We start from the raw sequence: 53,190 nt of genomic DNA, 5'->3' as shown, positions 1-53,190 counted from the left end.
GGCCTGCGCCGTTCCTCGCGGCGCTGCCGGGCCCGGGCGAGTTCGTCTCCGCCGGCGGGCTGCACACTGGCCGGCTGCGACGCTACGGGCTGCCCCGGTGCGAACTGTCCTGCTGCACTTTGTCCGGGTGCAGGTGGAGCCGGGGTATTTGCGTCCGGCCCGCTGCCCTGGGCAGGGAGTTGGGCAACGATACGGTCGAAAAGGTCAGCCGGAGGCTGCTCCTCGACACGGAAGGTCCTTACGAGGGTTTCCCTTGCCTGGCGCACCCGGTCGAAGAACTCGGTCCGTTCCGCTTCCGGCGCGGCCGACATGTACTGTTCGATCGCCCGGCGTTCCTCTTCAGTTACCGCATCCAGGGCATAAAGTTCGGCCAGGTCCACCGCCCGGCCGGAAGCCAGGTCCATGGCAACGGTGTCGCCAAACGAACCGGAACGGCCATTGCGGCCGCTGTTGGTTTCAGTCATCTAACTCACCCCCAGACAGGTCTTCAGTCGGATCAATCCATCGCGGATACGGGATTTTATGGTGGGAACTGCGGCGTTCAGGCGTTCGGCAACTTCCCGGTAGGTGAGGCCCCCGTAGTACGCCAGGCGCACAGACTCCTGTTGCGTTTCGGTCAGTGTCTCCAAACACCGCACCACGGCCTCCGCCTCCAGCCTGCTTCCCACCTGGTCCGCCACGGAGTCGTGGTCGATGTCCTGGGTGCTGGCGCCGTACTTGGCCTCGCGGTCAGTGGAGGACTGCGAGGAACGGACCCTGTCCACGGCCCGCCGGTGCGAAATGGTCATCAGCCAGGAGAGCGGGCTCCCTGCCTTGGGGTCGAACTTGGATGCGTTCTGCCACACCTGGAGGAAGACCTCCTGTGTGGTGTCCTCGCTGAGTTCGGGATCGATCAGGACCCTGCGGGCCATGCCGAAAACGCGGCGGGACGTCAGCTGGTAAAACTCGGCAAAGGCCGCCTGGTCACCCCGGCCTATGCTTTCCAGCAGGACTGAAAGCCGGTGGCTGAGGTCGGCCGGAGGGTCTGACACCGCGGCCTGGGCCTCGGGGTGTGGCGCGTTGGGGGTTTCCATCACTACCAAGCATAAGTCTCCCGGCCGTGAATCCTCAGCAGTACCGCCGTGGCTGCTGCGGGAGGTCCTGGATCTTGACTCCAGCAATGTCACCTGCAGCTCCTCCAACGCCTGGGAATGTTGTCGGAAGTGATTCGGAACAGCTGCCCGGATGGATTGGCCGGGTGTGCAGAGAAGTTGCCGGCTGCTGCGGGGTCAGATTTTGGCGCCGGCAAAGCCCTGCTGGCGCCAGGCCTCGTACACGGCGATGGACGCGGCGTTGGCCAGGTTCAGGGAACGCAGGGCCGGCAGCATGGGCAGCCGCACCGTGGCCGTCACATGGGGATCGGCCTTCAGTTCCGGCGGCAGCCCCACGGATTCACGGCCGAACATCAGGACGTCGCCCGGCTGGTAGGAAATATCGGTGTAGCTGGCGGTTCCGTCAGAAGTGAAGGCGTAGACCCGCTCCGGTTGCAGGTGCTTCCACGCATCCTCGATGCTGGGGTGCACGGTGACGACGGCAAGATCGTGGTAATCCAGCCCGGCACGGCGGAGCTTCGCGTCTGAGAAATCGAAACCCAGCGGCTCCACGAGGTGCAGTTCGGCGCCGGTAATGGCTGCGAGCCGGATGGCGTTGCCGGTATTGCCGGGGATTTCGGGGGCGTGGAAAAGGATGCGGAACACCGTCCCATCCTAGCCACCGTTGTCAGTGCATGCCGCGCAGCAGCCTGGCCAGCACCGGAACATTCACCGAGTTGGGCGCGGGCCCGGACGCAAGGAATTCCTTCAGCCCGCGCACCATGCCTGCCGCGTTAACCACCTGCACGGCCTCGAGGGCACCGGCTGAACGGCGGTGGTTGTCTATCACCGGCTCGTGGAGGTTGCCGCCAGGGTTGAGCACCACCGTCCAGCCCGTGACGTTCAGTTCCGGGAAGATGTCCTGCATGGCCCGGACAACGTGCCCGAGCTGCGGCGGGGCAATGGAGCGGCCCCCGTGGTTCAGTGTGCGCCCGTCCCAGGCATAGGCGCCCTTGGGCAGCAGCATGGAGCCGACCAGTGCCAGCCGGTAGCCGGACAGGACGGCGTGGTCGATGTGGCTGTTGTCGGCAGGGGACTGGAGGCCGTTGATCAGGCGTGCGGCCGGGATGGCCGGCAGGACCTGCCGGGTCAGGAGCTGGACCGTGCGCATCTCCCGCTGGATGCGTGCCTCGGCCCCGAAAATACCGCGTTTGCGTGGCATGCCGTGCACCTGCTGGCGGGCGACTGCCAGGGGAATCAGCGGAACCTCGCCGGAAGGGGCATCCTCATACGGCGGGACGTACACAGGGGGGTCGCCGGCGGTGTTGCGGACGTTGCCTTGCCGGTGCACAGTGGCCGACGCGCGGCTGCCCGCCGGTGGCGCGTCGAAATGCGCCTCCGTGTCCGCGTCCTCGTTGCGCAGCGTGCCGGCGGCATAGGAGCGGTCGTAGGCTTTCCTGCGGGTGGGGTCGATAAGGGTTTCGTAGGCACGCGTCACCTGCCGGAACGCGGCGGCATCACCGCCGTGATCAGGATGGGCCGTCCGGGCAGCCCGGCGGTAGGCCACCTTGATCTCCTTCTCCGTGGCCGTTACCGCCACGCGAAGTACCTGGTAATAGGAGCTGCTGCTCTCGGTCAAGCCCTCATCCTTCTCTTGGTATGGCCAGTCTTCGCAGGTAGCCCGGTCCGCACAGTTTAACGGCCTGTCCTGAACAACGACGCTCCGGGCCTCCAGGGTTCCCCGAGTCCCCGCGGACCGGGTGCGGGCGCCGCAGGCAAGTGCATTTAGACTCATGCATGCGCGGCCGTCCCGGCTGCGGCTGAACGTATTGGGGGCAGGAATGGATATGCCGACGACGGCGGGAATGGCTAACAGGGCCAGGCGGCGGGTGGTGCCGGTGCTGGCAGCCGCAATGGGAGCTCTGCTGGTTGGCGGCTGCAGCGTGGAGGTGCGGGATCCTGCAGCTCCGCAACCTGTCGCCAGCACGCCGGGGCTTGCCACCCCCACCATTACGCCTGGCCACGATGCTGCCGCAGTGGCCGCGCAGGACCTTCCCTTTGCCGCCGGCGGCAGCCTTGCCCCCGGCATGCCCGTAGGCATCGGGGACGGACTGAAGGAAGCGCCGGGATGGAAGGCCGTCGCCGGCAGCGTGGCCGCCGAAGCCCGCTACGAGAAGGAAGACGGCTGCCTGGTGGCAGCCAGGGTGCGCACCAGCCAGGCTGCCCTGGTCCGGGGCGACGACAGGGAATCCACCGTTGCACTTTTTGAGTATCTGGACCCGTCCATCCTGCCCGGCTACCTGAAGACGGAGACACTGCGGTGGGGCGCGGACCCGGCAGGGCCCGGCAGGACCGTCGAGGTCCTGGCCCTGGAACAGGCAGCCCAGCCGGCTGGAAGGGCAACTGCGGTGCTCGCCAGGCTGTTCGGCACGGCCGGGTCATCCGTCTACATCTCCCTCTCGTGCCCGGACGCTGCCGCGCTCGCAGGGGCGAGGGCCGACGTCGCCCGTTTCCTGCCGGTGATCCCGCCGTCCGCCTAGCAGGGGACGGCGCCTGCCCGGCAGGGGGGCCGGTAGAATTGCGGGGTGCCCGTTTACCTCGATCATGCAGCAACCACCCCCCTTGCACCTGAGGCGCTGGCCGCGCTGACCCGTGAACTGGCCCGCACCGGAAACCCGTCTTCGCTGCACGGTTCCGGCCGGCGGGCCCGCCGTGCCGTGGAGGACGCCCGGGAGGCTGTTGCTGCAGCCGCGGGAGCGCACCCGTCGGAAGTCATTTTCACCTCGGGCGGTACGGAGGCTGACAACCTTGCCGTGAAGGGGCTGTACTGGTCCCGCGTGGCTGACGTGCCCGCGCGGCGCCGCGTCCTCTGCTCCGCCGTCGAACACCATGCAGTCCTGGACACGGTGGAGTGGCTGGAACGCCACGAAGGCGCCGAGGTGGTCTGGCTGCCGGTGGACAGCGACGGAGTGGTGGACCTCGCCGTCCTTGACGCTGAACTTTCCCGTGACCCGGGCACCATCGCCCTGGTTACCGTGATGTGGGCCAACAACGAGGTGGGCACCATCCAGCCCATCAGCAGGATCGTGGAGCTGGCGCACGCCGCCGGGGTCCCCGTGCACTCGGACGCGGTCCAGGCGTTCGGTTCCCTCCCCCTGGATTTCAAGGCCTCAGGCCTTGACGCCATGTCCATTTCCGGCCACAAGATCGGCGGCCCGGTTGGGGTGGGTGCGCTCCTGTTGGGGCGGTCCGTGAAACTTACCCCCGTCCAGCACGGCGGAGGCCAGGAAAGGGACGTCCGCTCGGGCACCCTGGACACGGCGTCGATCGCAGCCTTCGCCGCTGCCGCTGAGAAGGCCGCAGCCACCCTGGGCGCCGAGTCCACACGCATTGCGGGCCTCCGCGACCGGCTGATTGACGGTGTCCTGGAACGGGTTCCGGAAGCCGTCCTGCGCGGTGCCGCCGGAAACGGCCGGCTCCCCGGCAACGCGCATTTCACTTTTCCCGGCTGCGAGGGGGATTCCCTGCTGTTCCTCCTGGACCTGGCCGGCGTGGAGTCATCCACCGGTTCGGCCTGCACGGCGGGTGTGCCCAGGCCTTCCCACGTTCTGCTGGCCATGGGCCTGGACGAGGAGACGGCGCGGGGCGCGCAGCGGTTCACCCTGGGCCATGCCTCGGTGGAGGGCGACGTCGACGCCCTCCTGGCCGCGCTGCCTGACGCCTATGCCCGGGCGCGGCAGGCGGGGATGGCCGGGCACGAGTCCAGCATCCAGACCGCAGGAACGCTTGCGCGCCGGCCCCTCAACGGCGGCTGACGGAGGCCGGCCTGACGGGGCTCTGTGCTGAGGCCGTAGAATAGATAGGCAAGGATCGTTTCCGGGAGCCTGCCTGCCCTTAGAATCAGCCCCAAGAATCAGCGCCGGGAATTGGCGCCGGAACCCAGCGTCCTTATCCAGCGCCGCCACCCAGCGCAGCCAGCCGCGCACGTCCGCCAGCACCGGCCCGGAGCCGGGAAACCCGAGGGAAAGCCACCATGCGAGTTCTAGCAGCCATGAGCGGCGGAGTCGACTCCGCCGTCGCCGCCGCCCGCGCCGTCGAGGCGGGGCATGACGTCGTCGGCGTCCACCTGGCGCTTTCGCGCATGCCCGGCACGCTCCGCACCGGAAGCCGCGGCTGCTGCACCATCGAGGACTCCCGCGATGCGTGGCGCGCCTGCGACGTCCTTGGCATCCCGTACTACGTCTGGGATTTCTCCGAGCGGTTCAAGGAAGACGTTGTCCAGGACTTCATCGATGAGTACGCCGCCGGCCGCACGCCCAACCCCTGCATGCGGTGCAACGAGCGGATCAAGTTCGCCGCGCTCCTGGAAAAAGCCATCGCCCTGGGGTTCGACGCCGTGTGCACCGGACACTACGCCAAGGTCATCGAGGATGCTGACGGTAACCGCGAGCTCCACCGGGCCGCTGATTGGGCCAAGGACCAGAGCTACGTCCTGGGCGTCCTGACGCACGAGCAGCTCAAGCACTCCATGTTCCCGCTGGCCGACACGCCTTCCAAAGCTGAAGTCCGCGCGGAGGCTGAACGCCGCGGACTCTCGGTAGCCAACAAGCCGGACAGCCACGACATCTGCTTCATCCCCGATGGTGACACCGCCGGATGGCTCGCCGAAAAGATCGACATGACCACCGGGGACATCGTGGACGAAACCGGCACAAAGGTCGGCGAGCACCCGGGCGCCAACGCCTTCACCGTGGGCCAGCGCCGCGGCCTGAAACTGGGCACGCCCGCCGCCGACGGGAAGCCCCGCTTCGTCCTGGAGATCCGGCCCAAGGAAAACAAGGTGGTAGTGGGCCCGGAGGCCCTGCTGGCCATCGACGAGATCCGCGGCATCAAGGTCTCCTGGGCAGGACTGCCCATCGCCGAGGTGGAGACGGGCGGGGAATTCGACTGCCACGCCCAGGTCCGTGCCCACGGCGACCCCGTGCCCGCGACGGCACGCATGGAAGTGACAGGCCACGGCGGGGACGCCGCCGCCGCCGGCCAGCTGGTAGTCCGGCTCACCACCCCGCTGCGGGGAGTGGCCCCGGGCCAGACGATTGTCCTTTACCAGGGCAGCCGGGTGCTGGGCCAGGCAACCATCGACGCCGCCCGCTCGCTTCAGCGCGCCGAGCTCTAAACCAGCATGTCCCCAGCACCGCCCCGGTTCCGCCGGGGCGGTGTTGTTGGTTGTACCGTGGCTGCGGGGGCAATCAGGTAAATTTTGTGTCTCAACTCACAAAATGGTCCGGGATGAGTGTTGACTCTCTGATTGAATCTAGGCATCAGCACCGCGCGCTTCCCGCCTGAGCAAATGCACCCATCAGCGGTCGGCGGGCGCGCACTCATCGAACAGAAAGTTCTTAGATGACGAAGAGCAACAAAGCACTGCACGGCGCAATCGCGCTGGCAGGCATTTCCGCCCTCGCACTGACTGCCTGCACGGGCCCCTCAGGCGGCGGCGGAACCTCGACCGGCGATACCGGGGGTGGCGCCATCACATACGGCACCACGGACAAAGTGGTCACCCTGGATCCGGCCGGATCCTATGACGGCGGATCCTTCATGGTCATGAACCAGATCTACCCGTTCCTGCTCAACTACAAACCCGGCACTGCCGATGCCACCCCGGACATTGCGGAGTCCGCTTCCTTCACCAGCCCCACCGAATACACCGTGAAGCTCAAGCCCGGCCTGAAGTTCGCCAACGGCAACACGCTGGATTCGTCCGACGTCGTGTTTTCCTTCAACCGCGTCAAGACGATCGACGACCCCAACGGGCCGGCGTCACTGCTCGCCAACATGGAAAAGATCGAGGCGACGGACGCCAACACCGTGGTGTTCACCCTTGCAGCCGGAAACGACCAGGTGTTCCCGGGCGTGCTTGCCTCCAACCCCGGTCCGATCGTGGACGAGGAAGTCTTCCCGGCGGACAAGATCATGGACGACGACGCCATCGTTGCGGCCAAGCCGTTCGCCGGCCAGTACACGATTGAAAGCTACAAGAAGAACGAACTGGTCAGCTTCAAGCCCAACCCGGATTACCAGGGGCTGCTGGGCGCTGCGTCCAACGACGGAGCCACCCTCAAGCACTACGCGGACCCGAACAACCTGAAGCTCGATGTCCAGCAGGGCAACATCGACGTCGCCGGGCGCATCCTTACCGCTACCGACGTCGCAGACCTTGAAGGCGACGACAAGGTGAAGGTCCACAAGGGCCCGGGCGGGGAACTGCGCTACATGGTGTTCAACTTTGACACCATGCCGTTCGGCGCGAAGACCCCGGAAGCCGATCCTGCCAAGGCCCTTGCCGTCCGCCAGGCCATCGCCCACCTCGTTGACCGTGACGTCATTGCTTCGCAGGTCTTCAAGGACACCTACACTCCGGTCTACTCCTACGTGCCCAAGGAATTCGAAGGCGCAACCGAGCCGCTGAAGAGCCTCTACGGTGACGGGAGCGGCAAGCCGAGCCTGGACAAGGCAAAGCAGGTCCTGGCCGATGCCGGCATCACCTCGGTGGTTGACGTGAAGCTGCAGTACACGGACCGCTACGGCACCTCCGCGGCCGACGAGTACGCGCTGGTCAAGGAACAGCTCGAAAAGTCAGGGCTCTTCACCGTCGACCTCAAGTCCACAGAGTGGACCACCTACACCAAGGAACGCCGGGCCGACGCCTACCCCGTGTACCAGCTGGGCTGGTTCCCGGACTATTCGGACGCGGACAACTACCTGACGCCGTTCTTTATCCCGGGCAACTTCCTCGGCAACCACTACGAGAACCCGGCCGTGACGGACATCGTGAAGCAGCAGCTGGTCACCACGGACAAGGCTGAGCGGAGCGAACTCCTGGGCGAGGCCCAGGAAGCTATCGCCAAGGACCTCTCCACGCTGCCGCTGCTGCAGGGCGCCCAGGTCATGGTGGCCGGAACGGATGTCCAGGGAGTCGAAAAGACCCTCGATGCCTCGTTCAAGACCCGTCTTGGCGTGATGTCCAAGTAGGTCCACCGAAACATCCGGCTCTGACCGCACACGGGGCGGGACACGGTGCGCCTGTTGCCAGGCGCCCGTGTCCCGCCCCGCGTGCTGGACGGGATGCGGTGCCGGCCCGCCGCGGGCACCGCAAAGACAACCTGAGGTACCCATGACGACATTGATTGACGCGCCACCAACTGACGCGGACGGACTGCTCCCGGCCGCCAAAAAATCATCCGGCGGTGGATTGGGACAGTACATCCTGGTCCGGTTCCTGCTGATCTTCCCCACCATCTTCATCCTGGTAACCATGGTCTTCTTCCTGATGAGGATCACCGGCGACCCCATCACCGCAGCCATGGGAGGGCGCCTGCCGGCGGACCAGCTCCAGGAGCGGATCCAGGCGGCCGGCTACGACCGGCCCATCCTGGTCCAGTACTTCGAGTACCTCGGCCAGCTGGCCACCGGCAACTTCGGCCGGACGCTCACGGACAACCGCGCCGTCTCCGAAATCCTGACAACCTACGGCTCGGCCACCCTGGAGCTGAGCATCAACGCACTGCTCGTCGCCCTCGTGGTTGGCATTCCGCTGGGCATGGTGGCGGCCCACCGCCGGGACAAGGCGCCGGACGCCGTCCTGCGGGTCTTCGCCATTCTTTGCTACGCGACCCCCGTGTTTTTCGCCGGCATGCTGCTGAAGCTGACCTTCTCGGTTTGGCTCGGCTGGCTGCCGGTGGCAGGGCGGGCCAGGACGTCCAGCGAACTGGCCTTGACGTCACTGGAGGCACCCACCGGAATCTACTGGCTGGACGCGCTTCGAAGCGGCAACATGGCCGCATTGGGAGATGTCATGGCCCACGCCGTCCTGCCCGCGGTGGCGCTGGGGCTGCTGACAGCCGGCATCTTCCTCCGCCTTGTCAGGACCAACGTCATCGGCACCCTGGGCAGGGACTACATTGAGGCCGGCCGGTCCAGGGGCGTCAGCGAATACCGCCTGGTCACCAAGCATGCCTACAAGCCCGCACTGATACCCATCATCACGGTGATGGGCCTGCAAATAGCAGTGATGCTCGGCGGGGCGGTGCTGACCGAGAAGACATTCGAATGGAAAGGCCTGGGATTCCAGCTCGCCAACTACCTCACGGCCCGTGACTTCGTGGCCGTGCAAGGCATCGTGGTGCTGCTCGCCATCATCGTGGCCATGACCAACTTCATCGTGGACATTATTGCCGCGCTGATCGATCCCCGCGTGAGGTACTGACCATGAGCATCCCCGCCGTTCCCGTTCCGATGGAAAGTCCACGGGCTCCCTGGTACCGCCGCCTGCCGGTGGTCTCACACTTCAACAAAAGCGTTGGCCTCCAGCGCGGCATGCTGGTCGCAGGGCTGGTCCTCACCGGCCTGTTCGTCCTGACGGCGCTTTTCGCACCGTTGCTGGCACCCTACGGTTTCTCCCAGCTTTCCGACGCCGACGGCAACTTCCCCACGCAGCAGGCCCCAGGCGGCAAGCACCTTTTGGGGACGACCGTGGGCGGTTACGACGTCCTCTCGCGGGTCATCTGGGGCGCACAGACGGCGATCATGGTGATCGTCGTCGCCGTGTCCATGTCCATCGTCGTCGGCGTTGTCCTGGGCCTGGTCAGCGGTTACCTCGGCGGGTGGCTCGACCGGATCCTGGTGGTCATTGCCGACGCCGTGTACGCCTTCCCGTCACTGCTGGTGGCCATTGTCATGGCCATCGTCATCAGCGGAGGACAGTCCAGCCTCATCGGCGGCATCTTCGCTGCCGGCACGGCCATCACTCTGGTCTTCATTCCGCAGTATTTCCGGGTCATCAGGGCCGAGACCGTCAGGCTGAAGGCTGAGCCCTTCGTGGAGTCCGCCAAAGTGGTGGGAGCGTCCAACATCCGCATCATGACCCGCCATATCTACCGCAACGCCACCCGGACCCTGCCGCTGATCTTCACCCTGAACGCCTCCGAAGCCATCCTCACCCTGGCCGGCCTTGGCTTTCTGGGCTTCGGCATTGAGCCCAGTTCGGCCGCGGAGTGGGGCTTCGACCTCAACAAGGCGCTCGCCGACACCACGTCCGGCATCTGGTGGACCGGGCTGTTCCCCGGCCTGGCGATCGTGCTGACCGTAGTGGGGCTGACCCTGGTAGGCGAGAGCATCAACGACCTGAACGATCCACGCCTCCGCGGCCGCAAGAGCACGGGCGGCAGTTCCCCGGCGCCGGTGGACAACGCCGCCATCGCAACCGAAGCGAGGGCATCATGACCGTCAATATCGATCCATTGTCCGGGCGGAGCCCCAACGGGGAGCCCGACGACGGCCGCCCCGTTCTCGACATCGACCACCTCCAGGTCACGTTCGCCACGGACGGCGGTCCGGTCCAGGCAGTCAAGGACGTCAGCCTCGAGGTCAGGAAGGGGGAGGTGCTGGCGATTGTGGGGGAGTCCGGATCCGGCAAGACGGTCACCGCCAAGACCATCCTGGGCCTGCTCCCGGAAACGGCCAGCAGCTCCGGGGCGGTGCTGATCAACGGGGCCGACGTCATCAGCGTCAGCGCCGCCCGGCTCCGCCAGATCCGCGGCCGGGACGTTGCCATGGTGTTCCAGGAACCGTCCACCGCACTGAACCCGGTGTTCACCGTGGGCTGGCAGATTGCCGAAGGCATCCGGGCGCACACCGGAAGCGACGGGAAGCGGGTTTCAGCCAAGGAGGCCAAAACCCGGGCCATTGAAGCGCTGCGCAAGGTGGGGATCCCCGATCCGGAACACCGGGTCAACTACTACCCCCACCAGTTCTCGGGCGGGCAGAAGCAGCGGGTGGTCATCGCCGCGGCACTGGCCCTGAATCCCGGGCTTATTGTCGCCGATGAGCCCACCACGGCCCTGGACGTCACAGTGCAGGCGGAAATCCTGGAACTGCTCAGGGACCTGCGGGACAAGTACGGCACGTCCATTGTGCTCATCACGCACAACATGGGGGTGGTGGCAGACCTGGCCGACCGGGTGGTGGTGATGTACCAGGGCGACGTGGTGGAGGAGGCTCCGGCCCGCACCCTGTTCGCAGAACCGCGGCAGGACTACACCCGCAGCCTCCTCGCCGCGGTGCCGCACCTCGGACGGAACTCCGCCTCCGCAGGACTGGCCAGCCGGGCCCACCAGGAGGAGGAAGTCCTCGTGGAGGCCGACAACCTGTCCATCGAGTATCCGGGGAGGCTGGGAACACCGGCTTTCAAGGCAGTGGACAGGGTCAGCTTTACGCTGTCCAGGGGCGAAGTGTTCGGCCTGGTGGGGGAGTCCGGCTCCGGGAAGACCACCATCGGGCGGGCCATCGCCGGCCTCAACAGGACCACCGGCGGCAGCCTGAAGGTGCTGGGATACGAGATGCTGAACCTCAAGGAACGGACCTTCAAGCCGCTCCGCAAGGACATAGGGTTTGTGTTCCAGGACCCGGCGGCGTCCTTCAACCCGCAGCTGACCATCGGGGACTGTATCGCCGAACCCATGGTCATCCACACGAAGCCAAGCCCGGCGCAGGCTCGCAAACGCGTCGGCGAGCTGCTTGAATCAGTCCAGCTCCCGGCGTCGTACGCGGCACGGTACCCGCACGAACTGTCCGGCGGCCAGCGCCAGCGGGCGTCGCTGGCTCGGGCACTCAGCCTGAATCCCCGGTTGCTGATCGCCGATGAGCCGACGTCCGCACTGGATGTTTCGGTGCAGGCCAAGGTCCTAGAACTGTTCAGGGACATCCAGCAGGAGTTTGGCTTCGCCTGCCTGTTCATCAGCCATGACCTCGCGGTGGTGGACACCCTCTCCTCCTGGGTGGGCGTCCTCTATAAGGGCAGGCTCGTGGAGCAGGGGATCGGCAGCCAGGTGATGGGAAACCCGCAGCACGACTACACCCGGCGGCTCATCGCGTCCCTGCCCGTACCGGATCCGCAGGAACAGGCGAAGCGGAGGGAAGCGCACCGAGCCCTGCTGGGCATCTGAGCGGCAGGACTCGGCGCCGCGTCGGAGCCCGAAGCGCCGGTGCCGGATACCGGCACCGGCGCTTAACACCCGGGTGATTCCGGTGCCTGCCCATAGACTTGAACCATGACGCAGCACAACCTTCACACTCCTGACGCCGATGACTACGACCCCTCAGCAAGTTCGCTGGCGGACCAGGTGGACCAGTCGGTGATGGCTGAACTGCTCTCCATCCGTTCAAGCATCGACAACATTGATGCCACCCTGGTCTACCTGCTGGCCGAGCGCTTCAAGGCCACCCAGAAAGTGGGCTTCCTCAAGGCCGCCCACCGGCTGCCCGCCGGGGACCCCGGCCGTGAGGCCGCCCAGATCGCCAGGCTTCGCCGCCTCGCCGAGGACGCCCACCTGGACCCTGCCTTTGCCGAGAAGTTCCTCAATTTCATCATCGGGGAAGTCATAAGGCACCATGAGGCCATCGCGGAAGACCACGAGGCAGCCTCGGGCCAGCACCCGCAGGCATCAGCCCTCGCGTGAGCATGGTCGAAAGGCCTGAACCCCGTGGCGGTGCCTCCTCACCGGCGCCCGCTCCGCCGCGGGAAGTGACGGCCACTGCGCTGGGACCGTGGCCGGGCGAAGACCCCGTGGAGGCCGCCCGGATCATCCGGGGCGAACTCGGCAGCCCGCATCTGCCCTTCCTCGCCGAACTGCCGGACCGCGGAGTTGGTTCCGATGCCCTGGGGCGTACGGCCAGCCTCCTGGCCGAGCTGGCCGTCGACGTCCAGCCCTATGGGTGGCGGCTGGTCGACCGGCCCGGCAAGGACTTCCGCCGCGCCGCGTCAGCCCTGGCCACGGACATTAACGTCCTCGCCGACGTGGCCGGAGCCGAGGAACGGCCTGCCGCAGAGATCAAGGTCCAGCTGGTGGGGCCGCTGAGCCTGGCGGCCGGGCTCCACCTGCACAACGGCGAGCGCGCCCTCCTCGACTATGGCGCCCGGCGGGACCTTGCAGCCTCGCTTGCCGCCGGTGTGGGCGGATACCTCTCCCGGGTGGCGGCCGCCGTACCGGGTGCGCGCCTGGTAGTCCAGGTGGACGAGCCGGACGTCGCCGCGGTGCTGGCCGGCACCATTCCCACCTCCAGCGGCTACCGCACCCTCCGGGCGGTGCCGGCGTCTGAAGCACGCGAATCGTGGCGGCTGGTCCTTGACGCCCTGCGGGCCGCGGGCGCCGCCGAAGCGGTGATCGCCGTTCCCGAGGTGGAAGCGCCCTTCGAACAGATCCTGGCTGCCGGAGCGGACGGCATAGCTGTTCCTTTGAAAGCCCTGACGTCCCGGCAGTGGGAGCAGCTGGCTGGAGCGGTGGAATCAGGCTCAAGCCTGTGGCTCGGCGCCGTGGAGGCAGCCGGCGGGGCGCTGCCCAAGGTCGCTGAATCGGTGGAGGCCGTGTGGCGGCCCTGGCGGCAGCTGGGCCTTTCGGCACACACTCTGGCCTCCATCCGGGTGACACCCTTGGCCGGGCTCGCCGGCGGCTCGCCGTCGCAGGCCACAGCGGTGCTTGGCAGGCTTACCCAGCTTGCGGACGGGCTGAACCAGCTCGCCCAGGGCTAGCCGGCGCGGCTTTCGCCAGCGGCGTCAGACCCGGTTCTCCCAGCGGTCCGGCTGCGCGTAGCGCGGCAGGAAGCTTTGGGCTGAGCTGCCGCCGCTGTAGGGGCGCAGCCGGTAGTCGAAGCTGCCGGCGTAGACCAGGACCAGGCCGATCTGCGGCTGGATGACCTTCACCTGGATCCGGTGTTTACCGGCGGGACCTTCTGCCGGGTCCCACCACTGTTCTGCGTATGCTTTGGCGTCCAGGGCGGCAGGAAGGGGGATACGGAGCGGGCCCAGGAGGAGCCGGGATGCTTCCGATACGCCCCGGAGCCGGCCCTCTGCCGTGACACTCAGGTTCAGGTCGGTGACCAGCCGCCGGTACCGGCCCACGTAATCCACCAGCTGGGGTGCACCGTTCCGGCGGGTGGCGCTTGTGGTGTCCTGGAAGATGCGGGCGCGCCCCGGGAACCGGATCTCACGGCGGGCCGTGAGGCTGGAGCGGCCAAAAGGGTCCTGGTGGGCGTGGTTCTCGATGCGGAACGGAATGTTTTCGCCGTACTCGGGAAAGAAGGCTTCCTCCCCGCTGGTCAGCCGCAGCAAAGGCCGGAGCCATTCCTGACGGCAGCCCACGACGTCGAACGTTCCTTCTCCCACGCCGTAGCGGCCCGAGCCCGGCACCAGGGAGAAGTAGTCCTGCAGCTCGGGCTGCAGGCGCGAAAAGTCCGCGCCGAGGGCCTGCTGGTAGATGGGAACGTTCATGGGGAACCTCCTGCTGGGAAAGCGGCTGGAACAAGGTGCTGTGACCTCACAATGTACCGGCAGCCTTGAGCCTGATGTACATGTCAGCGAGCCGCGGCGGCAGTTGGTGGGGTTCGGCGTCCACTACTGATACGCCGTGCTGCCGGAGCTCTGCGCTGATCGCCGCACGCTGCAGGAGCGCCCGCTCGGCCGCTGCGGCCCGAAAGACACCGGTGGCGTCGCCGCGTTCTCCCAGCATGGTTCCCAGCTGCGGGTCCCGGACCGCCGCAATTACCACCACGTGCTGCCGGGCCAGCTGGGCCGCGACGGGAAGCAGGCCTTCCTCGGGCGCGCCGCCGTCCAGCGAGGTGAGCAGCACAACGAGGGACCGGTGCGCGGAAACGGCGCGGACCTGCGCCGGGACGGCCGGCCAGTCCATCTCAATGAGTTCGGCCTCCAGCGGTGCCATGGCCTGGACCAGCTGGCCCAGGAGGTTTCCCTGCCCGGAGGATCCTGCCCTGGCGCGCGTCCGGCGGTCAAAGGCGAGGAAGTCCACCCGGTCCCCGCCCCGCTCCGCGAGGACACCCAGCAGGAGTGCCGCTTCCATGCCCGTGTCCAGGCGCGTTTCGTCGTCGATCCTTGCCGCCGATGTCCTGGAGGTATCGAGGACCATGACCACACGGCGGTCCCGTTCGGGCCGCCAGGTGCGTACCACCACCGCGGACCGGCGTGCCGTGGCCCGCCAGTCAATCGACCGGACGTCGTCGCCCCGCACATAGTCCCGCAGGGAATCGAACTCGGTGCCCGCGCCGCGGATCTGCACCGCGGCCTTGCCGTCGAGCTCGCGCAGTTTCCGCAGCTTGGACGGCAGGTGCCTGCGGGAGTGGAAAGGCGGCAGCACCCGCAGCGAGCCCGGGCACGGCACGGTCCGCTGGCGCGCCGCCAGCAGCAGGGGGCCAAACGAGCGGAGGGTGGCGTGCGGTGCCCGGAGGTCTCCCCGCCGGACGGGACGCAGCCGTACCGTGACGCGCCTGCTCTCATTGGCCGGAACCTCAATGTCCTGTACGGCGTTCTGCGCTCCCGCCGAGGGCTGCCAGGCGTCGCGCAGGACGCCGCGGAGCCGGCGCCCGCCGTCGTTCCGGACCGTGAGCACAGCATCCACCGCCGCGTGCAGGGTGACGTTTCCGGGCTGTGTGCGCAGCAGGCTGACCGTCCGCAGCGGGGCCGCTGCCAGAAGGTCGACGGCGGCAAGGGCTGCCAGCACCCCGGACACCAGCAGCACCGTTCCCCAGCCGGGCAGCAGGATGACCGGCACCACCCCCAGCAGCACCAGCAGCACGAAACGCCCGGAGATGGCCATCAGCGGGGAACGGGAACGGAGGCCAGGATGCTGCCCAGCACGTCATCCACCCGGACCCCGTCCATCTGGGCTTCCGGCTGAAGCGCCACGCGGTGCCGGAGGCAGGGGAGTGCGAGGGCCTTGACGTCGTCCGGGGTTACGAAGCTCCGGCCTGACAGCCAGGCCCAGGACCGGGACGTGTTCAGCAGTGCCGTGGCCCCGCGGGGAGAGACTCCGAGCAGGAATGACGGGGCCGAGCGGGTGGCGCGCACCAGATCCACGATGTAGCCGATGATTTCAGGGTCCACCGCCACTGACGCCACGGCCTGCCGGGCTTTCGACAGGTCTGCCGCACCTGCTACTGCCCTGACCCCCGCAGCCGTGAGGTCGCGCGGGTCAAAGCCGGCAGCATGGCGCCGGATGACCTCCATTTCGTCCTGGCGCCCGGGCAGCGGCATGGTCAGTTTGAGCAGGAACCGGTCCAGCTGCGCCTCGGGCAGGGGGTAGGTACCTTCATACTCAACAGGGTTCTGGGTGGCAGCAACGAGGAACGGTGCTGGCAGCAGCCGGGACACTCCGTCCACGGAAACCTGCCGTTCCTCCATGGCCTCGAGCAGGGATGCCTGCGTTTTGGGCGGCGTCCGGTTGATTTCGTCTGCCAGCAGGATGTTGGTGAACACCGGCCCTTCACGGAACGTGAATTCGGAGGTGTGGGAGTCGTAGACCAGGGATCCCGTGACGTCTCCGGGCATGAGGTCCGGGGTGAACTGCACGCGCTTCGTGTCCAGGCTCAGGGCCGCAGACAAGGCACGCACCAGCAGCGTTTTGGCGACGCCCGGAACCCCCTCCAGAAGCACGTGGCCCTGGGAAAGGAGTGCAATCAGCAGTCCCGTGACGGTGGCGTCCTGCCCCACGACGGCCTTGGCCACCTCGTGCCGCACGTCCAGAAGGGCCTGCCGGGCGGAATCATGATCCATGTGGTCCAGGACCCGGGGGCTGCTGCCTTGCTCGCTCATCGGCTCTTGACTTCTTTCTCTAGGGTGTCCAGCTCCCGGGACCAGGCCACAAGCCTCGCCTCGGTGCCGGGACGTTCGTTGATCAGTTCGCGGAGCTCCGGGGCGGGCTTGCCGAGGAGTTCGGCAGCTGCGTCGATGACCTGGCCGGCGGTGGCCCCTGGCCCGGTCCGCAGATGCCCGGAAAGCCGCACCAGGGTGCCGGCCCGAAGGTTGTCCCTCGCCTGGTCCACGGCGCGGGAGTCCTGATAGAGCCTCGCCCGGCCCTCTGCAGTCTCCGCTGCCTTCACCACAACCGGCAAGGGCTCAAACACCAGCGGGCCCAGGCGCCTGCCGCGCCAGGCTATCGCCGCCACGGCAACCAGGGCGAGCCACGGGCCCAGGAAACGCGCCCAGCCGGGGGCCAGTTCGTCGAGGCTGGCGGGGCTGCCCCCGGTGTCCAGGTCCTCAAGGGTAGGGATGTACCACACAAGGTCAGGAGACGGACCGAGGGTCCGGATGGCCAGGGCGGCATGCCCCAGGCTGTCCAGCTGTCCGTTGCTGAAGACGGCGGTGCTGCCCACCACGGTGAGCTGGCCATCGCTGCCGACGGCTACCAGCCCTGCGCTGGAGCCGTCCGGCCGGTAGCAGGTCGTCCCGCCGTCGTACAGGAAGCCGGACTCTCCGGAAACCGTACCTGCGGCCTGCGGGTCAGGCAGGCTGCAGTCGGGCTCCAGCACTGGAGACGCTTCCGGCACAACCCCTGCCTGCCGGATGCCGGCGTCGAGTGCGTCCAGGGTCTGCAGCCGGGGCGATACCACCACCACCCGCTGGGCGGACGCCGCCAGGCTGCGGAGCCGGGGCCCGTCCAGGAAGCCGTTCCTGTCGTACAGCAGCAGTGTGGGCGAAGAACCGGCCTCCAGTGCTGCCATGGCTGCCCCGTAGTTTCCTGCATCGTGGACGGCCACTCCGTGCCGGCCCAGGATCTGCGCCACCGCGCGGGCGCCGTCGGGACCGGCGTTGTGGACCGACATCGGAACGGCGTCCCCCTTGGGACTGAGTTGCGCCCAGAGAACCAGGACCAGCGCGGCAGCCACCACGGCGGCACAAGCCACAAAGGCACGGTGCCGCCGGAGCCACCCAGTCCTGCGGACGGATGCCTGGTCCGCATAAGTGCCTCCCTGCACCGCAGAAGCCGGAACCGCCCCGGTCATGGCAGGACCGCCGGGCGCGGTGCCTCATAGTCCTGGTGGCCCTCGTCCCGATTGCCCGGCCGGCGGACGGGCTTGAGGGCTTCGAGCGCGTCATCCAGGCCGGCCATCGCCCGGTAGTCGCCGGCGTCCGCCGTCCTGTTCCCGTAGCGGATGGCATCGAACATGCCCGCCGCCCTGTCCAGGCGCTGCCCTTCGGTGCTGAAGGGGAGCGCCAGGTCCCGGGCCACCTCATCGGCTGTCCGCCCGGGCTGGGGGTCCAGGATGGTGCGGTCCTCGGCAGAGCGGACCAGAGCCCGGAAACGGTCCACGACGGCGTCCCCCCACCTTCCAGCCGCCGCGGAGGTCTCCGCGCGCTGACGGTAGTCGCCGGCCGCCAGCTCGCCCTCGGGTTCGAACACCTCCTTGACCTGCCGCGCTTTGGGGTTCAGCCGGGGCTTGGCAATGATCACCGCGGCAGCGATGATCACGGCGATCACGAGCCCAATGACGGTGCTTGGCACGGTGCTGCCTGCATCCGCGGATCCGTCCAGGGTAGAAAGCCAGTCCAGGAAGTTCTCCCACAGCGTCTCGACCCATCCCGGGGCAGCGTCACGGTATTCAGGTTGGGAAAGCTCCTCTGCTGCCCAGCGGCGGGCTTCCTCCGCCCCGGGCAGCACCGGGGGTTCAGCGGCCATCCGGCCATGCCCCCGGCGCAGGCCCGGTGCCGGGGTTCCAGCCACCGGGGTAACCTCCGGGCCGGGCCGCCGCCTGGCCGCGGCCCGGGATGCCGTCCGGATCCGCACCGGACTCCATCATGCGAAGCAGCGAGATATCGAGTCCGTCCTTGCGCATCCGGAGGTCCATGTAGATCAGCGCCATGACAGACGTCTGGAAGGCATAGCCCAGCGCTCCTGCCAGTGCACCGAGGACGGCGGTGATGATGCCGACGGCGACGGCGATGGACACGTCCTGCCCGGCGCCCCCATGGGGCGAAAGGAAGCCTGCCATCAGCGGGGCTACAAGGCTCACCGGGATCATGACCACCTGGCTGATGACGCCCACCATGATCCCCACCACCACGGTGATTCCAAGGATCCGCCACCAGTTGGCCCGGGTCAGATCCCAGGACCGGCGCAGGGCATCGAATGCGCCCAGTTCCTCAACTACTACGGCGGCCGGGGCCACCAGCAGTTTGACGTAGATCCACACGGACAAGGCAACAAAGCCCAGGAACATGGGAATGAGCAACAGGACGCCCATCCGTTCCATGCTGGCGATCAACGCCACGGCGGCCGCTGCCGGGACGAGGATGGCAACCAGCCCGGCAACCATCAGTAGCGCCGCCAGCCGCATCAGTGCCCCGACCCGCGGCCTCGCCAGGACCCACATCTGCTTGAAACCGGTAGGGCGGTTAAGGATGGACCGCGCCACCGGCACTACCATGGCTCCCTGCAGGACGGAGGCGATGAAGATGGTCAGGACGGCAACCAGCACAATGGCGGCAACGAAGCCCAGGCCGAGCGACGTGAGATCGGCGGGGCTGGCGCTCTCCGCCCAGGCTTCGATGGAGCCCATCGACGTTGCCGTGGCTGCTGTAAGGACAGCCGTCAGGATGGCGGCGAGGGACTGCGCCAGCAGCGAAGCGCCCAGCATGGCTTTGGCATTCCGCCTGATGGTCTGGAACGAACCGTCCATGATCTCCCCGAACATCAGGGGGCGCAACGGAACAATGCCCGGTTTGGGCGGAGCGACATATCCTGGCTGGCCGTACGGGTGGCCCTGGGAGGGATACCCGGGGCTGGGGTACTGAGGGCCCTGCGAGCCCGGATATGACGGACCCGGCTGGCCCCATGGCTGCTGCCACGCCGGCGGCCCCCAGGGACGCTGCTGATCCGCCGGCGGCGGCCAGCCTGGCGGCTGCTGCTCCGGGTGGTGCCCTCCCGGGGGCTGGTGCTGCGCTGGAGTTTGCCCCCAGGCAGGCAGGCCCGGCCCTCCGGGCTCCTCCGCGTCGTAATCCTTTGGTGACACGATGTTCCTTCCCCCCGTCCAGTCCGCCGTCGGCCTGGCGCCGGCTTCGCAATTCCGGCGTGGCGCTCGAAACGTCCGGCGTGGCACCAGCCTATAGTTCCGGCGTCGGGCATCCTAGCGCCCCGCCATGCCGGAGGGCGCTGAACAGGACAAAGCCATCCTGATAAGGGAATATATAACTATGAAGGCACGCATTCTGGTGGTAGACGATGATGAAGCGCTGGCCGAAATGATTGGAATTGTCCTCCGCAATGACGGCTTCGAGCCGGTCTTTTGCGCGGACGGCGCCCAGGCGCTCGACATTTTCCGGTCATCGCGGCCGGACCTGGTTTTGCTGGACCTCATGCTTCCGGGCGTGGACGGCATCGAGGTCTGCCGGCAGATCCGGGGAGAGTCGGATGTGCCCATCGTCATGCTCACCGCCAAGTCGGACACGTCCGACGTCGTCCGCGGACTTGAGTCCGGCGCCGACGATTACGTGCCCAAGCCCTTCAAACCCGCTGAACTGGTGGCGCGCGTCCGCGCCCGGCTCCGCCCCGGCGACCAGAAGGCGCCGGAAACCCTCCGCATCGCGGACATCACCATCGACGTCGCCGGACACACGGTCAGCCGGGGCAGCGACCGGATTTCGCTGACGCCCCTGGAGTTCGACCTCCTGGTGGCCCTGGCACGGAAACCATGGCAGGTGTTCACCCGGGAACTGCTGCTCGAGCAGGTCTGGGGCTACCGTCATGCTGCTGACACGCGCCTGGTGAACGTCCATGTCCAGCGGCTCCGGTCCAAGATCGAGCAGGATCCGGAAGCTCCGGAAGTCGTGTTGACGGTGCGTGGTGTCGGCTACAAAGCAGGGGCCTGAACCCGCGGCACAGGACGGTGCGCCCGGTTCGGGCGCGCCCGCTCCCGCGGGCAAGTCCGCCGCCGGACATCCCGGCGGGGCCGGCCTGCCCCCTGGCCCCGAACACACCGACGCCGTCAGTGCCCGTCTCCGGGACCTGATGTTCCGCGCCCATCTCTGGCAGCGGCGCGCCCTGATCGTCAGCCTGCGCGTTGCACGGCTGGTGAGGACCGGATTCCGGCGGTTCCTGCCGGCGCTGCGCTTCATCGGCCGGTCCCTTCACCGGCGGTGGCGCCGGTCGCTGCAGTTCCGCACCGTCCTCACCACGCTCCTCCTGGCCGTCACCTCGTTCGCGGTTGTGGGCGCCTACCTGTCCAACCAGATCGCCAACAACCTTTTCCAGGAGCGGCTGGCGCAGGCCGAGTCCGAAACCAGCTACCACGTCAAGCAGGTGCAGGACACGTTCGACGGCGCGCAGGTCACCGACCAGGCCAGTGTCATCACCCTGGTGTACGACACCCTCAACGCGGTGGAAGGCCGGGGTTCGGTCATCCAGCGCAGGTACGTCTTTGAGGCCATGCCGGAACAGACGAAGCCCAGGAACCGCTGGGTCGAATCCCGGGCCTCGGACCAGCTGACGGTCAGCGTCATCCCGCCCGAACTGCGCAAGGCCGTGCAGGAGTCGGGGAAGGACCAGTATTGGGCCTCCACCGTCATTCCGGTGGGCACCGAAGACCGCCCCGGCATTGCAGTGGGCAACAAGGTGACGTTTAACGGCACCGTCTACGAGCTGTACCTGATCTACGACCTGAACACCGCGCAGCAGACCCTGGACGAGATCCAGAGCGTCCTCTGGGCCGGCGGCGCCGTGCTGGTCCTGCTGATCGGTGCCGTCGCCTGGTACGTCACCCGCAACGTGGTCAGCCCGGTCAGCCATGCGGCCATGGTGTCGGAGAAACTCGCTGCCGGCCAGCTGCAGGAACGGATGGTTGTCCGGGGAGAAGACGAAGTTGCGCGCCTGGGTGCATCCTTCAACCACATGGCAGCCAGCCTCCAGGAGCAGATCACCCAGCTGGCAACCCTTTCGCAGATGCAGCAGCGTTTCGTCTCCGACGTCTCCCATGAACTGCGCACACCGCTGACCACAGTCCGGATGGCGGCGGAAGTCCTGTACGACGCGCGCCACGACTTCGACCCCATCAACAAGCGCTCCGCCGAGCTGCTCTACAACCAGGTTGAGCGCTTCCAGTCACTGCTGTCGGACCTGCTTGAAATCTCCCGCTTCGATGCCGGTGTGGCAGTGCTCGACGCCGAAGCGGAAGACATCCTGCAGGTGGTCGCACATGCCATTGAGGGTGCTGCGCCGGTAGCTGCTGAATATGGTTCGGAGATTGTCCTCAGGGCGCCGGAAGGTGCCGTCATCGTGGAGATGGACGCACGGCGCATCGACAGGATCATGCGGAACCTGATCCTCAACGCCGTGGAGCACGGCGAAGGAAAGCCCGTCACCGTCACGGTCGCAGCCAGCCAGACCGCCGTCGGGATTGCCGTCCGGGACCACGGAATCGGAATGGCGCCGGCAGAGGCAGCGCGCGTCTTCGACCGTTTCTGGCGGGCCGACCCCGCCCGCGCCCGCACTACCGGTGGAAGCGGCCTTGGCCTGTCCATCGCCATGGAGGACACTAAGCTGCACAACGGCTGGCTCCAGGCGTGGGGCAAGAAAGGCAGCGGGGCCAACTTCCGGCTGACGCTGCCCCTGCGCCAGGGGGAAGAAATCGACAAATCGCCGGTCCAGCTCGAGCCGGAGGACATCGTGATGCCCGGAGAGTCGGGGAACAGCAACATGCTGGTCCTGGGAACAGGCGCCGCGGCCGGAACGGTACCTGCACAGGAGGAGAGAACATGACGGGCCATGCCGGCCGACAGGCGAAACTGTCCGCTTCCCTGCTGGTCCTCCTGCTCGTCCTGCTGGCCGGCTGCGCCAGGATTCCCACGTCAGGGCCGGTGGGCAAGAGCAGCGAGGGCAGCGCAGGGAACCTCAGCGCGCCGGTGTTCCTGCCGGCCGCACCACAGCCGGGCGCCTCACCCGAGACCATCATCGATTACTTCTACCGGGCCGGCAGCGGCTACGAAGACGACTACGCGGTGGCGCGACAGTACCTGACGCAGGCATCCTCCGTGTCCTGGAAACCGGACCAGCGTGCCCTCGTCTACCGGGAAGCGCGGGTGGTGGCAACCGGCACGGAGAACGTCTACAACTACGAGCTGGACGTCGCCTACACGGTGGATGCTGACGGCATTGCCACACAGTCGCCGGAGGGGACGATTGAAAACATCCCGGTGACCGTCACCCAGGTGGACGGTGAGTGGAGGATCTCCGCCATCCCGGACGGCACCGCCATCGCGGAGGAAACCTTCAAGGTCATCTACGGCGCGTTCCCCATCTACTTCTACGATCCCTCCTTTACGTTCGCCGTCCCGGATGTCCGCTGGTTCATCAAGAACAAGACGGTCAAAGCGATGACCAGTGCCCTGCTGGCCGGGCCGGCACCCTACCTGCGCGGCGCCGTCGCAAGCGCCTTTCCCTCCGGCATCAAGCTGGCCCGCGAGTCGGTCCCGGTGGTTTCCGGTGCCGCGCAGGTGGACCTGACGGCCAAGGAACTCATGGAGACGTCGCCGGAGGACCGGCTGCGGATGCAGATGCAGCTGACGTTGACGTTCCGCAGCCAGCCCGACGTCGTCAACGTCGAGCTGCGCGCCAACCAGGACCTGGTGCGGGTGGAAGACAACGGGTCCGTGCTTCCGCCGGTGCAGGACAAGAACGTGCCGTCCCGCCAGATTGCCATCAGCGGCAACGACCTGGTGCGCTACGAAAACAACAGGGTTTCACCGCTGCCCGATATGCAGCCCGTGTCCTCCCTCAACCCCAGGCTTCCCGCAGAATCTCCCGTGTCGCAGACGGCTGCCTTCCTCAATGAGAGCCGCACCACGCTGTACAGCATCAGTCCCGGGCAGCCGGCCAGGGCGCTCACCACCAGGAGCACCCTGAGCCGGCCATCCTTCGGGCTCAATGAATGGGTCTGGTCGGCCGGGCCGGGAGGTTCGGGGGACACCGAAGTGGTGGCTTACCGCCCGGCCGGGATCGCCGAGGGTGCCACCGTACCTTCGGTCACCCTGACGCCGGCCTGGCTGGCCGGCCGGACAGTCAAAGAGTTCCGGATTTCGAGGGAAGGAGTCCGAGCGCTGGTGATTTCGGAGCAGAACGGTAAGACCCGGGTCCAGGTGACCGGCATTATCCGCGGCGGCGACGGGACACCCCGGGAGCTGACGCCGCCCATCACCCTGGCAACCGGCAGTGACCCCGATCAGGGCGCGTGGGTCACCGATACGACCATCGCGGTCATGAAGGGCTCAGCGGCGTCGAACGTCACGCCGGAGCTGCTGTCACTCGCCTCCGGGCAGCCGCAGCAGCTGGCGCCCTGGCCTGGCCTCGTCGCCTTGAGCGCCGGGAACGGGCCCGAGGACATTTATGCCCAGTCGGCAGAGGGCATCTTCCAACGCCTCGGCAACGGGTGGTCTCCACAGATCAAAGGCCCCACCGACCCCTCGTTTCCAGGCTAAGAAACCCTCTCCCGGAGGCTTGGTCCTGCAGTCAGGGCTTTGTCCACATGTGGCAGCCGGGTGTTGTGATGGCACCGCCGCAGGGCGGATAGTCGGAGAGTGGCCACCAGAACAGGATCGCGTGACAGGGCAGCAGCACCTGTCCGTCTGGACCCCGATCTCACCCCGCCTCCCGGGTTCAGCGCCAGGCACCGCGGAGAACACGGCAGCACAGTCTTTGGCATCCTGGAGCAGCTCGCGGGGGCGGCGGCGGACCTGATGTCCCTGGCAGTTCCCGTGGACTGCGTGTGCTGCGGAGCCGAAGACCGGGCGCTCTGCATCCGGTGCGACCGCCACATCCGGCGGCTCACCGCGGCGCCGTTCCGCGCGGAAAGCGGAGCCCCCGCGCTGATGGACGTGACGGGGACGGTGCTGCTTCCGGTGGTCGCAGCCGGCGTGTACCGCGAAGAGCTGGCCCAGGCGCTGCTCTCCTTCAAAAGGCATGGGCAGCACCAGCTCAAGGGAAGCCTGGGACGAGCTCTGGGCGGAGCGGTCCGTGCGGCCACGGAAGGTTCAGGAGAGTTCCTCCTGGTCCCTGTCCCCACCAGCACCAGGGCGTATCTGAACCGTGGCTTCAGCCCCGTCCATTTGCTCCTGCGCGGCGCGGCAGGACGGCTGCCCGGGCTGGATGTTGCAGACGTCCTCACGAAAGCACGCGGGGCAGGGCTGCAGCTGCCCGGCGGGCAAAAAGGCCTCGGCCGGGGTGCCCGGGCACAGCGCGTACGCGGGTCCATGCGGGTCCGCCGGCGGGTCCGGAGCATCGTCGCCGGACACCCCTGCATCATCGTCGACGACGTGCTGACCACCGGAGCCACGCTGGCTGAAGCAGCCCGGGCACTCCATGCGGCGGGGGCACAGGTGGCGGGTGCCGTCGTGCTCGCGGCGACACGCCCGCCGGATGCCGATGGCGGCACCGCTGCACCCGCGCAGGCCCGCGGATCCTGCCATGACTTAGAAAAAAATAAACCGGGAAAGGATGAATAACGGGTGCCTATGAACTAACGTCGGTGGTGGGTACCAAGAACAGAATGTACCTTTCGATGGCGGCTCGGAGAGGGGCTCGACTGTCAGGCAGATCGGCCCAGGGAAGCGCCGCCGTCGTGTCACCGAAGTCATTTGGAGGGCACCATGGAGTTTATGATCAGCGGACGAAATCTGACAGTTTCAGACCGGTTCCGCGAATACGCCGGGGAAAAGATCTCGAAAATCGAATCGCTTGGGGACAAGGTCCAGCGGGTCGATGCGAAAGTCTCCAAGGAGACCAATGCCCGGCAGACCGGCGATCAGCTGACCGTTGAGGTGACAGTCCTGGGCAGGGGGCCCGTGATCCGCGCTGAGGCCAGCGCCGCTGACAAGTTTGCAGCATTCGACCTCGCCTACAACAAACTGCTGGAACGGCTCCGGCGCGCCAAGGACCGCAAGAAGGTCCACCATGGACGGCACACACCCAAGGCTGTCCGCGAAGCTACCGCCTCCCTCGAACCCGCCAGCCCGAACGAGCCCCTCTACGTCGAGGCAAGCCACCGGAACGAGGCCGTGGCCGCCCCCGAAGACAAGTCTCCCTACGATGTCGACAACGACATCCCGGCCGGAAATTCCCCGGTCCTGATCCGTCGCAAGGTCTTCCCCGCCGCTTCGCTCTCCCTCGACGACGCCGTGGACAACATGGAACTTGTGGGCCATGATTTCTACCTTTTCGTGGATAAGGCCACCAACACGCCGTCCGTCGTGTACCGCCGCCGCGGTTGGACCTACGGGGTGATCACCCTGGACCACGAGTGCGAACCCGGAGACACCGTGGTGGAGGAAAAAGTCCTGGCGTACCGCTCGGACGACACCCCGGCCAACGCCTAGGCTGGTGAAAACCATCAACAGAGAGGACTGATGTGCCGGCGACGCTGAGCCTGGACCAGGCACGGCGGATCGCTTTGGCAGCGCAGGGACTCGACAAAGGACGGCCCGCCGGCCCCGTGACATCACGGACGGTGGGCCGCACCTTTGCCCGGATCCAGCTCGTCCAGATCGATTCCGTCAATGTCGTTTCCCGGAGCCACTTCCTTCCGTTCTTTTCCCGGCTCGGCAACTACGACCGCACGATCCTCCAGCGGATGTCCGCCGTCAATCCGCGGCGCATGGTGGAGTACTGGGCGCACGAGGCAAGCTACATCCGGCCGGAACACTATGCGGATCTCCTGTTGTGGCAGAAACGGACCTGGGTGGGTGCGTCCCGCATGGACCCCGGGCTTCGTGCTGACATCACCGGGCGTATCCTCGACACCCTCGCACGGTCCCGCCCCCTGACCGCTGCTGAGTTGACCGCCCGGATAGGCCACGTCGAGGAAACGCAGACGGCGAACTGGGGGTGGAACTGGAATGCGGTGAAGAGGGTCCTGGAACACCTGTTTGAGGACGGCACGGTCTGCGCTGCATCTCGGACGGAACAGTTCGAGCGCAGGTACACGCTGGCTGCCAAGGTGCTGCCGCAGCTTTCCTTCGGTGAAACAGGCGCCGACGCTCCGGCCGAGGCGATGCACCGCCTGATCGATGCCGCCGCGCAGGCCCACGGCATCGGAACCGTACGGTGCTTCGCAGACTACTTCCGCACGCCCGTCAAAGCGGCAGCGGACGCCGTAGCGCATCTTGTGCAGCAGGGAAGGCTGGAACCGGTGACTGTGCCGGGCTGGGACCGTGCCGTCTTCCGCCATGCCGACGCAACTTTGCCCCGGCGGGCCACGGGCCGCGCGCTGCTGAGTCCCTTCGATTCACTGGTCTTCGAACGCCGGCGGCTTGAGGAACTGTTCGGCTTTCACTACCGGATCGAAATCTATACTCCTGAGCACAAAAGGCGGTATGGCTACTACGTCCTTCCCTTCCTCCTCCGGGACAGGATCGTGGCGCGGGTGGACCTCAAGGCTGACCGAAAGGCAGGGAAACTGCTGGTGAGGTCTTCCTTTGCCGAACCTGGCGCGCCGCCGGACACCGCCGTCGAACTAGCTGCAGAGATCCGCCTCATGGCCGACTGGCTGGGCCTGCCCGACGTTGAAGTTTTCCCCGTTGGCGACCTGGCCGGCGGCCTCGCCCGTGCCGTACGCACCGAATCGGACTATCCGCTCTGAGGGAACAAGCGGGCACCTCGGCGGTGTCTCTCCCGTAGACTAAAAACGCCAGAATTCGGCGGCAAAGACTGGGAGCATCTTCACGTGGCATCACTTATCGAAAAACTTCTCCGCACCGGTGATAAAAAAACCCTCCGGCAACTGCGGAACTATGCCGACTCCATCAATGCCCTGGAAGATTCCTTCAAGACGTTTACGGACGCCGAACTCCGGGAGGAAACCGACCGGTTGAGGGAACGGCACCAGGACGGTGAGAAGCTGGACGACCTGCTTCCGGAAGCGTTTGCCGCCGTCAGGGAAGCTTCCTCCAGGACCCTGGGGATGCGCCACTTCGATGTCCAGATGATGGGCGGCGCCGCCCTGCACCTGGGCAACATCGCGGAAATGAAGACCGGTGAAGGCAAGACCCTGGTGGCGACCGCTCCCGCCTACCTGAACGCGCTCACCGGCAAGGGCGTCCACGTGATCACCGTGAACGACTACCTCGCTGAGTACCAGTCGGACCTGATGGGACGTGTCTACCGTTTCCTGGGCCTGAGCAGCGGGTGCATCCTCTCGAACCAGGATCCTGCGGTCCGTCGCCAGCAGTACGCCGCTGACATTACATACGGCACCAACAACGAATTCGGATTCGACTACCTCCGCGACAATATGGCCTGGGACAAGAACGAGCTTGTCCAGCGCGGACACCACTTCGCCATTGTTGACGAAGTGGACTCCATCCTCATTGACGAAGCCCGCACACCGCTCATCATCTCCGGGCCGGCGCAGGGGGACACCAACCGCTGGTACAGCGAATTCGCCAAGGTGGTCCTCCGGCTCCAGCCTGACAAGGACTACGAGGTCGATGAAAAGAAGCGCACCGTCGGCGTCCTGGAGAGCGGCATCGAGAAGGTGGAGGACTACCTCGGTATCCAGAACCTGTACGAGTCGGCCAACACACCCCTCATCGGGTTCCTCAACAACGCCATCAAGGCCAAGGAACTTTTCAAGCGGGACAAGGACTACGTCATCCTGGACGGGGAAGTCCTGATCGTCGATGAACATACCGGCCGCATTCTTGCCGGCCGCCGCTACAACGAGGGTATGCACCAGGCGATCGAGGCCAAGGAAGGCGTCGAGATCAAGGCCGAGAACCAGACCCTGGCCACTGTGACGCTGCAGAACTACTTCCGTATGTACCAGAAGCTTTCAGGCATGACCGGTACTGCCGAAACCGAGGCAGCGGAATTCATGAGCACCTACAAGCTGGGCGTGGTGGCCATTCCCACCAACCGCGACATGCAGCGCATCGACCAGCCGGACCTGGTCTTCAAGAACGAAACGGTAAAGTTCGACGCCGTTGTGCGGGACATCGCAGAACGCCACGAAAAGGGCCAGCCGGTCCTGGTGGGCACCACCAGCGTCGAGAAGAGTGAATACCTGTCCCGCCTCCTTGCCAAGGAAGGCATCCGGCACGAGGTGCTCAACGCGAAAAACCACGCACGCGAAGCTGCCATCGTCGCCCAGGCCGGACGCAAGGGCGCCGTCACGGTGGCAACCAACATGGCCGGCCGCGGTACGGACATTATGCTCGGCGGCAACGCTGAATTCACCGCCGTGGCCGAGCTGGCCAAGCGCGGGCTGGATCCTGAGGAGAACTCCGAGGAGTACGAGTCCGCCTGGCCGGCAGCACTCGAAGCCGCAACGCAGTCAGTCAAGGACGAGCACGAGGAGGTGCTGAACCTCGGCGGACTCTACGTCCTTGGAACCGAGCGCCACGAATCACGTCGCATCGACAACCAGCTTCGCGGACGTTCCGGCCGCCAGGGTGACCCTGGCGAGTCGCGCTTCTACCTGTCGCTGACCGATGACCTCATGAGGCTCTTCAACTCGGGCGCCGCGGAACGGCTCATGAACAGTTCCGTGCCCGACGACGTCGCCCTGGAATCAAAGCTCGTGTCCCGGGCGATCGCGTCAGCGCAGGGCCAGGTTGAGGGCCGCAACGCCGAACAGCGCAAGAACGTCCTGAAGTACGACGACGTCCTCAACCGCCAGCGTGAGGCAATCTACAGTGACCGGCGGCGGATCCTCGAGGGAGACGACCTCCACGAGAAAGTTCAGTTCTTCGTCGAAGACACCGTCACTGCGCTCATCGACGCAGCAACGGCAGAAGGCAACGGCGATGACTGGGACTTCAACCAGCTCTGGACCAATCTCAAGACCCTCTATCCCGTGAGCGTCACGCCGGAAGAGATCATCGAGGAGGCCGGAGGCAAGTCCAGGCTTACGGTGGAGTTCCTGAAGGAGGAACTGCTCTCCGATGCGCGACTGGTGTACCAGGCGCGGGAGGAAGCCCTGGGCTCGGAAAGCATGCGTGAACTTGAGCGCCGAGTGGTCCTCTCCGTCATTGGCCGGAAGTGGCAGGAGCACTTGTATGAGATGGACTACCTCAAGGAAGGAATCGGGCTGCGCGCCATGGCCCAGCGTGATCCGCTGGTTGAATACCAGCGTGAGGGCTTCATTCTCTTCCAGGGCATGATGGAAGCCATCCGGGAAGAGAGCGTCGGATTCCTGTTCAACCTTGAGGTTGAGGTCACGCCCGCCCAGGACGTGGTGGTCGCGGACGACGCCGGCGAACACACCGAGCATGTGCAGCCGCAGGTTCACGCTGCCGGGCTCGAAGCGCCCGAGAAGCCGGCCCAGCTGCAGTACACCGCACCCAGCGAAAGCGGTGGAACGCAGACCCGCGTGGAGACGCGCTCCTCGGGCAGGTCAGGGAATCCGGCCAAGGCGGCAGCCCAGGACGCGGCCAAACGTCCCGCGAAGAAGAAGCGCCGCTGACGGTGGTTTGAGCTGCCCGTCGCGGCTTGGTAAAAGATGGTGAGGGCAGGGCCGGGAACAGTGTTCCCGGCCCTGCCGCGTTCTGTTGCCTTTCAGCCGATGACAAGTTCAGTCACCCGCCACACCTGTTTGCTCCGCTCCAGCCGGACGGCTACTGCACGTGCGCGCACGTCGTCCACCACCACCGCGCTGGCTTCGTAGACACCATCGCGGACTTCGCAGACGCGGACGGAGCGGACCGCGGAGTTGCGGTGGAGCCGGGCGAGCGCCGGATTGCCGGTCCGGGTGATTTCCCGCCTGATCAACGCGGCTCGGTGCTGCAGTGCGGCAAGGCAGCGGGGGTCTAGTCGTCGTGCGAGCTGATGGATCGGCCTGATGCCGGCAAGGACTTCCATTGCCGCCTGGACTGTGCCGCGGGTGACTGCGCGGACTTCCGCCATGGGGTCCACCGGGCGCAGAGGCGCCGGACCTCCGTCGCGGAAAGGCACCACGGGCGCAGTTGCCGACTGCGCGTTAGGTGGCTGGTCCGGCTCTGCTGCTCCGGGAGCAGTCCTGCCCCGAACCGCGTGTAGTGGTATTGCTGCAGTCATTGGTCTTCCCCTTACTTTGTTGGCGACTGGTCCGGGCTGGGCTATTTTCGTCCAGCCAGCGGTGGCTGAAGAATCTGCCCTGGGAGCAGCACATCGGGATCCTGTCCGATGACTTTCCGGTTGGCCTCGTACCAGCGAGGCCAGTGAAGTGCGATGTCCAGGTCGGACACGCCGGGTCCCAAATATCGGGCCGCTATGTCCCACAGGGTGTCTCCGGCGTGGACGGTGACACCCTCGTCCTGCGGCCCGTGTCCCCCTTCAGCGGCACGGTGGGCCGGAGCCGCGAGCATTCCCGGGTCCGTGACAGGTGTGGCAGGCTGCCAGCCGGGGTGGAGGGTTGACGGGGGAGTTGCTTCCATCGCTCCAGCCAGTTCCGGTACAGAGGCGTGTTCCGGTGCGGTGGTCAGCTCCGGTTCAGTGGCGTGTTCCGGTACGGTGGCAAGTTCCGGTGCGGTGGTCAGCGGCTCACCGCTGGCCCGCGGGCTATGGCCCCGAGTAGGGGCTGCGCCGGGTGTGCCCGATTCCCCTTTTCCTTCGGTGGCAGGGACGGCAGGAGCCGAGGAGGATTGCCTTTGCGTCGGAGCCCATTCAGGCCCCGGGCCGGTGACTGCGGCATGGGCTGCCGGTCCCGCCAGAAGGTGGACGGACAGTGCGCCCAGAACCAGTCTCTGCATGAACGCAGGTGAAAGTCTTCGGGTGGCTGCTGCTGCGCGGGGACGGCCCTTCCGCTCCAGAATGGCCGTGACGGCAGCACATGCCAGTGACAGGATCCACCACGCCACAATGCCTGCGCCGGCAGCAGCTGCGCCCACCCCGAGGAGTTCCTCGACACCCGTTTCCTGCTTCCGGGCGGAAGCGTCCCCCAGCTGCCCAAGGAGGCCTGACCCGATGAAGCAAAGAAGAAGGCCCAGGAGCAGCACGCCCAGCGCTGTCAGGAGATCAACGGACTGCCCGGGAGCCCCTGCCTTGGCGCTGATGACGTCATTTGATGTAGTTTGACGCAGTTTGATTCGCATAGACTTATTTTGGAGTCGATGGCTGAGGTTTGTCCATACGCTGGAGAGAAGTTTCTCTGGGTTGACCGGCCTCCCGCAGGGTCCTACGCTGACGCAATGCGCTGGGATTCCCTTTTCAATGACATGGAAAGCCAATTTGCCGAGTCAGAGCGGTTGGCGCTTGACGCCGAAATCAATGACCGCACGAGGGCTGAGATGGTGGCTACGGAACTCGCAGATCGGCTGCGGGGAGCGCTTGGCTGCCGGCTGGCCGCGCATCTCGACTGTGGGGAAGTCGTCCGGGGCGCACTGAGCCATGCAGGCGCGGATGCCCTTGTAGTAGACGAGGAGCAGCACCAAGTACTTATTCCGTACGCATCGGTTATGTGGTACGAAGGGCTGGGCCGAATAGCGGTGGCAGAGCCGTCACAGGTGCGCAGGGGTATTGGACTTGCCCACGCACTGCGCGGTCTCGCAAGGGACCGCGCGGAACTGTCAGTGACATTAAGGGGGCAGGGTTCCGGACCTGTCAGGCTCACGGGAGTGATCGACAGGGTGGGGAAGGACCACCTGGACCTGGCCGTCTACACTCCCGGGGAGTCGCGACGCAGCAGTCAGGTCAACCAGGTATCCGTCATCCCCTTGACATCCCTGGCTTCCATCAGGTCCCGGCGGTCCGGCGAACTCTAATGGCCTCGTCCACTGGGCCAGTGAATGGTCCAGGCGGGTATCAGACGGACTTGGACTTCGACTCCTGGATCATCCGGCTTGCCTCGGCGTAGCGCTCCTCGATGTACTGCTCCAGCATCTTCTCTTCCACGCGCCACTGACCCCTGCCGCCAACCTGGATGGCTTTCAGTTCACCGCTGCGGACCAGTGCGTACGCGGCCGGAGAATTGATCTGGAGCTGCTCGGCAACATCTGCGAGCGTAAGGAACCTGGGCATGCTTCCATTTTGCCATCGAATGGCCGCAGGTGCTGTTGTTATCCACAGATTGGCCTTGTTTGCAGTTATGACTTTTGTTCCGGCGTCCCGGCGGTAACAATGAGGGTGAAACGGCGAGCAGGGCCGGCTTACAGGGGGAGAAAACTAGATGGTGCCTGAAGTATCTGCCACAGCGGCACGGCTGAAGCGGCCGTCCTGGAAGGATCCCCGGCTGCTGGCGGGAATCCTCCTGGTCCTGGTTTCCGTGGCCGGTGTCGTCTTCCTCGTCGGCAGCGCGGACCGGACAACCGAAGTTTTCGCGGCGCGTGATGGTATCGCAGTAGGGGAGCGGCTGACCCAGGACAACCTGGTGCGTGCGAAAGTGCGCCTGGGGGACACCGAGAGCCAGTACATCACGGCAGAGTCGGGGCTCCCGGAGGGCGTCGTGGCGGTTCAGCGCATCGGAAAGAACCAGCTGGTTCCCCGTGCCAGCCTTGGCGCGGTAGACGAACTCGACCGAAAGCCGGTGGCGCTTTCCATCGATGAAGCGCTCCCGGGGCAGGCAGTAGCCGGAGCCAGGGTGGACGTCTGGGTTGCCCAGGCGGACGCCCGAAACGGCTTCAGCGAGCCGAAGCTCCTCCTGTCCGGTGCTGAGATCGCCGAGGTAACAGCCGGCTCCACGGCATTGGGATCATCGAGGAAAACCGTCCTCATGGTGCTGGTGGAGGACAGTCACATGCCTGCGCTGCTGGGAGCCCAAGCAAACGGGGCAAAGATCTCGGTGGTCTGGAACCCGGGCGGCGGCGCCAAATGAGCATACCGGTGGTCACCGTTGGCCAGAGCCGGGAAGATCTGGTCGGTGGGCTGGAACGGTTGCACGGTCCTGTCACTGTGGTCCGGAGATGTACGGAACTTACCGAGCTTCTTGCTGCATGCCAAAGCGGGCTGGCGCGGGCGGCGGTCGTAGCGGAGGGGTCTGAGGGGCTGACGTCCTCGCTGGTGGACCGGCTCTCAGCTGTTGGGGTGGCCATTGTTGCCCTGACTGACAACGCCGATGAAGCGGCCAGGCTGCGGGCGATAGGGGTAGATTCCGCGCTGACCGGCGTGGAGTCCGCTGCACTGTCGGACCGGATTGCCGAGGCCGTGTCCCAGCTGTCGGGATCGGGACTGCGCACTGCCCCCAGGAGCAGTCCGGCTGATCCCGGCGGTGCTCTGAAGCCGGTCCCGGTGGGGCCGCCTCCAGGCCCGGAGGAACCTGGGCAGGGGAGGATCATTGCCGTCTGGGGTCCGGCTGGAGCGCCCGGCCGGACCACCCTGGCTGCGAACATGGCAGGCGAACTGGCGGTGGATGGAAAAGGAGTGATTCTTGTCGACGCTGACAGCTACGGTGCCAGCATTGCAGCCGTGCTCGGGCTCCTCGATGAGTCCGCTGGCCTGGCGCAGGCCTGCCGCCTCGCGGACCAGGGCCTGTTGGATCGGGAGGCACTCGAAAAGATTGCAGCTCCGGTGGCAACCAAGTCCGGCACTTTCAGGGTGCTCACGGGCATCACACGTGCGGACCGATGGACGGAGCTTCGCGCCTCAGCCCTCGCGCTCGTCCTCGACCGCGCGCGGGAATTAGCTGAAGTGGTGGTGGTGGATGCCGGGTTTTGCCTTGAAGCGGATGAGGAGCTCAGCTTCGACACGATGGCGCCGCGCCGGAATGCGGCAACCCTGCGGTCCCTGGAACTGGCCGACACGGTTTACGCGGTCGGCGCCGCCGATCCGGTCGGGGTCCCACGGCTGGTGCGCGGTCTCACCGAACTGGAAGAGGCTGTCCCAGGTGTTTCGCCCATTGTTGTGATGAACAGGGTGCGTGCTTCGTCCGTGGGCAGGGGGCCGGAACGCCAGTTGAGGGACGCCTGGGAACGATACGGCCCGGCTTTCGAACTGAAAGGGTTCCTGCCCCATGACCCTGCGGCGGCGGACGCCGCCCTCCTGGGTGGCTCGCTGCTGCTTGAAGCTGCCCCCGATTCCCCGCTCCGCCATGCCATCCGCGAACTCGTTTGTGCACCCGCCCAACAAAAGCGAAAATCCTCTGTCTTTTCTTCCACAGCAAGGCGCCGGGCGAAGGACTAGGCTCGCCATAAGAGCTGCAATGGTGCAGCAAATATTTCGTGATGGAGGCGTTTGTCGATGTCGTCTGGATCCAGCGTGGAGGATCAGCCCCTTTCCATTGAAGGCGATGAGGGTTTCATGGGGGACTACTACCAGCACCTAGCTGAAGAGGACGCCCGGGCCTACCCGCGGGACGTGCTGGTGGCACGGGCGGACCATCACCGGGACGTTGCCTCGGTCCGGCAAAGGGGCCAGGCGAAAATTGCCATCATGGACGAGGAAGACAGCAGCGTCGTCTTCGTTGTTACCGATGACATGCCATTCCTGGTCGATTCCGTGAATGCCGAGCTTGTCCGGCAGCATGCCGCCATCAAGCTGGTACTCCACCCACTGTTCGTGGCGACGCGTAACCGGGAGAGCGGCGAGCTCGCCAAGGTCAACAGGGTCCCTGCGCACCTCGGGATATCCAGCGGCGACACGGCTGCCATGCCCAACCTTTCGCACCTGATTGCCCAGGGCGGGAATGCCTCCCACATGGAGTCCTGGATCGCCGTCGAGATTAACCGTGTCTCACAGGAGGCAAAGGCAGCCCTCCTCGAGGGACTGGAACGTGTGCTCAAGGATGTGCGCGCCGCCGTCGAGGACTGGCCCAAGATGCGCCAGAGGGCCGTCCAGATCGCCGAAAGCCTGGACCAGATCGCAAATCCTGCACAGATCGCGGAGCTCCGGCAGGCGAAGGACCTGCTGCGCTGGCTCGACGACGGGAACTTCACGTTCCTTGGCTACCGGGAGTATGACCTGGTGAACGTCGACGGCGAAGACGTCCTGGAGCTGCGCGACAACAGCGGCCTGGGGCTGCTTAGGGATTCCGAAGACTCGCCCCACATCCAGCACCTCACGGATACAGGCCGGAAAAAAGCGCGGGAAAAGCGTGCCCTGGTCATCACCAAGGCAAACTCCAGGTCAACCGTCCATCGTTCGGCGTACCTGGACTACATCGGGGTCAAGAGCTTCGACGCCGAGGGCAACGTCAATGGCGAGCGCCGCTTTATTGGACTCTTTGCCACCAGCGCCTACACCGGCTCCGTCCGGGACATTCCCATCGTGCGGGAAAAGGTCGATGCGGTGCTCCAGAGCGCCGGCTTCCCGCCGGACTCCCACTCCGGGAAGGACCTGCTGGGGATCCTGGAAACCTACCCCCGGGATGAGTTGTTCCAGATCGAGATCCAGGATTTGGCCGCAACGGCCCTAGGGATCCAGAAGCTGCAGGAGCGCCGCCGCACCAGGCTCTTCCTCAGGCCGGACATCTACGGCAGGTTCATGTCCGCTGTGGTCTACCTCCCCAGGGACAGGTACACCACCAACGTCAGGCTCCGCATTGAGCAGGAACTCCGCGAAACGTTCCAGGCTGTTTCCATCGACTACGAAGCCCGCATGACCGAGTCGGCCCTCGCGCGGCTGTTCTTCCGCATCCGGCTGCCCAAGAATGCCGACGTCAGTGGCGTAAATACCGTGGAACTCGAGAAGCGCCTTGTCCGTGCCGCCCGTTCGTGGAGCGAAGGCATCGCAGAGGTGCTGCGCGAGAGCCGGGATGTTGCCGACGCGAAGGAGCTTGCCGCCATCTGGTCCGAGGCATTCCCGGCCGGCTACCGCGTGGACTACGAAGTGGAGGACGCCCTCGAAGACATTGCGCGCTTCGAGAAGTACGGCGCCGCCGCGGAACGGGCCGAAGGTACTGTCCAGGAGCGGCCCGGCGTTCACGTCTACCTTCCGGAAGGGGCGGGTGCAACGCTGGAGGAGGACGCACGCGTCAAGCTCTACATGCTGGAACCCAAGAGCCTCAGCCAGATCCTCCCGTACTTCCACAACCTTGGCCTGGAAGTCCTTGACGAGCGGCCCTTCGAAATTGAAACCGCGGACAGCCGCGACTTCTTCCTGTATGACCTGGGCCTGAAGTACCCGGCCAAAGTGGATCCGCTCTCAACCGGGCAACTGCTGGCCGATTCCTTCGGCGCTGCAGTCACGGGCGCATCCGAATCGGACAGCTTCGACCGGCTGGTCCTGAGGGAGGGCCTGCACTGGCGGCAGGTCACCGTGCTGCGGGCCTATGCGCGGTACATGCGCCAGATGGGCAACACCAACTCATTTGGGTTCATGGCAGACACCCTTCTGGCTAACCCCCGGGTGACCAAGGGGCTTAACGCCCTCTTCGCGGCGCGCTTCGACCCGTCCCTGAGCGACGACGAGCGGGCCGAGGCCCAAGCCTCCGTCCGCAAGGACCTGGACGTGTCCATCGAGAAGGTGGCAACGCTCGACGCCGACAGGGTCCTGCGCACGTTCGTCAACCTGATCGAGGCGACGCTCCGGACGAACTACTACCAGGACAGGGCGCACCTGAGCTTCAAACTCGATCCATCACGGATCGAGGGCCTGCCGTTCCCGCGCCCCATGTTCGAGATCTGGGTCTACTCGCCGCGCGTCGAGGGCGTCCACCTCCGCTTCGGCAAGGTGGCCCGAGGCGGGCTGCGCTGGTCCGACCGCCGCGAGGATTTCCGCACCGAGATCCTCGGGCTGGTGAAGGCGCAGACAGTGAAGAATGCGGTCATCGTGCCCACGGGCGCCAAGGGCGGGTTCTTCGCCAAGCAGCTGCCGGACCCCACCGCAGACCGTGCCGCCTGGATGGCGGAAGGGATCGAAAGCTACAAGACCTTTATCAGGGGCCTGCTGGACATTACCGACAACCTCATTACGGAGGGTGACAGCGAAAGTCTCGTGCCGCCGTCGGACGTTGTCAGGCATGACGACGCCGATTCCTACCTCGTTGTGGCTGCCGACAAGGGCACTGCGACCTTCTCGGACATTGCCAACGGCCTGTCTGCGGAGTACGGATTCTGGCTTGGGGACGCGTTCGCGTCCGGCGGCTCCGTGGGGTACGACCACAAAGCCATGGGCATCACCGCCCGCGGCGCGTGGGAGTCGGTGAAGCGACACTTCAGCGAGCTCGACCTTGATACGCAGACCCAGCCGTTCACCGTGGTGGGCGTGGGTGACATGTCCGGCGACGTGTTCGGCAACGGCATGCTGCTCTCCCGCCACATCCGTCTCCTCGCCGCCTTCGACCACCGGCACATCTTCCTCGATCCCAACCCCGACGAGGAAGCCTCTTTCGTGGAACGGCAGCGTTTGTTTGAGCTGCCCAGGTCCTCATGGGATGACTACAACAAATCGCTGATCAGTGAGGGCGGCGGCGTTTTTGCCCGACAGGCCAAGTCCATTCCTGTATCGACCCAGATTCGTGCCGCGCTGGGCCTGCCGGCCGATACAACCGAACTCAGCCCGCCGGAACTCCTCCGCGCGATCCTCCTGGCCCCCGCGGACCTGCTCTACAACGGCGGCATCGGTACATACGTCAAGGCGAGCACCGAAACAAACGCGATGGTCGGGGACAAGGCCAACGATGCGATCCGCGTCGACGGCCGGGACCTGCGCGTCAAGGTGGTGGGCGAAGGTGGAAACCTCGGCATGACGCAGCGCGGGCGCATTGAGGCGGCGCTGCAGGGAGTCATCCTCAACACCGACGCCATCGACAACTCCGCCGGCGTGGACTGCTCCGACCATGAAGTGAACATCAAGATTTTCGTGGACCGGATGGTGGCGGCCGGAAAGCTGTCTCCCGAGGAGCGTGCAGGCTTCCTGGCGTCGATGACTGACGAAGTGGGCCGGCTCGTGCTCGAAGACAACATCGACCAGAACATCCTGCTGCTGAATGACCGGACCCGGGTTGCCGAGTGGAGCCCCAGCTACGAACGGCTGATGGACTGGCTGGAAAAGAAAGCCGACCTGAAGAGGGACCTTGAGGCGCTTCCCACCACGGAGACCCTGCACGAGAGGCTGCAGCAGGGGCAGGGACTGACATCACCGGAACTTTCGGTGCTGGCCGCTTACGCGAAGATCGAGCTGGCGACGGCGCTGCGGGAAAGCGACCTGGCCGACGACCCCTGGTTCAGGCAGACGCTGCGCGCCTATTTCCCCGCGCAGTTGCGCGAGCGCTTCGACGCCGAACTGGACACCCATCCGCTCCGCCGCGAAATCATTGCCACGGTGGTTGCCAACGACATCATCAACCTCGGCGGCATTACGTTCGCATTCCGGGTGATGGAGGAAACGTCAGCCAGCGAAGTGGCCGTGGCCAAGGCGTTTGTTGCGCTGAGGGAGGTCTACGATCTGGACACCATGGTGGGGGAACTGAACAACCTCCCGGCGTCCTTCCCCACGGAGCACTGGAGCACTGTCCACTTGGACGTCCGGCGGCTGCTGGACCGGGCCGTCCGCTGGCTCCTGGGACAGGGAACGCTGTCGCGGCCCATCGCAGACGTGGTCTCGGAGTTCAAACCGGTGATGGAACCGATGCGCGCGCGCCTGCTGGAGTACCTGCGCGGCGATGACCGGGAACGGGTTGCCAGCTGGCTGGAGAACGCACGCGAGTGGGAGCTGCCGGAAGGTCTGGCCTTGCGCTGGGCAGAGCTTTTCGAAAGCTTCGTGCTGCTGGACATCGCCAAGATTGCCCACGTGCGCAAGGACCCGGTGGAAGAGATCGCCGCCGTTTACTACACCGTGTTCAACCGGTTCCATGCAGATTCACTGCTGGAACGGATCAGCAGCCTCCCCCGGCAGGACAGGTGGCAGGCGCTGGCCAGGGCAGCCTTGCGGGATGACCTGTACTCCACCATCTCGGACATGACGACGGCGGTGCTGGACGCCACTGCCGCCGCTGACTCGCCGGAAGCGCGGCTGAAGGACTGGGAGGCCCGGAATGCAGAGCAGCTCACCAGGGCGAAGAGCATGTTCGACGAGGTGAATTCGCTCGAGGCCGACGATATGGCGTCACTGTCGGTAGCATTGAGGCTCTTGAGGTCAATCGTCCGACGCTAGCAAGTCCGGCGTCGAAAATGGAGGTGCAGTGGCAATCTTTACGGACCCTATCAGGGAACACGCTGATTTTGGGCCGGGCGATGCCGAGTGGCTGCACCTCCTGGTGGGGGACTGGCAGATGGTTGCGGACCTTGCTTTCGCCGACCTGGCCCTATGGTTTCCCCACCCTGAGCTTGGTTACGTGGCGCTCGCCCACGTGCGGCCCTCCACCACGCACACCGTGTTCCACGGGGACTTCGTGGGGGAGGGCATCCGCTCAGACCTTCAGCCCCTTGTGGACAAGGCCTGGAACAGCCGTTCCATCGAGCGCTCCAGCGAAACCAACTGGAGCAGCGATATGGCCCTCCGCGTGGAGGCCGTTCCCATGGTCCGCAACGGGCGCACGCTGGCGGTGGTCACCACCCACATGGACCTCTCCAGCTCGCGGATGCCTTCGCGCCTTGAACTGACCTACCGACAGTGTGCATACGACCTCCTCCGGATGGGCACGCTGGGGCTGTGGCCGGACTTCGCCTCGCCCACGGGTTCCCGCCGCGGTGCACCCCGGGTTGGGGACGGACTCATCCGGCTGGATGCGGAGGGAATCGTGCAGTACGCGAGCCCCAACGGAGTCTCTGCGTTCAGGCGGCTCGGTGACGGGGAGTCCTTGGAGGGCCGCTCACTGGCCGAGGTGACCGCCAGCCTGCTGAAGGACCGCCGCATGGTTGATGAGACGTTGCCCTTGGTGGTTACCGGGCGGATGCCTTGGCGCAGTGAAATTGAATCCCGTGGCGTGAGCCTTTCCCTGCGCGCCATTCCGCTGCGGGACGAGCAGCAACGGTTCGGTGCACTGGTCCTGTGCCGTGATGTGTCGGAGCTTCGCCGGCGTGAAATGGAGCTGGTGACCAAAGACGCCACAATCCGCGAGATCCACCACCGGGTCAAGAACAACCTGCAGACTGTCGCGGCGCTGCTGCGCATGCAGTCCCGCCGCATGGTCAGCGACGAAGCAAAGCAAGGGCTGGAGCAGGCCATGCGCCGGGTGGCCACCATTGCGCTCGTCCACGAGACACTGTCCCAGGGGCTCACCCAGAGCGTTGACTTCGACGAGCTGATCGGGCGCCAGTTCCGGCTGTCGGCCGAAGTCGCCTCACCCTCGCAGCAGGTCCGGACGGAACGATCCGGCACTTTCGGAGAGCTACCGAGCGATCTTGCCACCCCGCTGGCCTTGGTCATCAATGAACTGGTGACCAACGCTGTGGAGCACGGGCTCGAAGGCAGGGCCGGGACTGTCTGGCTCATCGCTGACCGCTCCGAGGGGGATGACGGTGAGGAACTCACCGTCACCATTGCCGACGACGGCGTGGGACTTCCGGATACGCCTCACGTTGAGGGGCTGGGGCTTCAAATCGTACGGACCTTGGTGACCAGCGAGCTCGGCGGGACTATCCAGTGGCGGCCGCGCGAAGGCGGCGGCACCGCAGTGGAGATCCGGATCAGCCTGGCAGGCAAGTAGGTTCAGGCCCAGGAAGCTCTTGGCCGGCCCTACCTTCACGTTGGTTCGCCGAACAACAACAGCCCCGGCAACAACCATTGAGGTTGCGGCCGGGGCTGTTGTTTTGTGGGTGAGGTGTTCCTAGGAGGCGCGGCGGGCGCGGGCAGCGCGGCGCTTCAGCGCCCGGCGCTCGTCTTCGCTCATACCGCCCCAGACGCCCGCGTCCTGGCCCGACTCCAAAGCCCACTGCAGGCACGTGTCCACGACGGGGCAGCGGCGGCAGACGCTTTTTGCTTCTTCGATCTGCAGAAGGGCTGGCCCGGTGTTCCCGACGGGGAAGAAGAGTTCGGGGTCCTTTTCAAGGCACGCTGCGCGGTTACGCCAATCCATGCTGATCAGTTGCTCCATTTCTGGGAAGAGCCCTTGTGAAATTATTCACTAGTGGCTACAAAGGAAAAGGGCCCGGCAGGGCCCCCTTGGTCATCTGGATCAAGCCTGTCATGTTAACGGCGTGTAAACAAGAGGTAATAACGCTTGATATCCGCGGAAAGCTGAGCGATGCGTCACACTGGCGCTGATGGCCCCAACCACTGTCCGACTATGTCCGGTAGGGTGCCAGTGTGTCAAGACCCCCAATAAACCCAGCGAACCCCCCTTCCTCTTCCGAAGAGCCCGGTCAGGGGCCGCAGCGGCCTGATGGGGGTGCCCAGGGTCCCCGGCCGCCGGCGGTGATTGTCGTGACTTTGGTGGTTGCCGTGGAAGCCACGGCCCTTCTGCTCGCTGCCAGCTGGTACGGGTACCAGCTGGCCATCGGAAGCCCGGTCCTGTCCTTCTGGGGAGCGGTTTTCACGTTGGGGTTACTGCTGGCTTTTTCGGCGTGGCTGTACGCGGTCGGCGTCTACCTTTACCGGGGCTACCGCTGGACCCGTGCCGCTGCCCTTGTCGCGCAGCTGTTCGTTCTGACCATCGGGGTGCCAACCCTTAGCGGTGGCCTCGTGCTCGCCGGCCTCGCAATGCTGCTTCCCGCGGTCGCCGCGATCGTGCTCCTTTTCCACAACAAAGTGATCAGCTACGCTTCCCGCACCGGAGGATCCACCCCGGCGCTGTGACCGGCTGCCACGTCGTCTCACTACGTGCCTGCCCAGGCCACCTGGACCGCCGAGGACTTGCCTCGGGCAATCAGCACACCCCTGCCTGCGGGCGGATTGGGTTCTATCTCGAAGCGGACTCCGTAGAGGTCTCCCTCCGACGTTGACCGCGGGGACAGCAGGAGTCCAGTCCCGGCGGCGCGCGCGTCCATGGCCAGCGGGACGCGCTGGATCAGCAAAGGACTGTAGTTGGCCGTGAAGATTACTGCATGGCCCAACGCGTGCAAGTCAGAGATGTCCCTCAGGGGCCCCGCAGCCAGGAGGTCGATGTCGTCCACCAACAGCACTGCTTTTCCAGGCAGTGTTCCCTCCCTCGCCTTTTTCAAGGTTCCCTTCCATAACTCGCCGGGGTCACTCATCCTGCCTGGGTGAATCCAGCGGTCCTCATCGGGATTCAGCGTCTGCAGGGCCTGCAGGAAGTTCGTTTTCCCGGACCCTGGTCCCCCCAGGACGGCGAAGGTGCCGCCTGGCGGGACATGCACAAAGACGGGGTCCAGTTCGTCGCCACCGACGCCGAAAAGCACGTTCCGCGGCGTGGAAGGACAGGTCTCCCGGCGCGGTGGAACCCGAACCACGCCGGGCGCCGATAAGCCTTCCGGAACATCCGTCCCGGCCTCCCCGGCGTCGACTGTCCCGGTCCCCGCTTCATGCGTGACTGCATTCATGAACGAAGACTGTCCCGGGTCCGATTCCGCTCCCGGATCCTCCATTCGTTCCACTGCCGCCCTGACCTCCGCGGCTGTTACCAGGGCGGGCAGCGGTTCAATGCGGAACGGCCGCTTCCCGGACTGCTGCGTCGCCTTGCTGCCGGCGCCGGGGGGCCCGGAAACGTCAGGAGCGGGTTCGTAAAGTTGGCACACGGACGCGGTGCCGCAGGCGATGGAACCAAACGCTACTCCCCGGCCCTTGACCGCGGCCGTGGACGGCATCCTTGGCCAGGCTATCCTGCTGTCCTCATTTGAACCGGTGGGGAAATAGATGCGGTTGGGCAGGGACCCGCAGAACCTGGCGGTGACGAGTTCCCGCTCCCCGGAAATGATGACGGTGATACCCGCCCTGGTGCCGTCGCGGACAAGATCCAGCACCAGTTCCTCGGCCCAGGCCAACGGGCCGGCCCGAAAAGCCGAGACCCAGGAACCCCATCCGGAGATGGCGAGAAGCAGCGGAACGCCCCCGTGGTCAGTCCGGCTCAGCCGGGCGGCCATTTCCCGGCCCAGCCGTTCCAGAACGCGGACGCCGCGCCGCAGCTCATGCAGCCCGGTGTGGGCTCCGGTCCGAGGGTGCACCGCCAGCCCATTGAAGACCGCGGCCGCGTCCAGGAAGTAGCAGTGTGTTTCGTCCTCATGTTCTGCCACGTCGTGGACTGCCAGCTCGAGAGCTTCGGATGCTCCTGATACCGGACTTCCTATCAAAGCAAGATGGCCGTCTTTTGACGGGTTCCAGACCAGCGATCTGATTTCCTGCTGGTGGGGCACATCGAGCAGGCCCAAAGCAACGGCCTTCCCTTGTGTCCCGCCGGGTTCCGGGAGCGCCACAGCCGGACATTTGTCGGGCCGGGCGGCCTTGAGCGGCAGCGGAGGGGCTACCGGAAGCCGGGGTGCAGATCCTGCCTGCGACGCCCAAAGATCCCGAACCATCGCAACGAGAGGGGCTGCTGCCTGTGCCGGGGTCCGGCCCGAGGCGTCTGTTCCTGCAGGGTTGTCTTGGTCGCGGGCCAAGAGGAAATCAGTGGTGAGCTGAACCTTGACTTCATCCACGTCACTGTCCGGGGTGGGTATCCCGGTGGACGCAGATTGAAATTCCAGGGGCGGCTCCGTACCCCTGGCAATGAAGGCACGGCCGGGCGTGCTGAGGCTTATTCCGGCAGCGGCCTTTGTGTTGAGGATGTCGTGGGACTCCAGGTCGGATTGGACGCGGAGCGCGATGCTGGAGGTGACGTTTGCCCGGATATCGGCGGTCAGTGCGCCCTGCGGCCGCTGGGTGGCCATGACCAGGTGCAGGCCAAGCGAGCGGCCGATGGAGGCGATGCGCATCAGTTCGCGGAGCGCTTCGGGTGCGTCGTCCACGAGCATGCGGAACTCGTCGATGACGATGACCAAGTGGGGAAGTGGTCGATCCCGGGATGCTGGTGTTTCCCGGTAGGAGGCAAGGTCCGGAACCTGTGCCGCGGCGAGGGCTTGCTCACGGAGCCTGATTTCAGCCTTGAGCGAGGTGAGCGTCCGTTCGAGCTCATGGGCCGACAAATCGGTCAGGACGCCGACGCAGTGGACCAGTCCGGCCAGGGGGCCGAGACCTGCACCGCCTTTGAAATCGACAAAGAGGAAATTGACCCGGTCCGGCGGATGGGTGAGGGCCAGTGCCAGCACCAGAGTGCGGAGCAGCTCCGATTTGCCTGAGCCCGTTGTCCCTGCAACCAGCAGGTGCGGACCGTCGGTTTGCAGGTCCAGGACCAGGGGGCCCGCTGCCTGCATGCCCAGGGGGACTGCCAGGGTTCCTGCGCTGGCAGGCGAGTTCCAGCGGGCAGCAGTGTGGGCGGGGGAAGGCGGGAGCAGGTCGTCAAGGGTGCAGGCGGAGGGAACTGAGTTCTCCGCGCGGTTAAGCAGTCCCGGGAAAGCTGCCAGTTGTCTGCAGTAGCTGCTGAACGCGTCATAAGGTGCCAGGTCCGGGACGAACGTAACCTCCCTGCCCGGTTCCCGCAGGCGTGATTGCCCCTCGGTCAGTTTTATGTCGGAGACGCCGGGTGGGCTGTCAGCCGCAGAAAACTCGAGCACTTGCCAGTTCTGCTGAGCCGCCGTTTCGCGCAGCCCTGCGGCATCCTTGCCCAGGGAGGCCGTGAGCAGGAGGATGCCATGGTCAAAGTCACGAGTAAAACCGTCGGTGATCGCGCGCAGGCACGCCTGCCGGGACACGGCGAAAGTCACACTATGGAGAAAACGGGCAGGCAGGGGAAGGCTTACTGGACGGCCGCAGATCACCATGCGTGTCCTGCAGCCTCCTGGATACCCGGCCAGTTGCATGACGAGTGATCGCAGCATTCCGTCCAGCATGGTGCGCGGTCCCCGCAAGGTGGTGGGGCTATTCCCCGGGTTCAACATCACGGGCACTTCGCCGACGGACGGAATGGCGTGCTGAGCGCTCCCTGATTCAATCTTCAGGTTGGCAGTTTGGGGAGCCAGTCCCAGCCGCAGCCACATCCTGCCCTCCGCGCGTGCTGTAGAAGGCGCAACCTGGGCGTGGGCCGCAGCAAGCACCAGCAGCGCCAGTGACGGACCGGCGCGCTTCCGCCGCTTCCGGTCCTCCTTGACCGCGGCGCCGATCCTTTTGGTGAATTCCCGCCGCTGGCGGCGCCCGGAGGTCAGCGGGATAAGCACAGATACTGCCGAAACCGCAGCGAAAGCAAGGAACATCCACATGCCCGTGAGGACGGCGAGTCCGACGCCGACGGCCAGGGGGAGCACGGCAGTAAGCAAAAGGATCCCACGGTTGCCGGACTCCGAATGGCCCGTAACGGTGAGGGGATCCTGGACTGAAGTGCCGGCGTCGGCAAGTGCTTTGTCCGGGGCATCCAGAAAGACCAGGGACATCATCGAACTGCCGCAGCGGATGGAGGAAACCGTGGAAATCAGTGCCTGGCGGACCCGCTCGCCGTCGATGTACGTGCCGTTGGCACTGCCCAGATCGACGATCATGATGTCCTTTTCGGTGACCACCAGGCGGGCATGTTCCCGGGAAAGTTCAGGGTCCGGGATCACGATGCGCGTATTGCTTCTGCCGATGGTGTACGTGCCGCGCTGCAGGGGGATCAGGGTGCCGGCTCCGGCGCCGCTGTGAACAGCCAAAGCGATGGGGGCCGCGGGATCGGAGTCGGGCCGCCGCCGGGACCTCCGGCCAGCGGGCTGGCTTCCGCCGTCTACCAGCACGGCGCCCGGGACCAGGGGCGCCGTTCCGAGGCTCAGGGAGCACAGGTCCTCCCCGCCAACAAAGACAGCTCCCGTGCCGAACGTCCTGACAAGCTCAGCGTGGATCCGCGCACCGGACGTGCCGGGAGGGGCCGCGACAGTGAGTTCCAGGGGCGGTCCGGGCTGCGGCGACTGCGGGCCTCGGACCAGGGTGCAGTGAAGCGTCATGGGTGCAGATCCTTTGGTGCCTTTGCACTTACGGTAGCCAGAGGTGATACCTGCCGGTCATCCCTTAAATCCCCTATGTGGACAACCCATGTTAATTGCCCTCCCAGTCCGGGCTCGCCGCTGCCTGTTCAAGAGGCGGACGGCGACACGACGTTTCCTGTGTCTATGGACTCTCGGCTCGGCTTATCAGGGTCTCGATGACGTGGTGGCGAATCTGTAAGTGAATGCTGCCATTACATCCTGGAAACCGCGATGGCTGGCCGGTACGTCCTGCTTTTATCCGCTTCCGTCCATCCGTTGCTCATGCCGCTTAGGGCGAGCCAAGCAACTACTTATAGAACGAGTGGCTGGTGGCTACATCAGTAAGGGGGGAACTAAATGCAGGCTGCTGGCCGGGCTGACCGCGATGCGGTAAACGAAGGCAGCCGCTACGTCCCTTGATACAACCAGGGTGGCGCGGTAGGCGCTGGCGCCGTCATCTTCGGTCCATCCATTGCTGATCTTGGTACTGTAGCGACCCGAACTTCACAATGAACCGGTCAGTCGACCCACTCTTGGGCGGTGGTGAGACCGGCGGGGCTGCAGCTGAGCACTAACTGCCGTCATCGCCGTCTTGAGTTCAACCCCCTCTGTAAACCCGGTTCGACGGCTTGGACTTGAGTAGTTACTAAGCGTACGGAAGGGGAGGAGTAGGAGCTTGCTAGGCTAGGGAATCGTGTCTATCTATCTGATTTCACCCGCCGGCCACCCAAATTACGGTGATGAGCTAATTGCCGCAGGATGGTTGAGGTACTTGGCGGAGACCCGGCCTGAGACCGACGTGTGGCTGGACTGTCCGAATCCAGGCCTTGCCACCGAACTGTTCCTTGGACTGCACCCTCGACTGCGCACCACCAACACACTTTGGCGGGCTTGCTGGGAAGCTGACTCCACTGATCCGGTGATTGTGATGGACAAGGTGGCCCACCTGATGCGGCACTTCGGTTCTCCATCATACGATCTCGGCATCGACCGCATCCGGTCAATGGAGAGTATTCACGTTCTTGGTGGCGGCTACCTTAACAATCTCTGGCCAGCCAATGCTGGTGTCGTTGCCGCGGCGGACGCTATCCGGTCGCTGACTGGTGCGAAGCTATATGCCACTGGACTGTCAGTGATTCCTGTTCTCGCTGGAACGGAGGACGGAGACGGGCATGACCTCATCGACATGCTGCGCGGCTTCGATCATGTGACGGTCCGCGATGAACCGTCCGCTTCAGTCCTTGGGCTCCCATTGGGTCTTGACGATGCGTTCCTGGCGGCCGGGCACGAACTGCAGAGGGGCTTCGCGCGTGGCGGAGCGGATCTGGTGGTGTGCCTCCAGAGTGACCTGCAGTCAGAAGCGGAGAGTGCGCAGGTGTTCGGTCGTGCGCGTGAGGTGGTGCAGGCAGCACTCGCCGAAGGGAAAACTGTCCAGTATGTTGAGGCAATTCCGGGGGTGGACAGGCCGGGGTTCGATGCACTCAAGGACCTCATCAGGCCGGAGGACTTCATCCCTTTTATCTCGGTTTGGCGTGACGGGCTACCTCTGAAACAGAACCAGACCTGGCTGACCACACGGTTCCACCTGCACTTCATGGCGGCCGCTGCCGGTAACCTCGGCACGGCAGCCAGCGTTAAAGAAGGCTACTACGACGTCAAACATGGTTCGCTGATGAATCTGGGTACCGGCTGGTCTTCTACCGGGAGCCAGGAAGCAATCGCTGCCGGCTCTTGTAGCCCCAGAGCCGCCCCCAGCACCTTTGCCGCGCACTTGAACTCACGGATGGAGCAGAAGCGGCAGGAGGCCCTGACGCTTTATCCGCAGGTCCTCGCCGACGTCGTTCTGCCGGGCCATCCTGTCGCCGCAGTTGCACGTCTGCTTCGAGGGCTTCGCTCGGCCGTTACTCCACTGCCGGGGTCGTAAGTATAGGGTGGCGCCATAGACCAGGTGCCCAGCCGATTCGACGGGCGCCACAATCACTCGGGTAGGCTAGAGCAGCAGACAATGCGCACCATTGCGCTGCCCGCATTCAAACCAGGAGATTTTGTGACCGCTGACCTCGTCATTGTAGGGTCCGGCTTTTTTGGCCTGACAATCGCAGAACAGGCCGCTACCGAGCTCGGCTTGAAGGTCGTCGTCATCGACCGCCGCCACCACATCGGCGGCAATGCATACAGCGAGAAGGAAGAGCAGACCGGCATCGAGGTGCACCGGTACGGTGCACACTTGTTCCACACGTCCAACGAGCGCGTGTGGGAGTACGTCAACCGGTTCACCACCTTCACGAACTACGTCCACAAGGTGTACGGCGTGCATAAGGGCGAGGTCTACTCCCTGCCGATCAACCTGGCCACCATCAATCAGTTCTTTCGCGCCAACCTCACCCCCGGCCAGGCGAGGGAGCTCATTCAGGAACAAGCCGGCGAACTTGCTGGAACTGATCCCCAGAACCTCAACGACAAGGGAATCCAGCTCATCGGGCGGCCTTTGTATGAAGCGTTCATCAAGCACTACACCGGCAAGCAGTGGCAGACGGATCCCAAGGACCTGCCCGCCGGCATCATCTCCCGGCTGCCTGTGCGTTACAACTACGACAACCGGTACTTCAACGACAAGTACGAGGGCCTCCCCACGAACGGCTACACGGCCTGGATCGAAAAGATGGCAGAACACCCGAACATCGACGTGCGGCTGAATACCGATTTCTTTGACGAGTCGCACGAGTACAGCAAGAACAAGGTTGTCGGCAACATCCCCGTCGTGTACACCGGGCCGGTTGACCGCTACTTCGACTACGCCGAGGGCGACCTCTCGTGGCGCACCATTGACTTCGAGGAGGAAGTCCTCGATATCGAGGACTTCCAGGGCACGTCAGTGGTGAATTACAACGACGACGACGTCCCCTACACCCGGGTTATCGAGCCCCGCCACTTCCACCCGGAGCGCGACTACCAGACGGAAAAGACCGTCATCATGCGTGAGTTCTCACGCTTCGCCGAAAAGGGCGACGAGCCGTACTACCCAGTCAACACCTCCGCCGACAGGGAGCGCCTACTCAAGTACCGCGACCTCGCTGCCGCAGAGAAAGACGTCCTGTTTGGCGGCCGGCTTGGCACCTACAAGTACCTGGACATGCACATGGCCATCGGATCGGCGCTAAGCATGTTCGACAACAAGATCCGGCCGCATTATGAAAGCGGCGCAGAGCTCGAAAGCGGAGGCGTGGACGCATGAGTGTTTCAACCAAAAGCCCAAAGAACACGACGGCTGCTGCGGACAGGGTTGCCTCTGAACGATGGGACACACTGCAGCGGGTGATACTCCCGAGTGCAAGCCAGATGGACACGGTCCCCCTCTACATGGATATGGGGACTGCCACCGGCATTCAGCTGCCCACCGTGGGTGACCGGGACGGTAAGCCTGCGAGTGCCCGGACTATTAGCAGCCCGACAAAGGAAGCCCACGTTGAGGACTTCCTTTCCCGGCATTCGACGTCCGTGCGTGCAGGCGAGCGGGTATCGTTTGGCAGCTACTTCAATGCATTCCCCGCCAGCTACTGGCGGCGCTGGACGACCGTGGACAAGATTCGACTCCAGGTCCGGACTCAAGGCACGGGTTCAGTCATCGTGTATAAGTCCAATGCCCGGGGCTCTCTGCAGCGCGTGGACACGCGCCGTGTCGAGGGGATTGCAGACAACCACTTCGAGCTTTCCCTCGCGCCCTTCGGTGACGGCGGCTGGTACTGGTTTGACCTTCTCGCCGGCACGGAGCCGCTCATTATGCTCGACGCCGAGTGGCAGGGGCCCGCTGCGGAGAGCAAACCAGGATCTGTCACTCTTCAGATCACCACTCTTAACAAGACTGACTTTTGCCTGAACAATCTCCGCCTGCTTGCCGAGAGCGAGGTAGCGCTCGAGCATGTTCAAGAGATCCTCATCGTCGATCAAGGCACCCAGAAGCTTTCCGAGGCAGAAGGCTTCGACGACGTCAAAAAGTCGCTGAACGGGAAACTGCGCATTATCAACCAAACCAACCTCGGCGGGTCCGGCGGGTTCGCCCGGGGGATGTTTGAAGCGGTGGAAAACGGCAGCGACTACGTCCTGCTCATGGACGATGACGTCGTCGTGGAACCTGAAAGCATCATTCGACTCCTGACCTTCGCCGATCGCTGCAAGACGCCCACCCTCGTGGGCGGCCACATGTTTGACCTGTACAACCGAACTGTGCTGCACACCTTCGGGGAGATTGTGAACCCGTATAGGTTCCAGCCGTCCCTGCCCAGCGAGGACATGATTCTGGGTCACGACTTCATGTCCTCGAATTTGCGTCAAACGTCCTGGCTGCACCGCCGCTGCGATGTAGATTACAACGGCTGGTGGATGTGCCTGATCCCCACCCAGGTGATCCGGGAGATAGGACTTTCGCTTCCGCTGTTCATCAAATGGGACGACTCTGAATACGGCCTGCGGGCCAAGGCCCACGGTTATCCGACTGTTTCGCTTCCCGGCTCCGCCGTATGGCATGTTTCCTGGATTGACAAGGACGACCTTGTCGGCTGGCAGGCGTACTTCCATGCCAGGAACCGGGTGGTGGCGGCTCTCCTGCACAGCCCCTACGAATTTGGCGGCCGTGTGATCAAGGAATCCCAGTACGCCGACGTAAAGCATCTGGTGTCGATGCAATACGCAACAGCAGAGGGACGTCAATGGGCGCTGGAAGACGTCCTTAGGGGCCCGTCGGCGCTGCCGGACCTGCTTGACACAAAACTGCCCAAGATCCGCGAGATGATGTCAGGACACTCGGACTCTGTCTTCCGTCCGGATCCGGAGGACTTTCCCTCGCCAAAGATGGACAAGCCGCCCCGCCGCGGTCATGGACCTTCGCAGCCGTCAAAGATCACGTTGTTGCCGTGGGCAGCCAAGACCGTTGTCCGGCAGTTGGCAAGCCCTGTCAAAGGCAGCACTGCCGAACGGCCCCAAACCACGGTTGCCCACCAGGACAACCGTTGGTGGCGCATGGCACAGTACGACAGTGCCGTCGTCTCGAACGCCGAAGGAACCGGTGCGTCCTGGTACCGGCGCGATCCACAGCAGCTCCGGAAAATGTTGGCGGAAAGCGCTCGGGTTCACGCTGCCCTCCTCAAGGAGTGGCCCGCACTCAGCAAGAAATACAAGGCTGCCCTGCACGACCTCACCTCCATTGAGTCCTGGAGGAAGACGTTCGAGCAGCACACCCAGAACGAGATCAAGTGAGCGCAATTTCTCCAAGCGAACTGACCACGCCTGGGCTGGGGAGCGGTCTGCGCGACATAAAGCAGTCGAGCTTCCTTCTTAAGCTGTTGGTGCGCAAGGAACTCAAGGTCCGCTACCGCGGCTCCGTTCTCGGGCTGTTGTGGTCGTACGTCAAGCCTGGAGTGCAATTCGTCGTTTTCTACGTGGCCCTGGGCGTTTTTCTAGGGCTGGAGCGCAGCCCAAGAAATCCCGACGGGCTGGCCAACTACGCCGTTTACCTTTTCTCCGGCATAGTTCTGATCAATTTCTTCTCTGAAGCTCTGGGTAACGCTGCACGGTCGATCGTCAACAACGGGAACCTGATCAAGAAGATCTACCTGCCGCGGGAACTCTTTCCTGTGGCTTCCGTATGGGTGTCGGCAGTCCACTTTTTCCCGCAGTTGGTGGTGCTCGTAGCCGGCTGCGTCATCGCCGGATGGAAACCCAACTTCGTTCAGTTGCTTGCTGCTGTGGCCGGATTTCTCATCGTAGGGCTGCTCGCTACGGGCTTGGGGCTGCTCTTCGGAGCCGCCAACGTCTACTTCCGCGACTCTGAAAACCTCGTGGACATGTTGTTGATGGTGGCTACCTGGGCCTCGCCCGTTATGTACGCCTGGACCATGGTGCACGAGAAGTTGGGCCCAGGATGGTTCGCCGTTTACCAAGCCAATCCGATCACCATCGGGGTCGAATTGTTCCACTACGCCTTCTGGTTCCCCACGACGGACGGCACGGCTGCGATGCCCCCTGATCTCTTTAGCCTGTGGCTGCCAGTTGGCCTCGCGGTCGCACTGGCAGTAGTTACGTTGGGCCAATTCACCTTTCGGCGCCTCGAGGGCCGTTTCGCGCAGGAGCTGTAAGTGGTCAATGCAATCGAAGTCACGGATATCAGCAAGCAATTCGTGCTGCGCCACACCCGCTCCATTAAGGAAGCCGTGGTGTGGCTGGTGAAAGGCCGTAAGGGCGACCTTTCGGAGAAGTTCCATGCCCTGAAGAACGTCACTGTCGAGATCAAGACCGGTGAAACTGTGGCACTCCTGGGGTTGAATGGATCCGGGAAGTCTACATTGCTGAAACACATCTCGGGTGTCATGCTGCCGGATACGGGATCGGTGAAGACGAGGGGGAGAGTAGCCGGCCTCATTGAGGTCGGGGCAGGCTTCCACCCGGACCTTTCCGGCCGGGACAATGTCTTCCTGAACGGGGCTATTCTGGGAATGACCGAACAGCAGGTCAAGGACCGGTTTG

Annotated in this window: 42 protein-coding genes; 27 read left to right on the top strand and 15 right to left on the bottom strand. The window is 65.1% G+C overall.

What is annotated here, in order from left to right:
- The 4 genes from ACKAE7_RS07195 to ACKAE7_RS07180 form a co-directional block, all read right to left on the bottom strand.
- A partial coding sequence (locus ACKAE7_RS07195; RefSeq protein ID WP_408978828.1) for an RskA family anti-sigma factor occupies positions 1 to 464 on the bottom strand: 464 nt, incomplete at its 3' end.
- On the bottom strand, positions 465 to 1,073 hold the full coding sequence (locus tag ACKAE7_RS07190; RefSeq protein WP_408978827.1) for a sigma-70 family RNA polymerase sigma factor: 609 nt from the start codon (positions 1,071 to 1,073) through the stop codon (positions 465 to 467).
- Positions 1,074 to 1,268: 195 nt separating this feature from the next.
- Positions 1,269 to 1,736 (bottom strand): tRNA (cytidine(34)-2'-O)-methyltransferase, encoded by a 468-nt coding sequence (locus tag ACKAE7_RS07185; RefSeq protein ID WP_104185011.1) that lies wholly within the window; start codon positions 1,734 to 1,736, stop codon positions 1,269 to 1,271.
- A gap of 22 nt (positions 1,737 to 1,758) precedes the next feature.
- Positions 1,759 to 2,709 (bottom strand): J domain-containing protein, encoded by a 951-nt coding sequence (locus ACKAE7_RS07180; RefSeq protein WP_191034645.1) that lies wholly within the window; start codon positions 2,707 to 2,709, stop codon positions 1,759 to 1,761.
- 208 nt (positions 2,710 to 2,917) lie between these two features.
- Between ACKAE7_RS07180 and ACKAE7_RS07175 the strand changes: the two genes are divergently transcribed.
- The 9 genes from ACKAE7_RS07175 to ACKAE7_RS07135 all read left to right on the top strand — a co-directional run bounded on the left by ACKAE7_RS07175 (position 2,918) and on the right by ACKAE7_RS07135 (position 13,659).
- Positions 2,918 to 3,610, top strand: coding sequence for a hypothetical protein (locus ACKAE7_RS07175; RefSeq protein WP_408978826.1), 693 nt, complete (start codon positions 2,918 to 2,920; stop codon positions 3,608 to 3,610).
- A gap of 45 nt (positions 3,611 to 3,655) precedes the next feature.
- Positions 3,656 to 4,885 carry a cysteine desulfurase family protein gene (locus ACKAE7_RS07170; protein WP_188811744.1) on the top strand — a complete coding sequence of 410 codons (1,230 nt, stop codon included), beginning with the start codon at positions 3,656 to 3,658 and terminating at the stop codon, positions 4,883 to 4,885.
- Positions 4,886 to 5,103: 218 nt separating this feature from the next.
- Entirely contained in the window at positions 5,104 to 6,246 is a 1,143-nt protein-coding gene (mnmA, locus tag ACKAE7_RS07165; RefSeq protein WP_408978825.1) for a tRNA 2-thiouridine(34) synthase MnmA, read from the top strand.
- Positions 6,247 to 6,473: 227 nt separating this feature from the next.
- On the top strand, positions 6,474 to 8,105 hold the full coding sequence (locus ACKAE7_RS07160; RefSeq protein ID WP_408978824.1) for an ABC transporter substrate-binding protein: 1,632 nt from the start codon (positions 6,474 to 6,476) through the stop codon (positions 8,103 to 8,105).
- Between the two features lie 142 nt (positions 8,106 to 8,247).
- On the top strand, positions 8,248 to 9,339 hold the full coding sequence (locus tag ACKAE7_RS07155; protein ID WP_408978823.1) for an ABC transporter permease: 1,092 nt from the start codon (positions 8,248 to 8,250) through the stop codon (positions 9,337 to 9,339).
- A 2-nt stretch (positions 9,340 to 9,341) separates the two neighbouring features.
- Positions 9,342 to 10,355, top strand: coding sequence for an ABC transporter permease (locus ACKAE7_RS07150; RefSeq protein WP_408978822.1), 1,014 nt, complete (start codon positions 9,342 to 9,344; stop codon positions 10,353 to 10,355).
- On the top strand, positions 10,352 to 12,076 hold the full coding sequence (locus ACKAE7_RS07145; RefSeq protein WP_408978821.1) for an ABC transporter ATP-binding protein: 1,725 nt from the start codon (positions 10,352 to 10,354) through the stop codon (positions 12,074 to 12,076). Before ACKAE7_RS07150 ends, ACKAE7_RS07145 begins: the two co-directional genes overlap by 4 nt.
- Before the next feature lie 105 nt (positions 12,077 to 12,181).
- A complete protein-coding gene (locus tag ACKAE7_RS07140) occupies positions 12,182 to 12,589 on the top strand; it encodes a chorismate mutase (protein WP_066277345.1) in 408 nt (135 codons plus the stop codon).
- A 2-nt stretch (positions 12,590 to 12,591) separates the two neighbouring features.
- Complete coding sequence (locus ACKAE7_RS07135; RefSeq protein ID WP_408978830.1) at positions 12,592 to 13,659, top strand: hypothetical protein; 1,068 nt, start codon at positions 12,592 to 12,594, stop codon at positions 13,657 to 13,659.
- Between the two features lie 24 nt (positions 13,660 to 13,683).
- Here ACKAE7_RS07135 and ACKAE7_RS07130 read toward each other — a convergent pair whose 3' ends face one another.
- From ACKAE7_RS07130 to ACKAE7_RS07105, 6 genes are all read right to left on the bottom strand, one after another.
- Complete coding sequence (locus tag ACKAE7_RS07130; protein ID WP_408978820.1) at positions 13,684 to 14,397, bottom strand: DUF4166 domain-containing protein; 714 nt, start codon at positions 14,395 to 14,397, stop codon at positions 13,684 to 13,686.
- A 46-nt stretch (positions 14,398 to 14,443) separates the two neighbouring features.
- Positions 14,444 to 15,736, bottom strand: a complete 1,293-nt coding sequence (locus ACKAE7_RS07125) for a DUF58 domain-containing protein (protein WP_408978819.1) — start codon at positions 15,734 to 15,736, stop codon at positions 14,444 to 14,446.
- Entirely contained in the window at positions 15,736 to 16,731 is a 996-nt protein-coding gene (locus tag ACKAE7_RS07120) for a MoxR family ATPase (protein WP_190609961.1), read from the bottom strand. Before ACKAE7_RS07120 ends, ACKAE7_RS07125 begins: the two co-directional genes overlap by 1 nt.
- Entirely contained in the window at positions 16,728 to 17,822 is a 1,095-nt protein-coding gene (locus ACKAE7_RS07115; RefSeq protein WP_408978818.1) for a DUF4350 domain-containing protein, read from the bottom strand. The genes ACKAE7_RS07120 and ACKAE7_RS07115 overlap by 4 nt, the downstream gene beginning before the upstream one ends.
- Positions 17,823 to 17,917: 95 nt before the next feature.
- A complete protein-coding gene (locus tag ACKAE7_RS07110; protein WP_408978817.1) occupies positions 17,918 to 18,595 on the bottom strand; it encodes a DUF4129 domain-containing protein in 678 nt (225 codons plus the stop codon).
- On the bottom strand, positions 18,585 to 19,622 hold the full coding sequence (locus ACKAE7_RS07105; protein ID WP_408978816.1) for a hypothetical protein: 1,038 nt from the start codon (positions 19,620 to 19,622) through the stop codon (positions 18,585 to 18,587). Before ACKAE7_RS07105 ends, ACKAE7_RS07110 begins: the two co-directional genes overlap by 11 nt.
- A 487-nt stretch (positions 19,623 to 20,109) precedes the next feature.
- Between ACKAE7_RS07105 and mtrA the strand changes: the two genes are divergently transcribed.
- The 7 genes from mtrA to secA all read left to right on the top strand — a co-directional run bounded on the left by mtrA (position 20,110) and on the right by secA (position 30,362).
- On the top strand, positions 20,110 to 20,784 hold the full coding sequence (gene mtrA, locus ACKAE7_RS07100) for an MtrAB system response regulator MtrA (RefSeq protein ID WP_104184998.1): 675 nt from the start codon (positions 20,110 to 20,112) through the stop codon (positions 20,782 to 20,784).
- Between the two features lie 139 nt (positions 20,785 to 20,923).
- Positions 20,924 to 22,669 (top strand): MtrAB system histidine kinase MtrB, encoded by a 1,746-nt coding sequence (mtrB, locus tag ACKAE7_RS07095; protein WP_408978829.1) that lies wholly within the window; start codon positions 20,924 to 20,926, stop codon positions 22,667 to 22,669.
- The gene (locus tag ACKAE7_RS07090) at positions 22,666 to 24,384 is read left to right on the top strand and encodes an LpqB family beta-propeller domain-containing protein (protein ID WP_188811757.1); all 1,719 of its coding nucleotides are present in this window, start codon (positions 22,666 to 22,668) and stop codon (positions 24,382 to 24,384) included. The genes mtrB and ACKAE7_RS07090 overlap by 4 nt, the downstream gene beginning before the upstream one ends.
- Positions 24,385 to 24,483: 99 nt before the next feature.
- Positions 24,484 to 25,407 carry a ComF family protein gene (locus tag ACKAE7_RS07085; protein WP_188811758.1) on the top strand — a complete coding sequence of 308 codons (924 nt, stop codon included), beginning with the start codon at positions 24,484 to 24,486 and terminating at the stop codon, positions 25,405 to 25,407.
- Between the two features lie 144 nt (positions 25,408 to 25,551).
- Positions 25,552 to 26,277, top strand: a complete 726-nt coding sequence (hpf, locus tag ACKAE7_RS07080; protein ID WP_104184996.1) for a ribosome hibernation-promoting factor, HPF/YfiA family — start codon at positions 25,552 to 25,554, stop codon at positions 26,275 to 26,277.
- A gap of 32 nt (positions 26,278 to 26,309) precedes the next feature.
- Entirely contained in the window at positions 26,310 to 27,539 is a 1,230-nt protein-coding gene (locus ACKAE7_RS07075) for a winged helix-turn-helix domain-containing protein (protein ID WP_188811759.1), read from the top strand.
- 84 nt (positions 27,540 to 27,623) lie between these two features.
- Positions 27,624 to 30,362, top strand: a complete 2,739-nt coding sequence (secA, locus tag ACKAE7_RS07070) for a preprotein translocase subunit SecA (RefSeq protein ID WP_188811760.1) — start codon at positions 27,624 to 27,626, stop codon at positions 30,360 to 30,362.
- Between the two features lie 92 nt (positions 30,363 to 30,454).
- Here secA and ACKAE7_RS07065 read toward each other — a convergent pair whose 3' ends face one another.
- Both ACKAE7_RS07065 and ACKAE7_RS07060 read right to left on the bottom strand, forming a co-directional pair.
- On the bottom strand, positions 30,455 to 30,952 hold the full coding sequence (locus tag ACKAE7_RS07065) for an Rv3235 family protein (protein WP_229666458.1): 498 nt from the start codon (positions 30,950 to 30,952) through the stop codon (positions 30,455 to 30,457).
- 41 nt (positions 30,953 to 30,993) lie between these two features.
- Positions 30,994 to 31,968 carry a LysM peptidoglycan-binding domain-containing protein gene (locus ACKAE7_RS07060; RefSeq protein ID WP_408978815.1) on the bottom strand — a complete coding sequence of 325 codons (975 nt, stop codon included), beginning with the start codon at positions 31,966 to 31,968 and terminating at the stop codon, positions 30,994 to 30,996.
- 96 nt (positions 31,969 to 32,064) lie between these two features.
- Here ACKAE7_RS07060 and ACKAE7_RS07055 point away from each other — a divergent pair, with 96 nt between their 5' ends.
- Positions 32,065 to 32,637: a hypothetical protein gene (locus ACKAE7_RS07055; RefSeq protein ID WP_191034631.1), complete on the top strand. Its 573-nt coding sequence runs from the start codon at positions 32,065 to 32,067 to the stop codon at positions 32,635 to 32,637.
- A gap of 40 nt (positions 32,638 to 32,677) precedes the next feature.
- Here ACKAE7_RS07055 and ACKAE7_RS07050 read toward each other — a convergent pair whose 3' ends face one another.
- Complete coding sequence (locus tag ACKAE7_RS07050; protein WP_045729765.1) at positions 32,678 to 32,893, bottom strand: helix-turn-helix domain-containing protein; 216 nt, start codon at positions 32,891 to 32,893, stop codon at positions 32,678 to 32,680.
- 148 nt (positions 32,894 to 33,041) lie between these two features.
- Between ACKAE7_RS07050 and ACKAE7_RS07045 the strand changes: the two genes are divergently transcribed.
- The 4 genes from ACKAE7_RS07045 to ACKAE7_RS07030 are packed head-to-tail and all read left to right on the top strand — an operon-like array spanning position 33,042 to position 41,396.
- Positions 33,042 to 33,686 carry a hypothetical protein gene (locus ACKAE7_RS07045; protein WP_188811764.1) on the top strand — a complete coding sequence of 215 codons (645 nt, stop codon included), beginning with the start codon at positions 33,042 to 33,044 and terminating at the stop codon, positions 33,684 to 33,686.
- Positions 33,683 to 34,990 (top strand): CpaE family protein, encoded by a 1,308-nt coding sequence (locus ACKAE7_RS07040; protein ID WP_408978814.1) that lies wholly within the window; start codon positions 33,683 to 33,685, stop codon positions 34,988 to 34,990. Before ACKAE7_RS07045 ends, ACKAE7_RS07040 begins: the two co-directional genes overlap by 4 nt.
- Before the next feature lie 57 nt (positions 34,991 to 35,047).
- Positions 35,048 to 39,901: an NAD-glutamate dehydrogenase gene (locus ACKAE7_RS07035; protein ID WP_408978813.1), complete on the top strand. Its 4,854-nt coding sequence runs from the start codon at positions 35,048 to 35,050 to the stop codon at positions 39,899 to 39,901.
- Between the two features lie 28 nt (positions 39,902 to 39,929).
- Positions 39,930 to 41,396, top strand: a complete 1,467-nt coding sequence (locus tag ACKAE7_RS07030; protein WP_104184989.1) for a sensor histidine kinase — start codon at positions 39,930 to 39,932, stop codon at positions 41,394 to 41,396.
- Between the two features lie 120 nt (positions 41,397 to 41,516).
- Here the strand turns inward: ACKAE7_RS07030 and ACKAE7_RS07025 are convergent, their stop codons facing one another.
- Positions 41,517 to 41,765, bottom strand: a complete 249-nt coding sequence (locus ACKAE7_RS07025) for a WhiB family transcriptional regulator (protein ID WP_015937605.1) — start codon at positions 41,763 to 41,765, stop codon at positions 41,517 to 41,519.
- A gap of 347 nt (positions 41,766 to 42,112) precedes the next feature.
- Here ACKAE7_RS07025 and ACKAE7_RS07020 point away from each other — a divergent pair, with 347 nt between their 5' ends.
- Positions 42,113 to 42,484 (top strand): hypothetical protein, encoded by a 372-nt coding sequence (locus ACKAE7_RS07020; protein WP_408978812.1) that lies wholly within the window; start codon positions 42,113 to 42,115, stop codon positions 42,482 to 42,484.
- A gap of 20 nt (positions 42,485 to 42,504) precedes the next feature.
- On the opposite strand, the gene ACKAE7_RS07015 is transcribed toward ACKAE7_RS07020, so the two are convergent.
- On the bottom strand, positions 42,505 to 46,650 hold the full coding sequence (locus tag ACKAE7_RS07015) for an FtsK/SpoIIIE domain-containing protein (RefSeq protein ID WP_408978811.1): 4,146 nt from the start codon (positions 46,648 to 46,650) through the stop codon (positions 42,505 to 42,507).
- A 715-nt stretch (positions 46,651 to 47,365) separates the two neighbouring features.
- Between ACKAE7_RS07015 and ACKAE7_RS07010 the strand changes: the two genes are divergently transcribed.
- From ACKAE7_RS07010 to ACKAE7_RS06990, 5 genes are all read left to right on the top strand, one after another.
- Positions 47,366 to 48,595, top strand: coding sequence for a polysaccharide pyruvyl transferase family protein (locus ACKAE7_RS07010; RefSeq protein ID WP_408978810.1), 1,230 nt, complete (start codon positions 47,366 to 47,368; stop codon positions 48,593 to 48,595).
- Positions 48,596 to 48,718: 123 nt separating this feature from the next.
- Positions 48,719 to 49,906 carry a UDP-galactopyranose mutase gene (gene glf, locus ACKAE7_RS07005; protein WP_188727763.1) on the top strand — a complete coding sequence of 396 codons (1,188 nt, stop codon included), beginning with the start codon at positions 48,719 to 48,721 and terminating at the stop codon, positions 49,904 to 49,906.
- Positions 49,903 to 51,924, top strand: a complete 2,022-nt coding sequence (locus ACKAE7_RS07000; protein WP_408978809.1) for a glycosyltransferase — start codon at positions 49,903 to 49,905, stop codon at positions 51,922 to 51,924. The genes glf and ACKAE7_RS07000 overlap by 4 nt, the downstream gene beginning before the upstream one ends.
- Complete coding sequence (locus ACKAE7_RS06995) at positions 51,921 to 52,802, top strand: ABC transporter permease (RefSeq protein WP_188727767.1); 882 nt, start codon at positions 51,921 to 51,923, stop codon at positions 52,800 to 52,802. The genes ACKAE7_RS07000 and ACKAE7_RS06995 overlap by 4 nt, the downstream gene beginning before the upstream one ends.
- The coding region (locus tag ACKAE7_RS06990; protein WP_408978808.1) for an ABC transporter ATP-binding protein at positions 52,803 to 53,190 on the top strand (388 nt) is incomplete at its 3' end.

The sequence above is a fragment of the Pseudarthrobacter sp. NKDBFgelt genome, from assembly GCF_046097905.1.
Lineage (GTDB): Bacteria > Actinomycetota > Actinomycetes > Actinomycetales > Micrococcaceae > Arthrobacter > Arthrobacter polychromogenes.
The sequence above is the reverse complement of the archived record's forward strand: the minus strand, read 5'-3'. Positions and strand labels throughout refer to the sequence as shown.

Coding starts and splice junctions, on each gene's coding strand:
- ACKAE7_RS07190 (WP_408978827.1), bottom strand. CDS start 1,073: ATGGAAACCCCCAACGCGCCACACCCCGAGGCCCAGGCCGCGGTGTCA.
- ACKAE7_RS07175 (WP_408978826.1), top strand. CDS start 2,918: ATGCCGACGACGGCGGGAATGGCTAACAGGGCCAGGCGGCGGGTGGTG.
- mnmA (WP_408978825.1), top strand. CDS start 5,104: ATGCGAGTTCTAGCAGCCATGAGCGGCGGAGTCGACTCCGCCGTCGCC.
- ACKAE7_RS07160 (WP_408978824.1), top strand. CDS start 6,474: ATGACGAAGAGCAACAAAGCACTGCACGGCGCAATCGCGCTGGCAGGC.
- ACKAE7_RS07155 (WP_408978823.1), top strand. CDS start 8,248: ATGACGACATTGATTGACGCGCCACCAACTGACGCGGACGGACTGCTC.
- ACKAE7_RS07150 (WP_408978822.1), top strand. CDS start 9,342: ATGAGCATCCCCGCCGTTCCCGTTCCGATGGAAAGTCCACGGGCTCCC.
- ACKAE7_RS07145 (WP_408978821.1), top strand. CDS start 10,352: ATGACCGTCAATATCGATCCATTGTCCGGGCGGAGCCCCAACGGGGAG.
- ACKAE7_RS07140 (WP_066277345.1), top strand. CDS start 12,182: ATGACGCAGCACAACCTTCACACTCCTGACGCCGATGACTACGACCCC.
- ACKAE7_RS07135 (WP_408978830.1), top strand. CDS start 12,592: ATGGTCGAAAGGCCTGAACCCCGTGGCGGTGCCTCCTCACCGGCGCCC.
- ACKAE7_RS07130 (WP_408978820.1), bottom strand. CDS start 14,397: ATGAACGTTCCCATCTACCAGCAGGCCCTCGGCGCGGACTTTTCGCGC.
- ACKAE7_RS07125 (WP_408978819.1), bottom strand. CDS start 15,736: ATGGCCATCTCCGGGCGTTTCGTGCTGCTGGTGCTGCTGGGGGTGGTG.
- ACKAE7_RS07120 (WP_190609961.1), bottom strand. CDS start 16,731: ATGAGCGAGCAAGGCAGCAGCCCCCGGGTCCTGGACCACATGGATCAT.
- ACKAE7_RS07110 (WP_408978817.1), bottom strand. CDS start 18,595: ATGGCCGCTGAACCCCCGGTGCTGCCCGGGGCGGAGGAAGCCCGCCGC.
- mtrA (WP_104184998.1), top strand. CDS start 20,110: ATGAAGGCACGCATTCTGGTGGTAGACGATGATGAAGCGCTGGCCGAA.
- mtrB (WP_408978829.1), top strand. CDS start 20,924: ATGTTCCGCGCCCATCTCTGGCAGCGGCGCGCCCTGATCGTCAGCCTG.
- ACKAE7_RS07090 (WP_188811757.1), top strand. CDS start 22,666: ATGACGGGCCATGCCGGCCGACAGGCGAAACTGTCCGCTTCCCTGCTG.
- hpf (WP_104184996.1), top strand. CDS start 25,552: ATGGAGTTTATGATCAGCGGACGAAATCTGACAGTTTCAGACCGGTTC.
- ACKAE7_RS07065 (WP_229666458.1), bottom strand. CDS start 30,952: ATGACTGCAGCAATACCACTACACGCGGTTCGGGGCAGGACTGCTCCC.
- ACKAE7_RS07060 (WP_408978815.1), bottom strand. CDS start 31,968: ATGCGAATCAAACTGCGTCAAACTACATCAAATGACGTCATCAGCGCC.
- ACKAE7_RS07055 (WP_191034631.1), top strand. CDS start 32,065: ATGCGCTGGGATTCCCTTTTCAATGACATGGAAAGCCAATTTGCCGAG.
- ACKAE7_RS07050 (WP_045729765.1), bottom strand. CDS start 32,893: ATGCCCAGGTTCCTTACGCTCGCAGATGTTGCCGAGCAGCTCCAGATC.
- ACKAE7_RS07045 (WP_188811764.1), top strand. CDS start 33,042: ATGGTGCCTGAAGTATCTGCCACAGCGGCACGGCTGAAGCGGCCGTCC.
- ACKAE7_RS07040 (WP_408978814.1), top strand. CDS start 33,683: ATGAGCATACCGGTGGTCACCGTTGGCCAGAGCCGGGAAGATCTGGTC.
- ACKAE7_RS07035 (WP_408978813.1), top strand. CDS start 35,048: ATGTCGTCTGGATCCAGCGTGGAGGATCAGCCCCTTTCCATTGAAGGC.
- ACKAE7_RS07025 (WP_015937605.1), bottom strand. CDS start 41,765: ATGGATTGGCGTAACCGCGCAGCGTGCCTTGAAAAGGACCCCGAACTC.
- ACKAE7_RS07015 (WP_408978811.1), bottom strand. CDS start 46,650: ATGACGCTTCACTGCACCCTGGTCCGAGGCCCGCAGTCGCCGCAGCCC.
- ACKAE7_RS07000 (WP_408978809.1), top strand. CDS start 49,903: ATGAGTGTTTCAACCAAAAGCCCAAAGAACACGACGGCTGCTGCGGAC.